The organism is Pandoraea captiosa, from assembly GCF_902459775.1.
GTDB lineage: Bacteria > Pseudomonadota > Gammaproteobacteria > Burkholderiales > Burkholderiaceae > Pandoraea > Pandoraea captiosa.
Genome location: NZ_CABPSQ010000020.1, coordinates 1 through 49,343, shown reverse-complemented (window position 1 = coordinate 49,343; position 49,343 = coordinate 1). Strand labels below are relative to the sequence as shown.

Genomic DNA, 49,343 nt, shown 5'->3' with positions numbered 1-49,343 from the left:
ATCGAGCAGAACGCCCGGGCCGCCTTGCAGGTCGCCGATTACGCTTACGTGATCGAGACAGGCGAGCTGGCACTGGAGGGCCCGGCGCAGGAATTGGCGACCAATCCGAAGGTCATCGAGACTTATCTGGGGTTGGCCAAGAAGGCTGCCTGATTGACGGGTCGTTGTTCGATCAGTCTGGAGTGCTACCGAGAAAGCCCGCCGATTGGCGGGCTTTTTCATTTCACCATGACTCCAGCACCGAACTTCGCTGGACTACGCCGAAGCCCGATACAGCAGGTTTATCAATAACTTAGGCGAGTCCAACATATGCCGGTGCTTTCCGAAACCTGACCCTGCTTCCCCTCTGCTGGCCCCTAGAAGGCTCCTGGGAATCGGGTCTTCCCGAGGAGTCATCATGGCAAGAATCAAGCTCACCAAGTCCGCCGTGGAGGCGGCGCAACCCCAGGCGCAGGCCGTCGAACTCCGGGACACGCTGGTGCCCGGCTTCCTGTGCAAGATTACACCAGCGGGCCGCAAGGTCTTCATGCTCCAGTACCGCACGAACGCGGGCGAGCGGCGCAAGCCCGCCCTTGGTTTGTTCGGAGAGTTGACCGTCGAGCAGGCCCGCTCGCTGGCACAGGAGTGGCTGGCGCAGGTGCGCCGGGGCGGCGATCCCAGCGCCGACAAGGCAACAGCCCGATCCGCCCCCACGGTCGCGGAACTGTGCAAGAAGTTCATGGAGGACCACTCCAAGCAACGCAACAAGCCCAGCACCCAGCGCGGGTATCAGGCGGTCATCAACCGTTGCATCGTCCCGATGCTCGGCCGCATGAAGGTGCAGGACGTGAAGCGGCCCGACGTGGCCTCGGCGATGAAGAAGATGGTCCACAAGCCGGCCGAAGCGAACCGCACCTTCAGCGTGATGCGCAAGATGTTCAATCTGGCCGAAGTGTGGGGCTACCGGCCGGACGGCACGAATCCGTGCCGCCATGTCCCGATGTACCCCAACGGCAAGGCCACCCACCTCATCAGCGATGAGGAAATGGGCAAGCTGTTCCGGTATCTCGACTTTCTGGAAACCGATGGCCTGGGACTGGACCACGCCATCCTGCCGCTGGCGATCCGGCTGCAATTCGAGTTCGCGGGCCGCCGCTCCGAAATCGTCACGCTGCAATGGGATTGGGTCGATCTAGAGAACCGGCGCGTAGTCTGGCCCGACAGCAAGACCGGCGGCATGTCCAAGCCCTTGAGCGAGGAAGCCCACCGCCTGCTGTCCACCGCGCCCCGCCAGGACGGTTGCCCGCATGTGTTCCCGTCCCCGAACCATCCGGGGCAGCATATGACCACCGGCGAGTATTACAGCGGCTGGACGCGCATCCTCAAGCGGGCCGGCGTGACCCATGTGGGCACGCACGGCATCCGGCACCGCTCGGCCACCGACATTGCCAATTCGGGCATCCCCGTCAAGGTCGGCATGGCGCTGACGGCGCACAAGACCGTGGCGATGTTCATGCGCTACGTCCACACCGAGGACAAGCCGGTACGCGAGGCCGCTGAGCTGGTGGCGAACCGGCGCAAGACGATCACCGGGGCGCAGCGGCAAGTGGAGCCGGTGGAGGCGACGGCATGAGCAAGAAGTCGCTTTCGGCGGCGGGGGCAACCCCCACCGCCTTGCCGGCCGGCTACGCCTGCATCCACGGTGGCATCGTGGAACTGCTCGACGCTGCGCACCAGGCGGCGGCGCGCAGCGTCAATGCGCTGATGACGGCCAGCTATTGGGAGATCGGCCGCCGCATCGTGGAGGCCGAGCAACAGGGCAAGCGGCGCGCAGGCTACGGCGAGCAGTTGATGACCCGGCTGTCCGCTGATCTGACCATGCAGTTCGGACGGGGATTTGGCGTCAACAACCTGGAAAACATGCGGCGGTTCTTCCTCGCTCATCCCCATACGGAGATTTCTCAGACACTGTCTGGGAAATTGGGCGGCAGTCTGCCTCCTGAGAAATCCCAGACGGTGTCTGGGAATTTGAGCCTGACTGCGTTGGCCCAGGCGTTCCCGCTGCCGTGGTCGGCCTACGTGCGGCTGCTGTCGGTCAAGGATGCCCATACCCGCCAGTTCTACGAGGCCGAGGCGCTGCGCGGGGGCTGGAGCGTGCGCCAGCTCGACCGGCAGATCGGCAGCCAGTTCTACGAGCGCACCGCGCTATCGAAGGACAAGGCGGCGATGCTGGTCAAGGGCGCGGTGCCCAGGCCCGAGGATGCCGTCACGCCCGGCGATGCGATCAAAGACCCGTATGTGTTGGAGTTCCTCGACCTCAAGGACGAGTATTCAGAGTCCGACCTGGAAGCGGCCTTGATTCGGCGGCTGGAGGATTTCCTGCTGGAGCTGGGCGAAGGGTTCACTTTCATCGGGCGGCAGCGGCGCTTGCGTATCGATCAGACGTGGTATCGGGTGGATCTGCTGCTGTTTCATCGTCGGCTGCGCTGCCTGGTCATCATCGACTTGAAGCTGGGCAGCCTGACCCACGCGGACGTGGGCCAGATGCACATGTATTGCAACTATGCCAAGGAGCATTGGGCTTATTCCGATGAGAACCCGCCCGTGGGGCTGATCCTCTGTGCGGACAAGGGCCACGCGCTGGCGCGGTATGCCTTGGAAGGCTTGCCGACAAAGGTGATGGCAGCGAACTACCGTACCGTGCTGCCGGACGCCGAACTGTTGCAGAAGGAACTGGAGGCTACACGGCGCTTGCTGGAATCGCGCACATCGAACCAGCCCAAGAAACTCCCGTGATAAACGGACGTCCCAGCTTTCCACCGTGGCGCTGTTGTGCTGCGCATAGAGACTCGCTACGCGAGTCTCTCCCCGTGCGGATGTCCGTCGTTCACTCGCTTCGCATCGGCCCTAATTTCTACGGAACTTGATCGTACCCAAAATCACATGCGGCGAGCTTGCGCGTGACTTGATACTCTTCGCCAGAATACTGGCGAATACGTCCCCGTTCCGAGATCAGGTGCAAGTTCTTCCTCGCTCGCGAGCCAATGACATACAGAAGTTTCATCGCACTTTCTTGGCCGTTCGGATCATTGAAGTGCGGCACCATGTCCTCCAGCAAGGCATAGGCGATCACCACATCGAACTCTGCTCCCTTCACGCCGTGGATCGTTGAGATAGTGATGCCCGTCCGGCTCTGAAAAACCTTCCTGAAAGTTCCTATATCTCCGATGAATTCGCTTCCCTCACTTTTCAATCGGGCAACCCGCGCTTGCGAACTGTCGAAGAACGCAGTGTGATGCTCCCGAAGGGTGGTGAAGAGTCGAAAATCGATGGCCAAACTTGAAAACAGCCTATCGAAGAATGTGCTGAGGTAGGTGAGTCCATCCGTCTCATCGATCTTGATCGCATTGCATTCTCTCAACAACGACTTTCGAGTGAGCTTGGATACGCTGGCGCCAGCCGCCTCCAAGTCAGTAAGGATTTCACCGGCCCAACGAAGTCTGCGCACATACATCCCCGGCGATGCCTGGGTAAGTGCGATTTTGGAAAGCCTGTACCAAAAATTCTCAGTGTCGCGCGCAAACGGAACCATGCCCGGGCCATCGAACGAATACTCGGGCATGCTCGCGCACAGACGGCGTGTCATGCTGGCAAGATGCGTCCACTGAGGCGCAAGCACGCACACCTCGTGAGGCGCGATACCGACAGTTTCGATGTTGAAACGGATGAGCCGGATCAACTCGGCTTCCAGACCTGTCTTGTTCACCGTGGCATCGAACGAAACAAGACTCGGATAAGCCTTTTCATCGGATGCAGCTTCAATGCGCGTATCGTGGACGTTGTAGTTCCCGAAATAGTCGATGATGCGCTCAGAGGATCGGTAGTTCTTCGACAGTTCGAGCTTTTTCAGGTCAATGTCAGCCATCGTCTTGAAATCCTCGAAGGCAATCGGGTATCCCCCGAGCGACTGGTAAATCGCCTGATTCGGATCGCCGACGATGAAAGCCTTGGTGGCACCTTGGCTAGCTTTCAAGATGGCCGTGACGATCGAGTATTGAATTCGCTTCGTGTCCTGATATTCGTCGATCAGCACGAAAGAGAACAGCTGCCCTAGAAGGACGCTGATCGCAGGACGGCTGGCGATCAATTGATACGCATAGTAGAGAATGAGTTCAAAGTCTATCTGCCGGCTTTCCTGCAGCTTCTCGAAATACTGTTCCAATATCGCGTGCAAGCCGGTGTGCTTCCACGCTTGCGGACAGGAAAGCACATAGCCAGTTTCGGTGAAATAAAATTCGCAATCCCAGAAAGTTATCTTTGGCTTCTGGTAGGGCTTGCACAGAGCGTCCAAAATCTTCTCGCGCTCATGCTGATCGATTACGCGATAGCCCCGTTTCAATGCTTCGTGATAGATGCCATAGGGCTTCAGTATCCATTCAAGACAGAATGAGTGGATCGTTCCTATCCATAGTCGGGATGTGTCTACCCCAAGGCCCTCGATGCGCTCGTGGATCTCGTCGGCCGCGCGGTGCGTATACGTGATCGCGACAACGAATTGCTTGTTCGATTTCAGTCTGGACAACTCATAGGCGATCTTGTAGGTCAGTGTGCGGGTCTTTCCGCTGCCAGGACAGGCGATGAGAAACACGCTCCCAGGCTCCAGGATTGCAGCTTCCTGCTCCGGATTAAGATCATCCTCATCCCAGGTGAACATGGTTAGAACACCTTGAGGACGTCGTTGATGCGATCATCGGGGAAGGTGGCCATCATTTCGTTTCTGATATCAACGAAATCGATGTCTCCCTGTCTGAAGGCCAGTAATTTGGCCCTGAATCCATCGAAGACTGCCGACGCGGTGACAATATCTTCCGAGTCTATGTAGTTGACGCGATAGCTCAGCACATTGAACCAGACTTCCTTTGAAACTACTGGGTGCGCGAAGGCGATGGCATCAAGGATGTACGACGGGATGGCAGTTTGTGGATCGATCTTCTTTCCCAGCAGGATGGCGAACCATCCTTTCCCATAGTTGCCCGCCATGGTCAGCACGCGCTGACCGTAGAAAGCAATGTCTAATGACTCAAGCTCTGTCTTGGCGGTTGCTATGGTTGCCGCGTCTTTATAGACATCAGGGAGGATGCCAACCACTTTTTTCGCATTGCCCGCAGCAACGAAATCAACCTCGAAGGTGTATGGGGCAAAAAATGGCGAAACCCAGGAGTTGTCTTTGAAAGACTCATCGAGAAGCGCTTTCCTGGCGATGCCCTTTTCCTGGGAGGCCTGGTACTTTTTCTTGCGCCGAAGCACCTCCTCGGGATCGCCCCCGGCGGGCGTTGTGTCAATGATGGACTTGTCGAGATCCGTGACGATGCTGCATCGCTTTCGGATTCGATTGTCGTGGAAGAGAACGGCTACGTTCTGGAACCCAGTGCTTCGGATGTTGATCAGGCTGATTCCGAGTTCATCCAGACTGATACCCAGCACCTTCTTAACCAGAATCGGGATCAGGATTTCCTCGGCATCGCCCTCTACCAGAATGACACTCTTGGCAAACAACAGGTTACTGCGGACTGCATCCAGGTAGCGTTGAATGTTGCCAATCTCTTCTGGACCCAGGCCGGTGGACGGTTGGTAGGCATCGCATCGATCACGCTCCCGGCCAAGAATATTCACGTTCTGAACGTTGCTGACCTCCGAGATATGCGTCGAATGGGTAGAGTAGATGATCTGGGTGTCATCGTACTGAAGCCGGTCGAACAGCGTCTTCTGAATGTGCGTGTGGATGTGGGCCTCTGGCTCTTCGATCAACAAGAAGTTGGCGATCGACTGCTTGGCCTTCTGATACTTGAATTCCAGCAGTTTCAAGGTGAGGAAGATCAGGTTTGCGCCACCCAAGCTCAACTCGTGTATCGGCCCTTCGTGGCCTTCTCCCGATTCACCAACAAACAGCTTGAGCGATTGGAACAGTTTGTCAGCTTCATCAGGCAGATCGGACTTGATGGACAAAGAAGAGGGAGAGTAGGCCTCGCCAGCCGCATCCTTGATGGTGTCTCTGATATCGGTCCGGACAGACTGTACGTCCGGCAACGCCTCGATCGAATCATTCAAAGCCTTCACCCCATCGGTGATGAGCTGGAAGGCCACTGGATCTATATCGCCGCTCTTGCCCTTGAGCAGTGACAAAAGTGGATTGGTCCTGTTGTTGTGAAACTCCGATACAACGTCTCGAAGCGCCTGAACGAAAGTGAAGGAAATCTCCTTGGAAACGGACAGCACGCTCGGAATCTTGGCGCCGATGGCGGGAAACTCGATTTCTTCGTTGAACTTGGCGTTCTCGAAGTCACCGACCACCTCCTTGTAGAAAGCCTCATCGTTGAAGTCAGCGTCGCTTCGGCCCGTGAAGATGGTTTCGTAGTCGTCCAGAGTGACAGGATTCAGGACCGCAGCGAGACCAGCGTGATCGCCATCGTCCAATTGAGAAAGGCGAAGCCTGATCTCTTTCTTTGGGCGGAAGATGAGGTTGTAGGTGGCTTTGCCGATTGCCTCATCGTCGATGCCGCCCGTCCCATGTCGGAACAAGGCTTGGACTGCTTCATCAGCCGAGATCTCCTCGAACTCAAGGCTGATGATGATCCAATGCCCTTGCCACCTTCCTAGACCTCTATGAAAGTCAGTTGACTCTAATCGGTAAGCGGATCGGATCATGTTGTCATCAAGCAGCAGCCTGATCGCTCGAAACAGATTCGTTTTACCTGATCCATTTTCGCCAATGATGGTGTTGATGCCCTTTTGAAACAGGAGCTTGGTGTTAGCGAAATTTCTGTAGTTGACCAGGCTGAGCTTGGAGATGTGCATGGAGGTCCTCGTCTTATTTCTAGGAGCGCCGCACGAATGCCGGCCCACCGCAAAGTACATGCATGTTACAAGGTGTTTTTCGCTGAGCAGACGTTTGGCAGCATGTCGGAACTGGGTAGCGTCCCGGCGTTCCGCCGTCGGGCTCGCGGGCGGTGCCCCGCGCTTCGTGCCGAATCACGGCCATTCGGCTTTGATCCCTGACGCCTCCGACCCGGCCAGTGCCGGGCCTGCGCGCTGCGCTTGCCCAAAACCGGGTATGTGCAGTGGGTGAGGTGTGGGCGGTCTTGCTGTCCCCTTCACCGTATCACGGCGTTCGCGCCGTCAATGACTGCGCGTGCGAGCACGCTTGCGGCCGCAGGGCCGTCTTCGATCTTTGACTGCTTGCGCTGCGCCGTGCTGGCCACGGTTCCGGGCAATTCCGCCCGAGCAACCGGAGCACGACCATGTCGCAACTGTCCTTTTCCTCGTTCGAGTCCTCGCTGATGGTGCGGGACGCACAAGGCCATTACCTGCTAGCGACGACGGACCAGATTCTCGAAGCTGCGCGCGAGGTCATCGACCGCAAAATGCAGCGCGGTGCGTCGCTCACGCCGCCGGAGGCGGTCAAGGAGTACCTGTGTGCCAAGCTCGGTGGCGCAGAGTCGGAAGTGTTCGCGGTGCTATTCCTCGATACGCAGCATCGCCTGATCGAGTATGCCGAGATGTTCCACGGCACCATCGACAGCACATCGGTGTATCCGCGCGAGGTGGTCAAGGCGGCGATTCGGCTCAACGCGGCGGCCATCGTCGTTTCGCACAACCACCCGAGCGGGAACCCCGAGCCGAGCAGTGCCGACAAGGTGCTGACCCAGCGGCTCAAGGATGCGTTGGCGCTGGTGGACGTGCGCGTGCTCGATCACGTCATCGTCGCGGGAAGCCGCACCATGTCATTTGCCCAATGCGGCCTGATCTGACCCAGGGGGCTTCGGCCCCCTTTTTGCTGCGCCTTTGGGGTGTCAGATCGTTGCCTGATTCACACGCCGGCTCAAAGCCTCGGCACTCTCCTTGCGCTCGCTGTAGCGGTCCACCAAGTACGGCGCCGCATCGCGCGTGAGCAGCGTGAACTTCATCAGCTCCTCCATCACATCCACGATGCGGTCGTAGTAGGCCGAGGGCTTCATGCGCCCGGCCTCGTCGAATTCCTGCCAGGCCTTGGCGACCGAGGACTGGTTGGGGATGGTCAGCATGCGCATCCAGCGGCCGAGCACGCGCATCTGGTTGACGGCGTTGAAGGACTGCGAGCCGCCCGAGACCTGCATCACCGCCAGCGTCTTGCCCTGGGTCGGGCGCACTGCGCCGACCGACAGCGGAATCCAGTCGATCTGGGTTTTCATGAGGCCGGTCATCGCGCCGTGGCGCTCGGGCGAGCACCACACCATGCCTTCGGCCCATTGCGTGAGCGCATGCAGTTCTTGGACCTTGGGATGATCACCTGGCGCATCGTCCACCAGCGGCAGGCCCGAGGGGTTGAACATGCGCGTCTCGCCGCCGAGCGCGCGCAGGATGCGCGCCGCTTCCTCTGCGGCCAGCCGGCTGTACGAGCGTTCCCGCAGCGAGCCATAGAGCAGGAGGAAGCGCGGCGCGTGCGTGGCGTGTTCGGGCGTCAGCAGCCGCTTCGTATCTGGTTGCTCAAACAGCGTCGTGTCGATATTGGGGAGGTCAAGGCGCGCTTCAGACACGGCGGCCTTCCGCGTCGATCACGGGCTCGCCGTCTTCCTTGTTGAACGCGCCGCGCTGCGGCTGCGGCAGGATGTCCAACACCGCTTCCGATGGCCGGCACAGGCGCGTGCCCAGCGGCGTGACCACGATGGGCCGGTTCATGAGGATGGGATGCTGCTCGATGAAGTCGAGCAACTGCTCATCCGTCCATTTCGGATCGCCCAGGCCGAGTTCGGCATAGGGCGTGCCCTTTTCGCGCAGCACGGCGCGCACGCCCAGGCCCGCATCTTGCAGCAGCTTGACCAGCGTCGCGCGATCCGGTGGCGTCTTCAGATATTCGATGACCGTGGGCTCTTCGCCGCTGTTGCGGATCAGGCCGAGCGTGTTGCGCGACGTGCCGCAGGCGGGGTTGTGATAGATCGTGATGGTGCTCATGGGCATGTCGTGGTTATCGGGTCGATGGGTTCGGGCCGGCCTCGTACCAGCCGCGCGAGCGGTTGACCACGCGCACGACCAGCAGCATGACGGGCACTTCGATCAGCACGCCGACCACGGTGGCCAGCGCCGCGCCGGACTGGAAGCCGAACAGGCTGATGGCCGCGGCCACGGCCAGCTCAAAGAAATTGCTCGCGCCGATCAGCGCCGAAGGACAGGCGATGTTGTGCTTCTCACCCACCTTGCGGTTGAGCCAGTAGGCCAGGCCGGAGTTGAAGAACACCTGGATGAGGATCGGCACCGCCAGCATGGCGATGACCAGCGGCTGCTGCAGGATGGCCTGGCCCTGGAAGGCGAACAGCAGCACCAGCGTGAGCAGCAGCGCCGCGATGGACAGCGGGCCGATGCGCTCCAGGGCGCGGTCGAACACGGCCTGGCCGCGCCGAAGCAATGCACGGCGCCAGACCTGCGCGAGGATGACGGGGATGACGATGTAGAGCGCCACCGACACCAGCAGCGTATCCCACGGCACCGTGATGGCCGACAGGCCCAGCAGCAGGCCGACGATGGGTGCGAAGGCGAACACCATGATGGTGTCGTTCAACGCCACCTGCGACAGCGTGAACACGGGGTCGCCGCCCGTCAGCCGGCTCCAGACGAACACCATCGCCGTGCAGGGCGCGGCGGCCAGCAGGATCAGGCCGGCGACATAGCTGTCGAGCTGGTCGGCGGGCAGCGCGTTGGCGAAGACGTGGCGGATGAAGATCCATGCCAGCAACGCCATCGAGAACGGCTTGACGGCCCAGTTGATGAACAACGTAACGCCGATGCCGCGCCAGTGCTGCTTGACCTGACCCAGCGCGCCGAAGTCCACTTTGAGCAGCATGGGAATGATCATGATCCAGATCAGCAGGCCCACCGGCAGGTTGACCTGGGCAACTTCCATGTGACCAATGGCCTGGAACACGCCGGGCGCGAACTGGCCCAGCGCGATGCCAATAACGATGCACAGGAAAACCCACACCGTCAGGTAGCGCTCGAACACGCTCATGGTCGGGGCGGCCGGCATGGCGCGGGCCGTTTCAGTCGCTGCGGTCATCGGGGCCTCACTGCTTGCCGATGTCGCGCAGCTCGCGCTGCAAGGACATGGCGTCCAGCCGCGCCAGCGGCAGCGACAGGAACAGCTCGATGCGGCGGCGCAGGGTCAAGGCGGCGTCTTTGAAGGCCTTGATCTGTTGCTCTTCGGAGCCTTCGACCGATGCGGGATCGGGCACACCCCAATGTGCGGACACCGGCTTGCCCGGCCAGAGCGGGCAGGCCTCGCCGGCGGCGTTGTCGCAGACGGTGAAGATGAAATCGAATACCGGGGCGCCTGGGGCTACGAACTCATCCCAGCTCTTGCTGCGATAGCCTGCCGTCGGCATGTGCAGCCGCTCCAGCGTGGCAAGCGCCAGCGGATGCACCTCACCCTTGGGGTGGCTGCCCGCCGAGTAGGCGTGAAAGCGGCCCTGGCCCAGGTTGTTGAGGATGCCTTCGGCGAGGATCGAACGGGCCGAATTGCCCGTGCAGATGAATAGCGCGTTGTAGGGGGTATCGGTGGTCATGGCATCAGCAATCGCAGTGGGAGGATTCGGTGACCTCGCACACGCCGCCCTGGCAGCAGTGTTCGGTCAGGTAGCCGAGCAGTCCGTTCATCTGGGAAAAGTCGGCGCGATAGATGAGGTTGCGGCCCTGCTGCTCGATGGTGACGAGGCCGGCGTGCGCCAGTTCTTTCAGATGGAAAGACAGTGCATTGCGAGCCACGTCGAGTTGCTCGGCCAGCACACTGGGCGTTCGCCCTTCGGGGCCGGCGATGACCAGGGCGCGGAACACGCGCAGGCGCTGGGCATGGGCCAACGCGCTCAGGGCGGAAACAGCTTGGGTCTCATTCATTATTCAATGATACATCAATCATTGAATTAATTGAAAGAAAAACTATCCTGGCGGCTTTGATCGGCAATCTGTGTGCGAGGCGTGGAGGTGGCGGCTTGCTGTTCCCTTCATCGTGCCACGGCGTGCTCGCCGTCCATGACTGCGCCTGCTTCGCACGCTTGCGGCCTGGCGGCCGTCTTCGATCATTGACTGCTTGCGCTGCTCCGTGCCCTGAACGGGTCGGGCAATTCCGCCCGGCAACTTTCAGGAGTTCACCATGAACCACGCATTCATCACCGACGAGCAGCGCATCGTGCTGCTGGCCAACGGCCGTGCTTCCCTGGACAACCCGGACTTCGATCCGGCTCCCGTGGTCAAGCTGTTCACGCCGGATGCCGGCGCGACCTGGCTGTTGACCGAGATTGATCCCGATGATCATGACCGTGCTTTCGGGCTTTGCGACCTGGGGTTGGGGATGCCGGAAATCGGCTGGGTCAGCTTGAACGAGCTGGCGAGCGTGCGCGGCGGGCTGGGCCTGCCGATCGAGCGTGATCTGCACTTTCAGACCGACAAGCGCCTGAGTGCCTATGCGCGCGATGCGCGGCTGGCCGGGCGGGTCGTTGTCTGACCGGCCTTGGGGCGCTTCGGAGCGCCCCTGCCCAAGGCAGCTCAATGCGGCCGCTTCTCGCCGGGGCGCAAGGTCAAGACCCGCACGCCGCTTGCGGTGACGGCTACGGTATGCTCGAACTGCGCGGACAGTTGTCCGTCGCAGGTGACAACCGTCCAGCCATCCTCTTCGGTTTCAACGGCACGCCGTCCCTGGTTCACCATCGGCTCGATGGTGAACACCATGCCTTCGCGCAGCACCAGGCCCGTGCGCGGCTTGCCCCAGTGCAGCACCTGGGGTTCCTCGTGCATTTCGCGGCCGATGCCGTGGCCGCAGTATTCCCGCACGACGCTGTAGCCGTTCCTGCGCGCATGCCGCTCGATGGCATGGCCCACGTCGCCGAGCGTGGCGCCGGGGCGCACGGCCTGGATACCTTTCCACATCGCCTCGTAGGTCACCTGCACAAGCCGCTGGGCCGGCTGTGATACCTCGCCCACCAGATAGGTCTTGCTGGAATCGGCGATGTAGCCGCTTTTCTCCAGGGTGATGTCGAAGTTGACGATGTCGCCGCTTTGCAGAACGTCTGTGGTGGAGGGAACGCCGTGGCAGACCACATGATTGGGCGAAGCGTTGAGCGCATAGGCGTACCCGTACTGGCCTTTGCTGGCCGGGCGCGCGTTGAGTTCATTGACGATGAAGCCATCGACCAGATCGTTGACCTGCATGGTGGACATGCCAATCAGGTTCATGTGATCCAGATGGTCGAACACGCTCGCCAATAACTGGCCCGACTCCGCCAGCAGCGCGATTTCTTCCGGGCGCTTGGTCATGGTGAGGCCACCTGAAGCGGCTGCGCTGCGACGCCGGCGGCCCGCAGCTCGCGGGCGACGATCTCGTTGAAGCTCTGCGTGGGGTTCATTTCGCACAGCATGCCGATCCTGATCCAGAAGGCGGCCTGCGCGTTGATGGACCGGCATGACACGGCGCTGGCTTTGCGCAGTTGGTCATGCAGGTCGTCGTCGATGTTCACGATGCCCATGTTGAATGTCTTATATGAAACGTATACGAATCATATATTCATGTCGCCACGGGCGCAACTCCGGGGAAAGCCCTGCGGGCTATCCCCGCCGCGCGTTGCTTGGCGCCCTCGATGCCGCCGAACCGGCTGCGCAGATTCGGCCAGAAATCCGCCGCCACTGAGGAATCGGCGCCCCAATGCCTGGGACGTGGCGTAGCTCCTGCGCCTGGCGCTCATCGAACCTTGAAGGCAGGGCGTCCCCGGCCACCTAGGAGATGGCCGGTCGCGCTGTCGTGCGTGTAGCGCATCGAACCCCCTGCGGGGTTTCGCCCCTGTCGGGCTTCCATCGTCCCCTCGCTCCGCTCGGCTGACGCCTCCGGCCCGGCTTCCAGCTTCGGGCCTGCGCGCTTCGCTTGCCGTGCGGTCGGCGTTGGAAGTGGCCGTTGCCATGTCCAGCCGTCTCCCCTGACTTCATCACCTTGTCCGCGACTGTAGCCCGCTCCCGTGTGCCATCAAGGCGCGCAGGGCCGTGTCCTCGGCTGCGCCTGCGGGCCGCACCAACCCTGCGCTTGTCTCCTTGACGGCCCCCGTCCGCGCGCTCCTGACCGTCGCGGGCGATGAACTCAGGAAAGACGGTGGCAACAGGGCCAACCGGGTTCCTCGTGCCGACCGCACCGAACAGCCGAAAGGCTGGGCTCCGAATCTAGGAATCCGGTGTGCGGTTTTCTTCAACAGCCACTTTTGTTCAGGAGAACGACATGCTTGCAACCCGTTTCGCTTCCCATTCCCCCGCGCTGCGTTCCGACTATCCCTTGTCGGATGACCAAATCCACCGCGTGGCCCCGTCCATCTTTGCGGGCGCCCCGCATGAGAGCCGTTCCCATCGGTACGCCTATATCCCCACGGCGGCGGTTCTGACCGAGCTTCGCAAGGAAGGGTTTCAGCCTTTCATGGTGACGCAAACCCGCGTGCGCGATGAAGGCAAGCGCGAGCACACGAAACACATGCTGCGCCTGCGCCATGCCAGCCAGATCAACGGCGCGGAAGCCAATGAAATTATCCTGCTGAACTCGCACGATGGCACCAGCAGCTACCAGATGCTGGCGGGCCAGTTCCGCTTTGTGTGCAGCAATGGCCTTGTGTGCGGCGACACCGTGGCCGATGTGCGCGTTCCCCATAAGGGCGATGTGGCGGGCCAAGTCATCGAAGGCGCGTTCGAGGTGCTGCGCGGTTTCGACCGTGTGCGCGATTCCCGCGATGCCATGCGCGCCATCACGCTGGACGAAGGCGAGGCCGAAGTGTTCGCCCGCGCCGCATTGACCCTCAAGTACGACGACCCGAACAAGCCCGCGCCCATCACCGAAAGCCAGATTCTGATGCCGCGCCGGTTTGAAGATCGCCGCCCCGACTTGTGGAGCGTGTTCAACCGCATCCAAGAAAACCTCACCAAAGGCGGATTGCATGGCCGCAGCGCCAACGGACGCCGCCAGCAGACCCGCCCGATACAGGGCATTGATTCCGATGTGCGCCTCAATCGCGCCCTGTGGATGCTGGCCGATGGCCTGCGCCAGTTGAAGGCTTGATCCCTTTTCGGGTTTTTCCCGCAGGAGGGGCGGTTTCCCCTCCATTCCTTGTTTGACTCGATTGGAGATACCACCATGAACGCCGTTACCACTACCGAAGCCCGCGTCGTCAATGTCGCCGCCGCTATCCCGCTGGAAGCCGCCGACCCGACCAAGAACCTGATTCTTGTGCCGCTGTCGCGGCTGGTGCCGCGCCCCACGGGCCGCAACGTGCGCAAGACACCGCGCATGTCCATCCCTGAACTGGCCGCGAGCATTCAGCGCGTGGGCCTGCTGCAAAACCTGATCGTGATTGCATCCGCCGATGGCGAGCATTACGAAGTCGTGGCCGGTGGCCGCAGGCTGGCCGCGTTGAAGCTGCTGGCGAAAAAGCACCGCATCGCCAAGGATTGGGAGGTGCCTTGCCTGCTGGTGGCCGATGGCACGGCCCGCACTGCCAGCCTCACCGAGAACGTGCAGCGCGAAGCCATGCACCCGGCTGACCAGTTTGAAGCCTTCGCGGCGCTGGTGGCTGAGGGGCGACCCATCGAGGACATTGCGGCGGATTTCAGCGTCACGCCGCTGGTGGTGCAGCGCCGCTTGAAGCTGGCGAATGTGTCGCCGCGCCTCATGGCGGACTATCGCGCCGATGCCGTGACGCTCGATCAGTTGATGGCGCTTTCCATCACTGATGACCACACGGCGCAGGAAGCCGCCTTCTACGATGCGCCAACGTGGCAGCGCCAGCCGTCCGCGCTGCGCGACCGCCTCACCGAGCGCGAAATCGACGCCTACCGGCATCCGCTGGTGCGCTTCGTCGGGCTGGACACCTACGAAGCCGCAGGCGGTGGCGTGCGCCGTGACCTGTTCGCGGAAGGTGACGCGGGCGTGTATCTGACCGATGCCGCATTGCTGGACAGGCTGGCGCAAGACCGGCTGACAGGCATCGCCGCCGAGGTGCAGGCCGAAGGCTGGGCATGGGTGGATGCCACGCCGGGCGTGACCCATGCCGATCTGCACGCCTTCCAGCGTGCGCCGAGGGAGCGGCGCGAACCGACCAAGCGCGAAACGCAGCGCATCGAAAAGCTGCAAGCCAAGGTGCAGGCCATTGGCGAAGCCCTCAATGATGCGCTGGAAGCCGAGGACGAGGACAAGGCCGACACGCTGCAAGAGGAAGGCGAAGCCTTGGGCGAGCAGTTGCAGGCGTTGGAAGATGGTTTGCAGGACTACAGCCCGACCGTGAAGGCCGCAGCCGGTGCCATCGTCACCATCGACCGCAACGGGCAGGCCGTGATTCATCGCGGCCTGATGCGCGAAGCCGAGGCCAAGGCACTGCGCACGCTGGAACGCCTGCGCCAAGGTTTCGGCAGTGAGGATGCCGAGAACGACGACGAAGGCGAGGATGACGAGCAGCCCAAGACCGCCGCCATGTCCGACCGGCTGGCGCAGCGGTTGAGTGCCCACCGTACCGCCGCGCTGCAAATCGAAGTGGCGCAGCATCCGCAAGTGGCGCTGGCCGCGCTGGTGCATGGCATGGTGCAGACCGTTTTGCACGGCAGCCACTACGGCCCCCGCCATGATGCGTTGCCGCTGGGCGTGAGCCTGAAAGTGCAAGACCGGCTGGAAGGCATGGCCCCGGACTGGCCGGAATCGCCTGCTGCCGTGGCGCTGCGCGAGTTGCAACAGGTGGCGGGCGAAGCCTTGCCGCAGGACAGCGCCGAACTGTTCGCCGCGCTACTGGCGAAGTCGCAAGACGAACTGGTACGACTGCTGGCGGTATGCGTGGCGGTCACGGTGGACGTGGTGACACCCCGCACCACGCGGCAGCAGCCGGGCGAGGAACTGGCGAAGGCCGTGGGGCTGGACATGGCCGCATGGTGGAAACCCACCAATGAGGGTTATTTCCGGCATGTGCCGAAGGTCGCGATTCTGGAAGCCGTGGAGCAGTTCGCCCCGTCGCACGTCACCCGGCTGGCGAAGATGCAGAAGGCCGACATTGCCAGCGAAGCCGAGCGGCTGGTCGATGGCACCGGCTGGATGCCCGCCATCTTCAAGGCCGAAGGCACGCAGGCAGCACCGCAGGAGCGGAACGATGCCCCGGAGGATGCCGAGGCAACAGCGGATGACCCCGCCGCGGCGCTGGCCGCTTGACTCGTGCGAAAGCAAGTGCCCCGGCCTCGACCGGGGCGCTTCGCTTGAAGGAGACCCCCCCCATGACCCGCACCACGCCCAACCGCCCACGCATGGCGGCGATCTATGCCCCCGGCACGGTACGCGCCCGCCGCTGGCACGGCGAAGGCGACGTGCGCGGCTACCGCCCGCCCTCGGGCTGGTCAGCCCACGCCGACCTGACCGACATTCACCCCATCACGGGCCGCGCCTTGCCGCGCGCCGTGTGGTGGCTTATCGAGACGAAGGAATAACCCGATCAGCACCGCGCCCAGGACGGAACGGCCTGGGCGCGGTGAAATGCAAATCCGGGTACGGCGGTGGCCGCGCCCGGTGTTCAAGGCCAACAGCCGAATCAGAACGCCGCCGCCTTCGCGGTGGCTCAGGCGGCGGCATTGAAGTGGCCGGGCGGCACGCCCGGCAGTTGAAGGCCCGCGCGGGCCTTCAAATGCCCATTGCCATGACCCAGCCCGCCAGCCCGGCCAGCAGCACCACGAGCGCTGGCGGCACCCGCCCCACCGTCAGCAGCCCGAACGAGAACAACGCCAGCCCAAAATCCGCCTTGCCGTGGATGGCACTCGTCCACACCGGGTCGTACAGGGCATATACCAGAATGCCGACCACGCCAGCATTGATGCCCGCCATGGCCGTCTGGATGCCCGCGCGGTGGCGCAGTCCTTCCCAGAACGGCAGCGCACCGACCAGCATAAAGAAGGCCGGCAGGAAGATGGTGCCCAGCAGTGCCAGACCACCGATCCAGCCATGCAGAGGCCCCTGAGCGATGGCGCCGAGATAGGCCGAGAAGGTGAACAGCGGCCCCGGCACGGCCTGCGCCGCACCGTAGCCGGCCAGGAAGTCGGCATTGCTCACGATGCCGCTGGGCACCACGGCGGCTTGCAGCAGCGGCAGCACGACGTGCCCGCCGCCGAAGACCAGTGCGCCGGAGCGGTACACGCCTTCCAACAGCGCGATCGTGAACGAGCCCGTGGCTGCAGCCCACAGGGGTAGCGCAACGAGCGGTGCAGCAAACAGCAGCAGCGCCACAACACCCAACTTGCGCGAGACAGGATATTTGTGGGCCTGGCCGCCACCGGGTTGCGCGATCTTCAATCTCCACCAGCCCAGGAATCCCGCCGCCGCGATGGCGGCAAGCTGGCCTGCAGCCGAGGGCAGGATCATGGTCAGCAGTGCTGCCAGAATGGCCAAAGCGGCGCGCGGGCGGTCAGGGCTCAGCGACTTGGCCATGCCCCACACGGCTTGCGCCACGATGGCCACGGCCACCACCTTGAGCCCATGCGCCCAGCCGGACTGGGCCAGCCCCTGGTATTCGGCGATGCCAAAGGCGAACAGGATCAGCGCCATGGCCGACGGCAAGGTGAACCCCGCCCAGGCCGCCAGCAGCCCCAGCCAGCCTGCACGGCTCAGTCCCAGCGCCATGCCTACCTGGCTGCTGGCCGGCCCCGGCAGGAACTGGCACAGGGCGACCAGATCGGAATAGCTGCGGTCATCCAGCCAGCGGCGGCGTTCGACAAACTCCGAGCGGAAATAACCCAGATGCGCGATCGGCCCGCCGAAGGAGGTCAGCCCCAGCTTGAGGAAGGCGCCGAAGACTTCGACGGGTGAGCCGCGCGCGGCTGTGGCCTCATGCTGCAAGGTGTTGGTGGAATCGGTCATTTGTGCATCGCCTCCCCGGTGAACTCCCGGATGCGTTCCTTGGCCAGCGCGAGGCCTTCCTTGCCCTTGGGCGTGATCGTGTAGAGCTTGCGCACGGTGCGCCCTTCACGCTCCTGGCGGGAGACGAGGTAGCCGTCGCGCTCCATCTTGTGCAGCATCGGGTACAGCGTTCCTGGGGAGAGGCGATAGCCGTGATGGGCCAGCTCGTCGATCATCCATTGCCCGTAGATCTCCTGCTCGGCCGCGTGGTGCAGCACATGCAGGCGGATCAGCCCCGACAGCAGGTCGTGGTGCTCCATGGCGCGGGGTGTTGGCTTCTCTTTCATATCGAATAACGATAACGAAATTCGATATTATCATGATGCGCTGTCTTAACTTTTAAGGCAGTTGCTCAAGCCTACGCGCCTGCGGCGCTGCGCTTGCATCCACGGGTGGCCCGGCCAGTGCCCAGCCACGGTGGGGAGTGCGCGTCGGATGCGCCAAGGCTTGCTGCGGCAGGTTGTGCAAATACGTACCGTCCTCAACGCTGGCGATTCGTACCCATCACGTCCACGAAGGACGGTTCACGGACAACCCGCCCGGCATCGCTATGGAGCTTCCACGCCACGCCTCAAGACTGGCGCCGCAAGCTGCGGCGGGGGCATCCTTGTCTGTCGTTGGGTGGATGACCTGGCCCGCGTCAGGGAGCGAGCCGGAGCAGCCTTCATGCGGGGATGCCGAGTCAGCCACATCTCCTCGCGGTGCGGTTCGGCCCAAGGCGTCCTTGTGTTGTTGTGAATCCTGGCGGGGGCGCGACTGCGCCTCGGGCTTCATGGCTGCAACCGTCCGGCGAAAACAATTTCCCCTGCTTTGTCACTGCGTTCGGCGCATTCCTCGCGGGACAAATTCTTTTCGCCTCCCGGCTCTCCACTGCGTTTCGACCGCAAGCGGTGCCGCCCGCCCGTCCCCCGCCGGCCGGATCACAACAAGGACGCGATGGGCGCGAACCTTGTTCCACCGTAAGGAGAAATCATCATGGCCAACATCGGCACCTTCACCGCAGACAAAGACGGCTTCACCGGCACGCTTCGTACCCTGACGCTCAACGTCAAGGTCAAGCTGGTGCCCAACGACAAGGGCGACAACGAGAAGGCCCCCGACTTCCGCCTGCAGGCGGCCAGCCACGACATCGGCGCGGCGTGGAAAAAGACCAGCGAGGCCGGGCGGGAGTACATCTCCGTGACCCTCGACGATCCTTCGTTCCCGGCCACGGTCTACGCCCGCCTGATCGAAGGCGAGGACGGCACGCACGACCTGATCTGGTCGCGCAGCAAGCCCCAGGCGGCGTGACCGCCGCCAGCCCCGCCCACGCGGCGGGGCGCTGGCCGTAGCGCGAAGCTCAGCCGATCCAACGCTGCACGGCCGTCGCCGTATCGGCCGGGTTCGTGTTGAATGCAATGTGGCTGCGGGGCGCCAGCCGGTGCACCATATTGAGCAGCCGCTCGAACAGCATGAGCAGCGCGGGCGGCTCGCGCAGCCCGGCGCCAAACACGATGCAGCCATATTCGCGCGATCGCAGCAGGTGCTCGACGGCCTGTTCAGCCGTTTCGCCAAGATCGACCAGGCAGGAGTCCACCTCGTAGCCCTGCGCGCGTATCTGCGCCATCTGCTGGTCAATGTAGGCGCGTACCAGATCCGCCGACAGTTCTGGATGGTCGCTCAGGTCTGCAAATGCCGGGTCGATGCCAATGGCAAGAATGCTTTTCTCATTCATGCGTTGAACTCCAAAGCGCTTCAGGGAAGGGAAAAGGGGCAGTCCGCGTGAAGCAATGCGCGCGAGCCCTGCTCTCACCCATCGTTCAGGACGTGCCGGCGCGGTGCGCCGTCAGGCTCTTCGGGCTGCGCCCTGTGCCGACTGCGCCGTCACAGCCGTTCGGCTCCGATCCTTCACGCCTATGCGCCGATGGCGCTGCGCGCTCCGCTTGCCTCCAGGGGACAGCCCTGTGGGCTATCCCCGCCGCGCAGGGCTTGGCGCCCCTCGATACTAACGAACCGGCTGCGCCGGATCGGCGCGGCCAGCGCCTACGGCTGGGCCGCTGCCGCGAGCTGGCTTTCAGCCTCGCTCATCAGCACGGCCGTGCTGCATTCGAGTGCGCCGGCGATCTTGAAGATGATCGCCAGCGTGGGCATGTGCTCGCCGCGCTCGATCTTGCCCATGTGCGAGCGCTCGATGCCAGCCAGGTGCGCCAGCGATTCCTGCGCAATGCCGCGTTCCGTCCGCAATGCGCGCACCGCGGCGCCGAAGGCGTGAGCCAATTCGGCATCGTAGGTGGTGGCGCCGGCCGGTCGGCCGCGCTGAATGGGGCGCTTCTGCATAGACAGAAGCGTCAAGTCGCAGCACAATTAAAACCACGTTATCTTTAACTCTTTCATCGACATCTCACTGTTTTGCGTTTTTACGGAAATCCGCATTTGCGGCTTGCTACAGAAGCGCAAAGCCACGGAATCACAATCGTGCTTTTTCCCAAATCCGCCGATGTGGCTTTGCGTTTTCACGCTTGGGCGGATTTGTGAATTGGGAATAGACCGCCATGAAGCCACTCATCACCGAGGACGAGCGCCAGCGCCTGCTGGCCCACGGCCAAGCCCGTGCCGACGGTCGGGCCGGCGACCCGCTACCCGTGGTGCGCCTGTTCACTCCGGACGCATACCTCACCTGGCTGCTCGCTTCGCTCGACCCGGCCGACGGCGATACGGCCTACGGCCTGATCGACCTGGGCCTGGGGATGCCCGAGCTGGGCACCGTGAAGCTGTCCGACCTGGCCTCCATCGTCGGGCCGCGCCAGCAGCCCGTGATGCGGGATCGGTATTTCCAGGCAGCACGGCCCCTGTCGGAATATGTCCGGCTGGCCCAGGAGAGCGGCGGCATGGTCGATTGAACCAATCGCGTTGCGGCGCAACTGGACGTATTGAGACTATTTCCGTCGGAATTCGGATTTGCCCGGTCTCAATTCGCACTCTTGCACCGAAACAGGGCATTTGAGACGAAAACGGCCACGATCTTTGGCGCGGGTTACGGCACCTTGATTTGCGCCGCGTGACGTTTTTGGACTGCGCGGCCGTCGTATTCGGACGCATTGCGCAATACCCCGGAGCCAATCGGTCTTGACACTTGATGTTACAGCTTAAACAGGTTCGGATGATGTTGTGATGTGGACGCGGTAGCTCCGTTCTTGAACGCCCGTGACGACGTTCCTGCTATTCGACGGGAGCTTGCGTCATGGTCAATCCTCACCATATCGCGCACTGGTATCCGACTGCCGCGTACCTCTACATCTTGTGCCTGGACACGCTCGCACTGGCCTGGGAGTACCTGCGCCGCCATCCCGACTACCGACTCGACTGGCTGCGCCACCAACGCCGGCCGCAAGCGGCGCAACAGGCGGCGCTTCGCTGGGGCTTGCGTCTGCTGGAAGACCCGGCCCTGGATGCGCGCGACGCGCATCCGGCCTGGCTACCCGGCCACGATGCCGTGGTGCAACTCCATCCCGATGCCGATCCGCCGCCCGATGCGACGGCTTTCGAGTTCTGGCACATCCCCGGTCACAAACAACTGCTGCATGACGGCAAAGGGCTGGCGCTGATCGCGCACATCCCCGGCCACTGCGCGCGCTTCGCGCTGGCGCCTGGCCTGGAGGACGACATGGCGGTCGCCTATGCCAATCGCGGAAGTGGCGGCGGCGCTGCCGCGCCTATGCGCAGCGCGACGTTGGCCACCGCCAGGCCCCGGCCCACACAGGCCGCGATGCTGGAGCTGCACACCCTGCAAGCGCTCGACGCGACCCTGGCGGGCGCGTCCTTGCGCGACGTGGCCGAAGGGCTGTTCGGAGCCGACGCGGTATCCACCGACTGGCACGCCGACGGCGACCTGCGTGCCCGCGTGCGTCGCCTGGTGCGCCGGGGCAATGCGTTGATGCGCGGCGGCTATCGCCGCCTAGCACAACTGCCGCCGCTTGAGAAGGGACGTTTTGATGGGGATGCAAAACGTCCCTGAGCAGCGGAGCTTCGTTTTCTGAGACTGCCTCCATCCGGTTGCGCTGTGTGGCCGGAGCTTCAAAACCGATGGAGGTTCACACCATGCGTCCCGCTCCCTTGCGGCCCTCTGCAACAGTTTCGGCCACTGTCCCCACCGCTGCCGCACAACCGCAGCGTTACCTCACCAACGACGAAGCCGCCGAGTACCTGCGCCTGTCGCCGCGCACGCTGGAGAAACAGCGCGTGATCGGTGGCGGCCCGCGCTTTCGCAAGTTCGGCCGCCGCGTCATGTACGCCGTGGCCGACCTTGATGCCTGGGCCGCCGACCGCAGCTTCGAGACGACTTCCGATCCCGAGTACGCCGAGCACCATGCGGCGGACAGCCGTGCGCGCTGATCGCTGGCACGCGCCAGGCCACCGCCATGTCCAGTCCTGCGCTGCCGTCCCGGCAGCGGCCTTCGCAAGAACGCGAACAGCTCGACCTGTTCCGCGCCTTGCCGGGCGACATGGCGCCGCGCGACAGCCAGGATTTGATGGCCTTTCCGTTCTTCTCGCTGGCGAAGTCGCGGCGCACGGCGCCGATCGACTTTCGCGCGGGCAACGTCACGATCCGCGTGGAGGGCACGGTCGAGCATGGCATCGCCACGATCTGGGATGCCGACATCCTGATTTGGGCCGCTTCGCAGATCGTGGAAGCACGCGACGCGGGCTTGCGCCCGTCGCGGCTGATGCAGGCCACGCCCTACGAGATCCTGCGCTTCATCGGGCGCGGTACGGGTCTGCGCGACTACCAGCGCCTCAAGGCGGCGCTGGATCGCCTGCAATCGACCACGGTGGCCACGTCCATCCGCGAGACCACGGGCAGGCGGCTGCACCGCTTCTCGTGGATCAACGAGTGGAAGGAACTGGCCGATGCCAAGGGTACGCCCTTGGGGCTGGAGCTGATCTTGCCGGACTGGTTCTATGCGGGAGTGATGGATGCCGCCCTGGTGCTGACCATCGACCCGGCGTATTTCCGGCTGACCGGCGGCATCGAGCGGTGGTTGTACCGCCTGGTGCGCAAGCACGGCGGGCGGCAGGCCCACGGCTGGCAGTTCGATTTCCGGCACCTGTACCGGAAATCGGGCAGCGCCACGCGCTTCTCGGACTTCGCCTACGACCTGCGCGCGCTTGTCGCGCGGCAGTCGCTGCCCGGCTACGTCCTGGGCATCGAGCGGATGCCGGGCGGTGGGGCCGAGCTGCTGACGTTCAGGCCCGTGCCGTACACGGCACGGGGATAACTGCGGGAAAAGCGGTGGACGGGCTCGTGCTATCAGGAGTACGGGGACTCGTGCTATCGGGAGTACGACTATCGTGCTATCAGGAGTACGGATCGCCCGCAAACCCAATAACGGCGCGGGTTTCGGCCTCTCTTAACTTCCCTAACTTAAATTCTCTAACGGTTAGTAGAAGCGCCGCGCCACGGTGGACAACCGCCAAACCCATTGGCGAAAGGCCACAAACGCAACAGCAACAGCCGGGCTTTCCAACACGGAGGGCCAGGCCATGATCGTCGCGCTGCTCAACCAGAAGGGCGGCGTGGGCAAGACCACGCTCGCCACCCACATCGCCGGCGAACTGGCGATGCGCGGCCAGCACGTCGTGCTGCTGGACGCCGACCCGCAGGGTTCATCGCTGGACTGGACGCAACGCAGAAGCCAGCAAGGCTTGCCACGGCTGTTCAGCGCCGTGGGCCTCGCCCGCGAAACGCTGCATCAGGAAGCGCCAGAACTCGCCAGACGCGCCGATCACGTCGTCATCGACGGGCCGCCGCGCATCGCCGCCTTGGCGCGCTCCGCGCTGCTGGCGGCCGAGCGCGTGCTGATCCCGGTGCAGCCCAGCCCGTATGACCTGTGGGCCAGCGCCGAGATGGTGGCGCTGATCCGCGAGGCGCAGGTGTTCCGGCCTGCGCTGCGCGCGGCCTTCGTCATCAACCGGCGCGTCAGTACCACCGTGATCGGGCGCGAAGCGCGCCAGGCGCTCGCTGACCAGCCGCTTCCTGCGCTGCGCGCGGAAGTGCATCAGCGCATCGTGTTCGCCGACAGCGTGGCCGCTGGCCGGCTTGCACGCGAGACGGCGCCGGACAGCGCCGCCGCACGGGAAATCACCGCCCTTGTGGATGAACTGCTGCGGTGGACGACATGACAGCGAAGCCACTACCGAACAGCAAACGTGCGGCAAAGCGCGTCGGCATCGGCGCGCGTCCGCCCGCGAATCCGCACGCCGAGGCGTGGATTCGCCAGGGCGACGCCGACGCGCTGGGCAAGGGCGACCTCTACACGGCCCGCCTCACCCTAGACATCACGCCCGCCATGCGGGCGCGCATCAAGGTCTCTGCCTTCACGCAAGGCGTGACCGTGGCCGACCTGCTGCGCGGCCTGCTGGAGCGGGAGTTTCCCGAGAACCGCAGGGAGAACACACCATGACCGCATCCGCTTCGCCTGCCGCTGTCGCGGCCACGGCTGCACTGGCTGCGCCTGTCGGCCAGCCCGCCAGCACGCCGCTGACGCGCGTGGCACTGGCCTACATCGACCAGCGTTTCGACCTCTATCTGCGCTTCGGCGAGCCGGCGCGCATCGTGCGGCTCGACCGCTGGCGGCGCTGCGCGGTGTTCCTGCCGAACGCGGTCTTGTGCCGCATCCGCTGGCAGGCCAACGACTACGGCACGATCCGCTGGCAGCTCATGGTGATGCAGGCTTGCACGCCACTGGACGGCGCGCAGCGCATCCCCGGCGTGCAGCCGGGCGCGCGCCTGCTGCTACACGCCGAGGGCGACGGGCAAGTACGCGCCGTGCTGGAACGCATCGACGCCATCGAGGCGCGCGGCATCGCACCGGCCGATGCCTCGCCCGCGTACTGGCGCACGCTCGCCAACCGGCTCGCTGCGCGCCTGCCGCTGCCCGACTACACCGTCGAGCGGCACGCCGCCTGGCTGACCGGGAGGGCGCTGCCATGACCGCCGTTTCCACTACGGGCATCGCGCCGCGTCCTCGCTCGCGCCTTCGCGCTCGCATCGTGCTCGCGGGCCTCGCCGCCTGCGGCCTCGCTGCGCTGGCCTGGGCGTCCTTCGTGCATCCGCTGCCGCGCCTGATCTACAACCCGTCCGACAGCGTTCCCGTGGGCTGGTATCGCGTCGATCCGTTGCGCCATCGGCCCGGCTCGCCGCCACGTCCGCTGCCACCGTCATTGCGCGTGGGCAGCATCGTCCTGGCCTCGCTGCCGCCAGATGCCGCCGCGCTGGCTGCGCAGCGCGGCTACCTGCCGGCGGGCGTGCCGCTACTCAAGCGCGTGGGTGCCGTCGCGCCGCAGGAGGTGTGCATCGCTGGCGGCCTCGTCCGCATCGACGGCGTGCCTTCGGCCGCCGTGCTGCGCGCCGACCGCTGGGGCCGGCCGCTGCCATCCTGGCAGCAATGCCGCCGCCTCGAACCGGGCGAGCTGTTCCTGTTGAGCGTGACCAACCCGGCATCGTTCGATGGTCGGTACTTCGGGCCGGTACGCGCGTCCGCCGTGATCGGTGTCGCGCACCCGGTCTGGCTGGAGAAGCGCCCATGATCGCCGCCGATTCGCTGCGCATCATCGTGCTATCAGGCGTGTCGATCTGGTGGCGTTCCGCATGTCGTCGCGCGTGCAGTGCGAGCGCATCCGCGCCGCGCTTCGCGCTGCTTTCCCACGTGCAGGTGTCTTGCCTCGAACGCGCCCGGCCTATGGCCGTCGCCGCGTTCGCCGGCGCGCTGGCTGCTCGCGCAGCAACGCCGCCGGGCCGCCGCTGCCCGGAGCGCCAGCGAGGGGCAAAGGCGGAAGGCAAGACAAAAGGACGTGGCACCGGGCCGCGTCGAAAGCCAGTCTGCACGTGGGGTGGCGCGGCACGGCGCGGCTTCGCCGCCGTGCTGCTTGGGGCGCGTGGCCCGCGCCAATACGGGCATGTCCGCGTGCTTCGCACGACAGGACACGCCAGAGTTTGCAGGGAGAACGGCCATGACCGACCGCCGCGATGACGATTTCCGCGTGCGCCCCAGCGCCCCGAAGAACCGGGGCAAGGGCCTGGGGCAGAGCTTCGTTTCCAAGGTGCTCAAGCAGGCGGGCAAGGCCAGCAGCGGCAAGTCCACGGTGCGCCGCCCGGCATCGGCGCGCGGCACCGGCCAGCGGCCCGGCTCGCGCCTTGGGCGCGGCCACACGGCGACGCGCTTCGCGGGCGCGAAGCTGACGCCCCTGTCGCGGCGCGTGACCATCAAGACGCTGCTGGTGAACCACCAGCGGGCCAGCCCGCAATCGCTCGCCAAGCACCTGCGCTACATCGAGCGCGATGGCGTGGGCCGCGACGGCGAGCCGGGCCAAGCCTACGGGCCGCAGACCGACGTGGCCGACCTCGACGCCTTCAAGGAACGCTGCGCCGACGACCGGCACCATTTCCGCTTCATCCTCTCGCCCGAGGATGGCGCGGAGCTGGAAGACCTGCGCACCTACACGCGGCACCTCATGGGGCGCATGGAAGCCGACCTTGGGACGGGCCTCGATTGGGTGGCCGTGAACCACTGGAACACCGACAACCCGCACACGCACATCGTCGTGCGCGGGCGCGACGACACCGGCAAAGACCTCATCATCGCGGGCGACTACATCGCCGACGGCTTCCGCCATCGGGCCGCCGAGCTGGCGACCGAATGGCTGGGGCCGCGCACCGAGCTGGAGATCCAGCAGACCTTACAGCGCGAGGTGGAGCAAGAGCGGTGGACGAGCCTGGATCGCACCTTGAAGCGCGAGGCCGGCGACGATGGCCTGGTGCATGTCGGACGGCTCAACGAACCTCGCTTGCAGCGCCAACGCCTGCTGTTGATCGGCCGCCTGCAACGCTTGCAGCGCCTGGGCCTGGCCGACGAGACGCAGCCGGGCACCTGGGCCGTCCATGCCGATGCGGAAAATACCCTGCGCGCCCTGGGCGAGCGCGGCGACATCATCCGCACCATGCAGCGCGCCATGCGCGGCGAGCCGCGCGAGCTGGCGGTGTTCGAGCCGGGCCAGGATACGGATGGAAGTGGCCGCACCATCCTCGGCCGCGTGGCCGCGAAGGGGCTGGCCGACGAGCTGCGCGACCGGGGCTATCTGGTCATCGACGGCGTGGACGGCAAGGCGCACTACGTCGCACTCAACGCCCGCGACGAACTGGCGAACTATCCCACCGGGGCCGTGGTGGAGGTGAAGGGATCGGCCAACGTGCGCGCGGCCGACAGGAACATCGTCGCGCTGACGAGCGATGGCCTGTACCGCACCGATCACCACCTCGCCATCGCGCAGGGCCAGGCCGTGCCCGGCCGCGACCCGCAGGAAGTCATCGCCGCCCACGTCCGCCGGCTGGAGGCCCTGCGCCGGGCCGGCATCGTGGAGCGCGTGGCCGAAGGGCTATGGAAGGTGCCGGGCGACCTGCCCGAGCAGGGCCGCCGCTACGACGCGCAGCGCCTGGGCGGCGTGGCCGTGGAACTGAAATCGCACCTGCCCATTGAACGGCAGACCCGCGTGATCGGGGCCACCTGGCTCGACCAGCAGTTGATCGGCGGCGGCTCGGGCCTGGGCGACCTGGGCTTTGGCGCAGAGGCCAAGCAGGCGATGCAGCATCGTGCCGACTTCTTGGCCGAACAGGGGCTGGCCGAGCGGCGCGGGCAGCGCGTGCTCCTTGCGCGCAACCTGTTGGGCACGCTGCGCAACCGGGAAGTGGCACAGGCCGCGAAGGACATTGCCGCCGATACCGGCCTGGAGCATCGCCCGGTGGCCGACGGGCAGCGCGTGGCCGGCATCTACCGGCGCTCCGTCATGCTCGCCAGCGGGCGCTACGCGATGCTCGATGGCGGCATGGGATTCTCGCTCGTGCCGTGGAAGCCGGTGATCGAGGCACGGCTGGGGCAGCAGATCGCCGCCACCATGATGCGCGGCGGCGGGGCATCTTGGGAAATCGGGCGGCATCGGGGGCCAACCATTTCTTGAGTCAAGGTAATGCCACAAGCCGGTGGGGAAAATTTGATCCTATCCATTGATGGTTGATCAATCCAAAGCGTTACCAAAGGTTGGGATGTCAGAATTAAGATTTTCTGTAATTGCGGATACATGGCCACATTCAAAGGCACGCTATCGCTTATCTGGATTGATGGTTTCCGACTAGTACCGCATGCGCCTTCCGCAGAATTTGGGACAAATCCACGATGAAGAGAATAATTTGGACGTTCTGGTTTTTTGCGCTGGCATTGAGCGCTCTATGGCTTTTTACCGATACGCTCTGGCCTGCACAGTCCAACTATTTCGCCCTGCGAACGGTATGGATTCAATACAGCGGCGTACTGGCCATCGGCACGATGTCCGTGGCGATGGTGCTGGCCACGCGCCCTGCGTGGCTGGAGCCCAGCTTGAACGGACTGGACAAGATGTACCGCTTGCACAAGTGGCTCGGCATAGCCGCTCTGGCCGCCGCAACAGTGCACTGGCTGTGGGCGCAGGGCACCAAGTGGGCCGTGGGCTGGGGCTGGCTGACGCGCCCGGCGCGCAAGCCCCGCGCGGCGGCCGATTCAATGGGCTCCATTGAATCGGCGCTGCGCGGCTGGCGCGGGCTGGCCGAAGACTTGGGCGAATGGGCCTTCTATGCCGTCGCGGTGCTACTGGTACTGGCTTTGGTCAAGCGCTTTCCATACCGGCTGTTCGCCAAGACGCACCACTGGATGGCCGCGATCTACCTGGTGCTGGCCTTCCACACCGTGGTGCTGGTGCAGTTCGACTACTGGACGCAGCCCGTGGGTTGGGCTTTGGCTATGCTGCTGGCGAGCGGCACGGTGTCGGCAGTGTGGGTGCTGCTGGGCCGGGTCGGTGCGCAGCGCACCGTGCGCGGTGTCATCGAATCGCTGCAGACCTACCCCGCGCTGAACGTGCTGGAAACCACCCTGCAGATGGACCCTGGTTGGCCCGGCCACCGGCCCGGGCAATTTGCCTTCGCCATGTCCAACCCGAAAGAAGGCCCGCACCCTTACACACTGGCCTCAGCCTGGGTGCCTGAAGACCGACGCATCACCTTCATCACCAAGGCGCTTGGCGACCACACCCGTCGGCTGCCAGAGCGCCTACGGGTCGGCGACCGGGTAACGGTCGAGGGACCTTACGGCTGCTTCACTTTCGACGACGAGAGCGCCCGCCAGATCTGGATCGGCGCCGGCATCGGCATCACGCCATTCATTGCGCGCATGAAGTATCTGGCGCAGCACAAAGGCCAAGACGCACGCCCCGTCGATTTGTTTCATCCGACGAGCGACGCTGATCCGCAGGCCATCGAGAAGCTGCGCGCCGACAGCCAGGCGTCCGGCGTTGAATTGCACCTGTTCATCGACAAAAAGGACGGTCGCCTGACGGGCGAGCGTCTGCGTGCGATGGTGCCGGGGTGGAAAGATGCGAGTGTCTGGTTCTGCGGCCCCACCGCCTTCGGCCGCGCGCTGCGCGCCGACCTGCTGGCCCAAGGGCTGGCACCAGAGGCATTCCACCAGGAGCTTTTCGAGATGCGCTGAATGGAAGAAAGCATATGCGCGTATTGATCGTGGAAGACTCGCAAACGCTGGCCGAAGCCCTGAGCCAGAGCCTTCAGTCGGAAGGCTATGCCTGCGATACAGCAGCCGATGGCGTGTCCGCGCTGAAGTTTCTTGCCAGCTACCGGTACGACGCCATCATTCTGGACTTGATGCTGCCCCGGCTGGACGGCTTTGGCGTGTTGCGCGCATTGAGCCGGGAGGCCCATGCCGCACCGGTGTTGGTGCTCTCCGCGCGCGAACTGCTCGACGACCGGGTGCGGGCCTTGGATGCGGGTGCCGATGACTACCTGACAAAACCCTTCGAGCTGGCCGAACTGCTGGCTCGCCTGCGGGCGCTGGTGCGGCGTCCGCCGCAACGGGACGTTCCAGTTCTGCGCCACGGCGATCTGGAGGTCGATCCGCGCTCGCGCACCGCGAGGTTCAAGGGCATTGATCTTGGGCTCACGCCGAAGGAATATGGACTGCTCGACTTGCTGCTGCGTCGGCGCGGCGCCACGCTGTCGCGCCCGCAGATTTTTGAACATTTGTACGACAGCCGCAGCGATGCATCGGACAAGGTGGTGGAGGTGATCGTCAGCACCTTGCGAACCAAGCTCGCCCAGTGCGGCCTGGATGAACTGATCGTGACACGACGTGGCTTCGGCTACATACTGCCCTAAACGATGGTACGTCCCGATTTCGAAGCCCTCTCTGATGCGAGCCAAGGCAGATCCTGGTCCTTGCAGCGGCGGCTGGCTGCCAGCCTGGTGATCTGCATTGGAGGAACCTTCGCGATCCTGTTTCCCGTCCTCGACTACTGGATCGACCACGAAATCTACCGACGGATGGATACCACCCTGATGCAACGATCAGCGGCGGTGGGGCGCGTGCTGCAGGAGTTGGATGCGAGAAAGCTCGAAAGCCTCATGCCGGAATACGAGCCTGGCGGGCATACCGAGTTCTTCACGGTCTTCGATTCGCAGACCCACCGAGCCTTGCTGCGTTCGCCCAGCAGTGCTGGGGCCGAGCTGGCGCTTGGACCGGTGGAGCAAGGCACCCCACGCTACTACGACGTGATACTCCCGGACGGCCACGCGGGCCGCGCGCTGGCGACGCGCGTGCCGGTAAGAGGTGAGGAATCTCGATTGCTGGTTGTGGCAACAGAACGTCGGGATTGGGATCAAACCGAGCGGCGCATCCACTTCACGCTCCTGGGCGGTATCGTGCTGGCGACGCTCCTGGCCACAGGCCTGGCGTTGCTCATGGTTCGACGCATCGTGGTCATGCTGGAGCGCGTCGGCGTGCAACTGGCTGACCTGCGTTCGGATCGGCCGATTGCGCGGATCGGAGCGGACTTTCCACGCGAACTGCGGCCGTTCGCCGAAGCCTTCAATCAGGGCTTGCATCACCTGTATGCGGCCATTGCCCGCGAGCGCCGCTTCTCCCGCGACGTGGCCCACGAGTTGCGCACGCCCTTGGCAGAAATCCGCATCAGCGCAGAAAGCGCTTTGATCGATGCCGACCCGACCCGAATCCAGCGCGCCCTGAATGCAACGATCCAGGCCAGTTCACGCATGCAGCGCAGTGTGGACACTCTGCTGTTGTTGGCACGGCTTGAATCCGGCCAACACACACTTGCGCTTGATCCTCTGGATCTAACAGCTTTGCTGCAAGAGTTGCTGGCGGGATTCAACGTCCAGCAAATGGCGCCCAAGTCACCCATCAGTGTGACTTTGCCTGAATCGGCATGGGTGCAAAGCGATCAGGGCGTGATCGAACGCATCGTCTCCAACCTCTTGCGCAATGCCATCGAATACGCGCCCGAAGGCGACGACATTCAATGTCGGCTAGAGCGCGTGGCTTCCGGCTGGATGCTAACCATCGTCAACACAGCTCCCAATTTGCAGGCATCCGATCTGGATCAATTCGGCCTTCGCTTCTGGCGAAAGGATTCCGAAGGTGGCACCGCGTACCACGCTGGGCTGGGTCTTGCACTGGCTCTTGCGCTCGCGCATGCCATAGACCTGCCGCTGGCGTTCTCACTGGACAACGGTCGGCTGTCCGCGCGGCTTGGCCCTTGGCCACCGCTGCTCTGAGATTGACGCAGATCTACACCGCAGTGCCGAACATGGCTCCCACGCCCGCTGTCACCGCCATGGCAAATGTGCCCCAGAACGCGACGCGCAGCGCGCTTTTGAAGAGCGGCGTACCACCCACGGCAGCGGCCGCAGCGCCGAGCAGGGCCAGGAAGACAATCGCCGTCGCGACGATCCAATAGAGCAGGCTCTGCTCCGGCGCCAACAGAACCACGGCCAGCGGCATGGCCGCACCCACGGCGAAGCTTCCAGCGGACGCCATGGCGGCTTGCAGCGGGCGAGCGCTCAAGGTTTCGGAGATGCCCAATTCATCGCGCGCGTGCGCGCCCAACGCATCGTGGGCCATCAATTGCGTGGCGACCTGATCCGCGAGTCGATGATCCAGGCCACGCCGGACGTAGATGGCTGTCAGTTCCCGGTGCTCTGCTTCCGGACTGTTCTTCAGTTCATCACGTTCCCGCGCCAGGTCAGCTTTCTCAGTATCGGCTTGTGAATAGACCGATACGAATTCGCCTGCTGCCATGGACATGGCACCGGCTACCAGCCCCGCGATGGCCGTGGTCATGATGCTGGCATGGCTTGCATGGGCCGCAGCCACGCCAGCGACCAGGCTGGCCGTGGAAATGATGCCGTCATTGGCACCCAGAACAGCGGCGCGCAGCCATCCGATATGTTCAGTGCGATGGCTTTCAGGGTGAGCGCGATGGTGGAATTTTGTCATTAGAAAATCAAATCCATGTGAAGCAGTCTGAGGCCAGCAGTTCAGGGGCGATGACCGGGAAGCATGCGAACTAAGGTGTTGTCACGCATGACGTAGTGGTGCAACAGCGCCGCCATCGCATGCAATCCGATCAAGACATAGCCCAATGTCGCCAGCGCCTCATGGACATCCTTGAATTGGCGCGACAGAGCAACGTCGGTGCCGATCAGAGAGGGAATGGGCAAGCCAAACAGAACAATCGGCTTGCCCGCCGCGCTCAAGGTGAGCCATCCGAGCAGCGGCATGGCGAGCATGAAGCTATAGAGTGCATAGTGCATGGCATCGGCGAGCGTGGCCTGCCAGCGTGGCATGGGTGGTTGGATCGCGGGCTTCGCTCCCGCCTGGAAGCGCACCCCGATACGGATCACGACGATCACCAGAACGCTGAGGCCCAGCAGGTAGTGCAAGGACTTCATGGCGTCTCTCAAGGCGCTTCCCTTGGGTGCCACTCCGCGCAGCTCCATGCTCGCATAGACCGCGATGATGAGAAGCACGGTCAGCCAATGCAGTCCTATGACCAAAGGACTGAAACGATATTCGGAATTCCTGATGTTCATGGTGTATGGCTTCCGATACTTGAGATAGCAAAGGCGCACCGTTGGCATATCAGAGCAAGTTACTGAAAAATCAGTTTATCGATTGCTTGCTGCTCAAAACAGGCGTTTCGCCGAAATACATCGTACTGAGCAAATTTCGTTTTCTCCAAAGCTTTCTCAAAGCTTCGCCGAGGAAGATGAGTCGATGTTCCACAAGAGATCGACTGTATGTTTCGCCTCGCTGACCTCGCGCACCTTTTCATATGCGACGGATTTTCAATCCCCGCCGTGTGCTCGGTAGTCTGCCTTGCATCGTTCGGGGCGGCACAAGCATGAGCCCCCCGACCTTGAAAGCGGCGGGCACCTCCAGCCGAACCAAGACCCTGGCCCTGTCCGCCATCGGTGTGACGGTTCTGGCTGCCGCAGGGTACGGCTGGTGGGCTTGGACAACGCAGCAGACAACCGTAGCCGATAAAGACGCGAGCGAGGCTGCCGCCCAACCGAACGCTGCCGGTGTTCACCTCAACGCCGCTCAGCTTCGCGCGCAGGGTGTGGAAACCGCACTCGTCAAGGATGCCGCAGTGATACCGCTGGATGGCTTACCCGCGCAGACGGTGGCACCACTCTCGGCCAGCGCGCAAGTCGTGGCGCCCTATGGCGGCGTGGTGACGCGCGTTCTGGTCGATGAAGGCGCCGCAGTGCGCCAAGGACAAGCGCTGGCGCGCATCCAGAGCAAGGACGTTCTGGCGGCGCAGGCTGATCTGGCGCGTGCCCGCACCGAAGCGGCAGTGGCCGCGGCGCAGGCCCGGCGCGATGCCACGCTCTTGGCCGAGGGCATCATCCCGGCCGCTCGCAACGAGCAGACCCAGGCGCGCGCAGCGGCTGCGCAAAGTACGTTGCAAGAGGCCAATGGCGCCCTCGCACGGCTTCGACCTGTGAGTGGCGGGCAGGCCGGCGAGTATGAATTGATGGCGCCTTTGTCCGGGCGGGTGATGCGTCGTCACCTGAGCCTCGGGCAGGCGGTCGCGCCGCTCGACGCCGCCTTCGTGGTGGCTGAGCCTGGCCCGCTGGATGTCAGCGTCGCGGTTCCGCTGCGCTGGCGCTTGGATCTCCACCCCGGCTTGGAAGTGCGTCTTCCCGATGGCACGACCGCTCGCGTGACGGCTGTTGGTGGCGACACTGACCTCAGTAGTCAAAGCCTGCGGGTACGTGCCCGCGTCGATGCAGAGCAGACAGGGGCTGACCACTATGCGGCGGGGCAGCAGATCAGTGTCGCGCTGTTGCTGCCAGCACCGCAGGGCACCTTGAGCGTGCCATCGTCCGCACTGCTGCCAGCGGGCAGCGGCCACGTGCTCTACGTTGCGGAGCCGGCATCGCAAGACAAGCAAGGCGACCTGCGCGTCCGCGCCGTTCCCGTGCAACTGCTGGGGCAAGACGAATCAGAGGCGTCAAACGCCGTACGTCCCACCTCCCCTGACACCGCGCCGCTCGTGGCCGGCATGCAAGTCGTCGTGCGCGGTACGGCACTGCTCAAATCCATGATTCCATTGCATTGAGGGGCGACCACGCATGTTGTCCCGTCTGATTGAATTTTCCCTGCGCCAGCGCGCGCTGGTGCTGCTGGGCGTGCTGGCCTTGGCGGGTGCGGGCCTGGCGGCCTTCCTGCGACTGCCGATCGACGCCTATCCGGATATTTCCCCCACGCAGGTCAAGCTGATCATCAAGGCCCCTGGCATGACGCCCGAGGAGGTGGAGTCGCGCGTGATCACACCGCTGGAGATGGAATTGCTCGGCGTGCCACAGGGCGTGATGCTGCGCTCCACCGCCAAGTACGCCATCGCGGACATCACGCTGGACTTTGCCGAAGGCAGCGACATCTACTGGGCGCGCCAGCAGGTGGCCGAACGCTATGCCGGTGTTTCGAGCAGCCTGCCCGAAGGCGTCAGCGGCGGGCTGGCGCCGATTTCGACACCGCTGTCGGACGTGTTCATGTTCACCATCGAAGGCGGTGGCCTCACGTTGAGCGAGCGTCGCGCCCTGCTGGACTGGACGCTGCGCCCGGCCCTGCGCACACTGCCCGGTGTTGCCGATGTCAACGTGCTGGGCGGCGAAGCCAAGAGCTTTGCCGTGGTGCCAGATCGCGCTCGGCTTTCCGCTGCGGGCCTCAGCTTCTCGGACGTCATCACGGCGATCGGCCGCAACAACCGCAATGACGGTGCGGGCCGCCTGGATGCAGGCGAAAACACGTTGATCGTGCGGTCCGAAGGTGCGATCCACACGTTGGACGATTTATCCCGTCTGATCCTGCGTGCCGGGGCCAATGGCACGGCCCCAGTTCGCCTGGGCGACGTGGCCCAGGTACGGACCGAAGGCGTGACTCGCTATGGCGCCGTCACCCGGGACGGTGCAGGGGAAGCGGTGGAAGGCATCGTGGTGGCGCTGCGCGGGGCCGATGCTTCGGCGCTGGTCAAAGCCATCCGAGCCCGGCTGGACGAGGTGGCGCCCAGCCTGCCACCCGGCGTCAAGGTGGTGCCGTTCTATGACCGCAGCACGCTGATCGAGCGCGCTGTGGGCACGGTAGAAAGCGCTCTGCTGGAAGCGACCGTACTGGTCGTCGTCCTGCTGCTTCTGTTCCTCGGCGAGCTTCGTGCCGCGCTGGTGGTGGCGGTGATGGTGCCTTTGGCGGCCCTGGGCACCTTTCTGCTGATGCGCCTTGTCGGCATGAGCGCCAACTTGATGAGCTTGGGGGGCCTCGCAATCGCCATCGGCATGCTGGTGGACGCTGCCGTGGTGGTGGTGGAAAACGCCGTCAGCCGGCTCGACCCGAATGCGCCCGGCGCGCACCAGCCGCGCCTGCACCGCATATTCGCGGCGGCGCGCGAGGTTGCCGTGCCCGTGGCCTCGGGCATCCTCATCATCTGCTTGACCTTCATGCCGCTGCTCACCCTGCAAGGGTTGGAGGGCAAACTGTTCGTGCCGGTGGCGCTGACCATCGTGTTCGCCCTGGGCGTCTCGCTGCTGTTGTCACTCACGCTGGTGCCGGTGCTTGCCTCCCTGCTGCTCAAGGAACACGCGCACACCGAGCCGTGGGTGATGCGCTGGGCCACGCGCCTGTACCAACCGCTGCTGGAGGCTGCGCTGCATCACCCGCTGCGCGCATCGGCGGTCGCCATTGCGGCCCTGGCGCTGGGTGTGGTGGCCTACCTCGGCACGGGCAAGGCGTTCATGCCGACGATGGACGAAGGCGACATCCTGCTGCAACTGCAAAAGCCGCCGTCCATCGGGCTGCAACGCTCGCTGGAGATCGACCTTGCCGTGCAGAAGGCCATCGGTGCGGCGGTACCCGAGGTGCGGCACAGCATCGCACGGGTGGGCTCCGATGAGTTGGGGCTCGACCCGATGGGCCTGAACGAAACCGACCTGTTTATGCAGCTTGCACCGCGCAAGGATTGGCATGCAGCCGACAAGGACGCTTTGAGCGCCGAGATCCGCAAGGTGATGGACGCCTTCCCCGGCCTGGAATTCGGCTTCACGCAGCCCATCGAGATGCGCATCTCCGAAATGCTCACCGGAAGCCGGGGCGACGTGGCCGTCAAGCTGTTCGGCCCTGATCTGCAAACGCTGGGCGATCTTGCCCAGCGCATGGCCGCTCGCATTGAGAAAGTGCCCGGCGCGCGCGACGTGCTTACCCAGGCCAGCGACAGCGTGGAATACCTGCAGGTGAAGGTGGATGCGCAGGCTGCGGGGCGCGCCGGGCTGGCCGTGACGCAGGTTCAGGACGAGTTGCGCGCGCAGCTCGAAGGCGTGCCGGCCGGACTGGTGATCGAGCCGGACAGGCGCACGCCCATCGTGGTGCGCGGCGACGCCCGCCTGCGCGGATCGGCCGAGCGGTTCAAGGACTTGCAGCTCGCCCGTGGCGATCAGGGCGAAATCCCCCTGGCCTCGCTGGCGCGCATCGCCACCACCGATGGCCCCGTGCTGGTGCGGCGCGAGAACGGCTCGCGCTTCGCGCTGATCCAGTCCAGCGTGAGCGGGCGCGATCTGGTCGGCTTCGTGGATGAAGCGCGCGCAGCCGTGGCGCGCGACGTGCCGCTGCCGCCCGGATACCGCGTCGAATGGGGCGGCCAGTTCGAGAACCAGCAGCGCGCGGCAGCCCGCCTTGGCATGGTGGTGCCCGTGGCCCTTGGGCTGATCTTCTTCGTGCTGTTCATGACCTTCGGCTCGGTGCGGCAGGCCGCGCTCATTCTGGGCAACGTGCCGTTTGCCATGGTCGGCGGCGTGGCGGCACTGTGGCTGTCGGGGCAATACCTGTCGGTGCCTGCTTCGGTCGGCTTCATCGCGCTGTTGGGCATCGCCGTGCTCAACGGATTAGTGCTGGTGACGCACTTCAACCACTTGCACGCGCTAGGCTTGCCCATGGAACAGGTGGTGCGCGAAGGCTCGCTGCGCCGGCTGCGTCCGGTGCTGATGACGGCCTCCATCACCGCCTTTGGCCTGGTGCCCCTGCTGCTGGCCAGTGGCCCTGGCTCTGAGATCCAGCGCCCACTCGCCATCGTGGTGATTGGCGGACTGGTCAGTTCCACGGCGCTGACCCTGGTCCTGCTGCCGGTGCTGTACCGGCGATTCGGCCAGGCCATCTCCTCACAACAAGGAGTCCGCGCATGAACGGATTGAAAGAAGCGCAACTGGTGCGCCTGAATCTGGTATTTCCCCCCGCGCTCGAAGACGCCGTCACCGACGCCCTGATGGCCGACCCGGTGCTGCCAGGGTTCACCCTGTTGCACGCCGAGGGGCATACCGGCGACTTCGCACGCGCGTCCATTCGCGAGAAGGTTCGCGGCCGTGTGGATCGGCGTGTCATCTGGGTGTTGATCGAACCCGAACGGCTGGAACAGGTTCTGGCGCATCTGCGCCAGCGCATCGCATCGAGCGACGTGCGCTGGTGGGTGGAGCCGGTGTTGGCAAGTGGAAGACTGGTATGACGAATAAAAACAAAGGATGCAGCCTGGTACTACCGACTGGTGCCGTCATGGTGGCCATCGCGGCTTTGACATTCCATCCCGCGCAAGCGCGTGCCGATGATCTATCCTGGCTGCCTGCGCAGGCGCAAGTCGAAACGGCGATTAAAACCCAGCCGGTCGTGAATGCCGCAGCCGCTCGCTTGGACGCGGCTGCTGCCACGCAAAGCGCCCTTGAAGCTGGTAGCCACGAATTTGACCTCAGTAGCAGTCTGCAGCGCCGCAATGTGACCGATGAAGCGCGCCGCTTCAACGAATGGGAAATCCAGCTCAGCCGTGCTGTTCGCTTGCCAAACAAGGCACGTATAGATCGGGACATCGGCAGCCGTACCCGCAGGGTGGCCGATATGCGCCTTGAAGATGCCGAGCACCAAATGGCAAGGCGACTGTTGGAAATCTGGGCCGGATGGCTGCGCAGTTTCGTCGTAGCCGACGAGATGCAAGCGCAGGAAAAGTTGCTTATTCGTGAGCAGGAAGCAATGGCCCGGCGCGTGGCCCTGGGCGATGCCGCGCGGCGGGACAGCGACGTTCTGCAAGCCGAGCGCGCAATGCTTGCAGCCCAGGTCAGCGCTGCGCGCGACGCAGAACGGGCAGCGCGTCAAACGGTGGTGATCGAGTTCCCCGGCATTGAGATTCCCGCCCAGCCATCCACGCTGCCAGATCCCGCCCCTTTGCCAGGCGGCTCACACGACTGGCTGGCGCGTATCGTGCGGCAGAGCGTCGAAATCGGCATTGCAGATGGAGAGGCGGCCCGTCTTGCCAAGGTGGCTGAGCGCGCCCGCGCCAACCGCACGCCCGACCCGACCGTCGGGGTACGCATGATGTCTGAACGCGGCGGCTCGGAACGTGTCATTGGCGTCGTCTTAACAGTGCCATTTGGCACAGACTATCGCAGTGCAATGGCCGCAACGGAAAGCGCCAACGCGGCGGCCGCAGAGGCGGAGGCGCTCGGCGTGCGGCGCGCGGTCGAGCAAGGTGCATGGGTCGCCGTGCAGGCTGCTGACAGTAAGCGCACGCAGTGGCAGTCATTCGCGCAGGCGCTGGCCGCGCAGACCACGGCCAGCAACCGCACGCGGCGGGCTTGGGAATTGGGAGAGGCCCCCTTGGCCGAATACCTCTTGACGTTGCGCAACCTGCGCCAGACACGACTCGCCGAGGCACAGGTTCGCGTCGATGCGTTGCAAGCATCGGCACTGGTGCGTATCGACGCGCATGCGCTGTGGCATTCCGAGGAGGTGCATGCCGATGTCGCTCCGTGAATTCAGATTTCTGCGTGCACCTCTGTTTCCTTGCAACCAAGATTAGAAGCGCCACCGCGTTGTTTGTCATCATGACTTAAAGCTTTGGCACTTTCGCGATGCTTTCTTCTTTAGCCAACTAGACAGCGAATTCAACGAACGAAAAAGGAGTGAGCGCTATGGAATTTCGACATCTTCGCTGCTTTCTCATCGTTGCCGAGGAGCTTCATTTCGCTCGCGCTGCTGAACGGCTACACATCGATCAATCTCCACTTTCACGAACTATCAAGGAACTGGAAGAAGAACTCGGTGCCCGTCTGTTCGTTCGTACCACCCGCAGCACCCAACTGACCCGCGCAGGTCAGTCGTTCCTCGCGCATGTACCGCGCGTCTTCACCGCACTGGAGCAAGCCCGCGATAGCGTCAAGTCCGCCACCAACGGCTTTCATGGGCAGTTGCGCATTGCCCTGTCGGACGGCATCACGCCATCGCGCTTGCCCGCCTTGCTAGCGCGAAGCCGCGAGGAAGATCCTGAGGTGGAAATCCGGCTGTTCGAGATGCCCTTGGATCAACAGATCCAGGGCTTGCACGATGATTTGTATGACGCAGGTTTCTCGATGGCGGAAAACGCGGGCGATGGCATCCTGGTCACGCCCGCATGGGAAGACGAATTGATGGTGGCTGTGCCCGCCCGCCATCCCGTGCTCGCCTTCAAGCAGATTCCGCTGGAGGAAGTGCTGCGCTACCCGCTGGTGCTGGGCGACCCCGCAGTATGCGAAGGCCATGCTCGCCAGGTGGATCGCTTTCTTCGCACACTCAATCAAGAGCCTTTGATCGCGCAGCGCGTGGCGACCTTCGACGTGATGATGACTTTGGTTTCCGCCGGCCTGGCCTTGGGGCTCGCGGGCGCAGCGCACATCGCTTCCAACCGCGAACCCGGCGTCGTGGGCCGGCCCTTGGCGGGCCAGCCGCCCATGCTGATGACCTATCTGCTGCGCCGCGATGCTGAACCCTCCGAGATGTTGGCCCGGTTCATCGAACGAGTGGCCTTTATTGATTCGGCGGATGACCTGGGCGCCGCCGAAGACTCCTGACCCGCCTGACGAAAGGACTGGAACCATGAACAAGCTAACGCTGTTGATGCTGGCCGCCACGCTGACCGCTTGCGGCCCATCCCTACCTTCCGAAACCGTGGACTACCTTGTGGCTCATCCCGAGCGCATCAAGGAACTCCAGCGCCAATGCAAGGAGGATCGCGCAAAGGTCGGCGACGAACTCTGCGTGCGCGCGGCCGAAGCCGCCAACCGGCGCTTCTTCGGTGATCGGCCGGAGCAAAAGACGAAGTAACGTCCGCTGCTGTCGTATCGCTGCGACGAAGCTCTCGCTATTACCTCCATACGCCGCAACGCGCCCGCGTTCGCGGCGTTTTTATTGTCTTCGCCCCTGCAAGAAATCTGGCCTTTTCAGCCTGAATTACCGCCATAACGGCCTTTGACCGGCCTGCGCACACGCCTTGATCCTCAGTGTTGCGGCACCTCCGTGTGCCGTGATTGGAGGCAAGGTCATGCAAGGGACGAACGTGCTGTTCGGTCAGATTGCCGTCGTGTTCGGCATCGTGATCGCCGGCGTGTGGGCAGCCACACAATGGACAGCAGCGGCCCTTGGCTATCAAGTACGCCTTGGCTCGCCCTGGTTTGACTTCCTGGGCACGCCGGTCTACCACCCGTGGCGGCTGTTCGAGTGGTGGTTCTTCTTCGACGCCTACGCGCCCCGTGTTTTCGACATCGGCGGTGCGATTGCCGGCGGCAGCGGCCTCGTCGCCGTGCTGGTCGCCATCGGCATGTCGATCTGGCGCTCGCGCCAATCTCGCCTCGTCACCACCTACGGCTCGGCCCGCTGGGCGAACGCGGAGGACATTCGCAAGGCTGGGTTATCGAGCCCGGCGGGCGTCTTCCTTGGCCAGCACCAAGGCCAGTACCTGCGTCACGAAGGCCCGGAACACGTCCTGACCTTCGCGCCCACGCGCAGCGGTAAAGGCGTCGGCTTGGTGGTGCCGACGCTGCTTTCCTGGCCCGCGTCTGCCGTCATCCACGACATCAAGGGCGAGAACTGGCAGATCACGGCTGGCTGGCGTTCGCGTTTCTCGCACTGCCTCTTGTTCAACCCGACAGATAGCCATTCAGCAGCCTACAACCCGCTGTTGGAAGTGCGGCGCGGCGCGCATGAAGTGCGCGACGTGCAGAACATCGCTGACATTCTGGTCGATCCCGAAGGCGCGCTCGAACGCCGCAACCATTGGGAGAAGACTTCGCACGCGCTGCTGGTCGGCGCCATCTTGCATGTGCTGTACGCGGGCGAAGACAAGACGCTGCGCGGCGTGGCGAATTTCCTCTCCGATCCGGCCAGCCCGTTCGAGCTGACCTTGCACCGGATGATGACCACGCCCCACCTGGGCAATGGCCCGCATCCGGTGGTGGCCTCTGCGGCGCGCGAAGTGCTCAACAAGTCGGACAACGAGCGTTCCGGCGTGTTGAGCACCGCCATGTCGTTCTTGGGCCTCTATCGTGATCCTACGGTGGCCGAAGTCACGTCGCGCTGCGACTGGCGCATCGCCGATCTCATTTCCGCAGAACACCCGGTATCGCTGTACCTGGTGGTGCCGCCTTCGGACATTTCTCGCACCAAACCACTCATTCGCCTGATCCTCAACCAGATCGGACGGCGGCTCACCGAATCGCTGGATGGCAGCGATGGCATCGAGCGCCGCCACAAGCTGCTGCTGATGCTCGATGAGTTCCCAGCACTCGGGCGCCTGGACTTCTTCGAGACGGCCTTGGCCTTCATGGCGGGCTACGGCATCCGCAGCTTCCTCATCGCGCAGTCGCTCAACCAGATCGACAAAGCCTACGGCCAGAACCATTCGATCCTCGACAACTGCCATGTGCGCGTGACGTTCGCCACCAACGACGAACGCACAGCCAAGCGCATTTCGGAGACGCTGGGCACTGCGACCGAGCTGCGCGCGCAGCGCAACTACGCGGGCCACCGGCTCGCGCCGTGGCTGGGGCACCTCATGGTGTCGCGGCAGGAAACCGCGCGCCCGCTGCTTACGCCGGGCGAAGTCATGCAGCTTCCGCCCGACGAGGCGGTGGTGATGGTGTCCAGCGTCGCGCCGATCAAGGCCAAGAAGCTGCGCTACTACGCCGACGCCAACTTCAAGCGGCGCGTGCTGTCGCCGCCTGCGCTCGCCACAGCGTCCAGTCCAGGGCGCTATGCCGATGTTCCTCCCGCACGCGCTGACGACTGGAGTGGCCTGGCGATTCCGCCGACGCCTGCCGCGCCGGCTACGTCATCCGCCGATGGCCTGGAACACCTGGGTACGGCCGACGACGGCGGCCCGCGCCGCCAGCCCGAGCTTTCCGAAACCGTTGCCTACGACCCCGAGCAAGCCGCGCCCGCGGCCGACCTCGGGCTGCTTGATGACGACGACGACTTACCGCTGCCCCTCCCGCGCCAGCTCGATACGGCCTTGCAACGCACGGTCCGGCTGGCATCCCTCGACCCCAACGACGGAATCGAGCTATGAGCCACTACCGCCTGAACCTCTTTATCCAGCCCGAGCACGCCCAGCGACTCGATGAACTGGCCGCCAAGAAAGGCGTGTCCAAGTCCAGCATCGTCGCGGCGGCGCTCGCATCTTGGCTGTCGCCCGATGCGGCCGACCAGCGCGAGGCGGCCATCGCCAAGCGGCTGGATCGCCTTTCGCGCCAGACCGAGCGCATGGAGCGCGACCAGAACATCGCAATCGAAACGCTGGCGCTGTTCATCCGCTACTACCTCACGGTCAGCACGCCAGTTCCCGAGGCGCACCAAGACGCGGCCCGCGCCCAGGGCAAGGCGCGCTTCGAGCAGTTCGTGGAACAGCTTGGCCGCCACCTGCTGCGCGGGCGAAGCCTCGTGCGTGACGTGGTGGAAGAGCTGCATCCCGATCCGGTACGGATGGAGGACGCGGCGGCAGCCACAGAAGCGCAGGAGCGCGCGTCATGAGCGCCATTCCCCAATCCATGAGCGCCACGTCGCTCGACCGGCGCATCCAGATGCTGCGCACGGCAATGGGGCCGCTGATCGCCACCGCGCTCGAAGACCCCGACGTGGTGGAAATCATGCTCAACCCCGACCGCACCCTTTGGGTGGATCGCCTGTCGTCGGGCCGCGCGCCTATGGGCGTGGAAATGCCCGAGGCCGATGGCGAGCGAATCATCCGCTTGGTCGCGGCCCACGTCGGCGCAGAGGTGCATCGCGGCCAGCCGCTGCTATCGGCCGAACTGCCCGAGACGGGCGAACGCTTCGAGGGCATCTTGCCGCCCGCCGCGCCGGGGCCGGCCTTTGCGCTGCGCAAGCGCGCCCTCGGCGTGATTCCGCTGGAGCGGTACGTCTTGGACGGAATGATGACCGCTGCCCAGGCGGCCTTTCTGGTGCGCGCCGTGCGCGAGCGCCAGAACATCCTGATCGCCGGCGCCACCAGCAGCGGCAAGACCACGCTCGCCAATGCCTTGCTCGCGGAAATCGCCTCCACCGGCGACCGCGTGCTGGTGCTTGAAGACACGGTGGAGCTGCAATGCGCGGCCCGCGACCACGTACCGCTGCGCACACGCGCAGGCGTGGTGTCCATGACCGAGCTGGTGCGTTCGTCCATGCGCCTGCGCCCTGATCGCGTCGTCGTCGGCGAGGTGCGCGGGGCCGAGGCGCTGGATCTCATCAAGGTGTGGGGCACGGGCCATCCGGGCGGCATCGCCACGATCCACGCCGGCTCCGCGCTCGGAGCACTGCTGCGCCTGGAGCAACTGATTCTCGAAGTGGCGGTGAATCCGCCGCGTGCGCTGATCGCCGAGGCGGTCAACGTGGTGATCCACATCGCCGGACGCGGACGCAAGCGCCGCATCGAGAGCATTGCCCGCGTCGTCGGCTTCGACGGTGTGGGCTACCGATTGGCGAATTGGGAGGCGGACGCGCTGGAAACGCCGTTTCCCGAGCTGTCGCCGATCCCCGATGCCGCACCCGCTGCGGCGATTTCCCCGTCCCCTGACCAACCTGGAGAACTGCCATGACGCTGATGATCGTTCCTGCTTTCCGTTTTTCTGCAAATCCGGCTTTACGCCTTGCGCGGCTGCACAACCTGGCCCGCCCTGCGGCGCAAGGGCTGCTGCTGTCCGCGCTGCTGCTGTTCCTGGCCGGCACCGCGCAGGCCGCTGGCTCCTCGATGCCCTGGGAAGGCCCGCTGCAATCCATCCTCGAATCCATCCAGGGGCCGGTAGCGCGCATCGTGGCCGTCATCATCATCATCGCCACGGGCCTCGCGCTGGCCTTTGGCGACACGTCGGGCGGCTTTCGCAAGCTGATCCAGATCGTGTTCGGCTTGAGCATCGCCTTCGCCGCGTCCTCGTTCTTCCTGTCGTTCTTCAGCTTCTCCGGCGGGGCTGTTGTATGAGCGGCCCGGACACCTTCGCGGCCGGGTTCGAGGTGCCGCTGCATCGCTCGCTGACCGAGCCGATCTTGCTGCGCGGCGCACCGCGCACCGTGGCGATTGCCAACGGCACGCTGGCCGCCGCCGTCGGGCTGGGCCTGCAACTGTGGATTCCTGGCGTCGTGCTCTGGATCGCCGGCCATGCGTTGGCGGTCTGGGGCGCGCGCCTTGATCCGCAGTTCATGGCCGTGTTCGCCCGGCACATCAAACACCGCCCGCTGCTGGACGTGTGAGGGGACGCCGCCATGCTGAACCTTGCCGAATACCGCCAGCGCCCGGCCTTGCTCGCCGACTGGCTGCCCTGGGCCGGACTGGTCGCGCCGGGTGTCGTCTTGAACAAGGACGGCAGTTTCCAGCGTACCGCCCGGTTTCGCGGGCCTGACCTCGATAGCGCCACGCAAGGCGAGCTGATCGCCACGTCGGCACGCCTGAACAACGCGCTGCGCCGGCTGGGTTCGGGCTGGGCGCTGTTCATTGAGGCCGAGCGCCGCACCGCTGCCGACTACCCGCACTCGGAGTTTCCCGAGCCGCTGTCGTGGCTGGTGGACGAAGAACGCCGGGCTACCTTCGAGGAATCGGGCAACCACTTCGAGAGCGGCTATCACCTGACGCTGGTGTACCTGCCGCCCGAGGAATCGCGCGCCCGCGCCGCCAAGATGCTCTACGAGAACACGCCGACGAATGGCGTGGACTGGCGCGAGCGGCTGCAAGCCTTCGTCGCGGAAACGGATCGGGTCTTTGACCTGCTCGATGGCGTCATGCCAGAAATCGCCTGGCTGGACGACAGCCAGACGCTGACCTATCTGCACTCGACCATCTCGACGCGGCGCTACCGCGTGGGCGTGCCCGAGGTGCCGTTCCACATCGACGCGCTGCTGACCGACTCGCCGCTGGTCGGCGGCCTGGCACCCATGCTGGGCGACCGGCACCTGCGCGTGGCGACGGTGCGGGGCTTCCCGACCTCGACCTGGCCGGGAATTTTGGACGACCTCAACCGCCTGGGATTTGGGTATCGCTGGAGTACGCGCTTTCTGTGCCTCGACAAATCCGAGGCGGAACGGGAATTGGGGCGCCTGCGCCGCCAGTGGTTCGCCAAGCGCAAGAACGTCATCGCGCTGCTGCGCGAAACGATCTTTCAGCAGGAGTCGCCGCTGGTGGACACGGACGCCAGCAACAAGGCGGCGGATGCCGATGCTGCCTTGCAGGAGTTGGGCAGCGATCAAGTGGCCTTCGGCTACCTCACCGCCACGTTGACGGTGCTCGATGCCGACCCGGCTGTGGCCGACGAGAAGCTGCGCATGGTGGAGCGCGTCATTCAGGGGCGGGGTTTCGTCACCATCCCCGAAACGCTCAACGCCGTGGATGCGTGGCTGTCCTCGATTCCGGGGCATGCCTACGCGAACGTGCGCCAGCCCATCGTCTCGACGCTGAACCTGGCGCATCTGATGCCGGTGTCCGCCGTGTGGGCCGGCCCGGAGAAGAACGACCACTTGGGCGGCCCGCCGCTGATCGTCACGCGCACCGATGGCGCCACGCCGTTTCGGCTGGTGACGCACATCGGCGACGTGGGCCACACGCTGGTCGCGGGGCCGACTGGCATGGGCAAGTCGGTCTTGCTCGCCACCCTGGCGATGCAGTTCCGCCGCTATCGCGGTTCGCGCATCTTCGCGTTCGACATGGGGCGCTCGATGCGCGCCACGATCCTCGGGCTGAGCGGCGAGCACTACGACCTGGGCACGGACGGAGAAATCGCCTTCCAGCCACTTGCCCGCATCGACCGCGAGAGCTACCGCACCTGGGCGGCCGAATGGATCGAAGGCCGCTTGCGGCACGAAGGCGTGGCGGTCGGGCCGGACGAGAAGGCCGCGATCTGGTCAGCACTCGGCAGCCTCGCCGGTGCACCGGTGGAGCAGCGCACGATGACGGGCCTGTCGGTGCTGCTGCAATCGAACGCGCTGCGCCAGGCGCTCGCGCCCTATGTGCTCGGCGGCGCGCACGGCAAGCTGCTGGACGCCGACCACGACCGGCTGGGTATGGCCGACGTGCAGTGCTTCGAGATGGAGGAGCTGATGCACAGCAAGGCCGCCGTCATGGCCGTGCTGCATTACCTCTTTGCGCTTTTCGACGAACGCTTCGACGGTGCGCCCACGCTGCTGATTCTCGATGAAGCGTGGCTGTTCCTCGATGACCCGGTGTTTGCGGCGCGCATCCGCCAGTGGCTCAAGACGCTGCGCAAGAAAAACGTCTCGGTGATCTTCGCCACGCAGTCGCTGGCCGACATCAAGGATTCGAGCATCGCGCCCGCGATCATCGAAAGCTGCGCAAGCCGCATCTTCCTGCCCAACCCGCAGGCGACCGAACCGCAGATTCGAGCTATCTACGAAGGCTTCGGCCTTAACAGCCGCCAGATCGAGATCGTCGCCACGGCAGTTCCGAAGCGCGACTACTACTACCAATCCCGTCTCGGCAACCGCTTGTTCGACCTCGACCTGGGGCCAGCGACGCTGGCCTTCGCGGGCGCTTCCACGCCGCAAGACCAGCGCGACATGGATGCGGTGCTCGCCGCGGCCGATGCCAGCTCCGCAGCGTCTTCCCCGTTCGCAGCCGCGTGGCTGCGCCATCGCGGCCTCGATTGGGCGGCCGACCTGCTGCCCTCATTCCCCGGCCTCGCGCTGGGCTCCCTCCGTACCGCCAACTACTCACAGGAGAACCAGCCATGAAACGGCATACCCCCAAGCTCGCCGCATTGACCGCCGCCTGCGTGCTCGCCTTCGGCATCGCGCAGCCCGCGCACGCGCTGTTCGGCGTCGGCGACATCGTGCTCGACCCGACCAATCTGGTGCAGAACACGCTCACCGCCGTTCGCACGCTGGAGCAGATCAACAACCAGATCCGCCAGCTCCAGAACGAAGCGCAGATGCTCATCAACCAGGCGCGCAACTTGGCCAGCCTGCCGTCCAGCGTGGTGGGCCAGTTGCGCGCGAACCTGGCGAACACCCAGCGCCTCATCGCGCAGGCCAAGGGCCTGGCCTACGACGTGACGAGCATCGACCGCGAGTTTGCGCGCCTGTATCCCGAGAAGTACGCCGCCACGGTGAGCGGCAATCAGATGTACCTCGATGCGCAGGAGCGTTGGAAGAACACGCTGGGCGGCTTGCAGACCACCATGCAAATGCAGGCCCAGGCGTCGCAGAACCTGAGCGACGACGAAAGCGTGCTGGCTGACCTCGTGGGCAAGAGCCAGTCGGCGGAGGGTGCCCTGCAAGCGATGCAGGCCATGAACCAGTTGCTCGCCTTGCAGGCCAAGCAGTCGATCCAGACGCAGCGGCTCCAGATCACGCAAGACCGGGCCGCTTCGCTGGAGCTGGCGCGGCAGGCCGCGGCCACGGAGCGCGGGCGCGAGGTGACGCGCCGCTTCCTGGGTGAAGGCACGCCGTACACGCCGCAGCCCATCAATTTCTACAACCGCTGACGGGGACGGCCATGAAGAACGCGCCTGTCCTGTTCGCTCTCACGTCCCTGTTGGCCGGCTGCGACCGGCCGCCTGCGGTGGATGCGCTGGCCGCTGACCCGTCCCGGCTGCACACGCTGCGCGCGCAGTGCCGTGCGGGCGAGCACGGCGGCGCGTTCTGCGCGCAGGTGGCGCAGGCCGACCTGCGCCGCTTTCTCTCCGGCAAGGCCGGCCCCGACGAGTACCAGACGCTCGCCGACCTGCCGCCGATTCCGCCCAGCTTCGATGAGCCGACCGAAGGCAGTGATGCGACGGCCTTGGCTGGGCAGGAGGACTCGCCATGAATGACGTGACCATCATCGACCGCTTCCTCGATACGTTCTCGCGCTACATCGACTCGGGCTTTGGCCTGCTGCATGGCGAGGTGGCGTTTCTCACGGCCACGCTGATCGTCATCGACATGACGATCGCCGGCCTGTTCTGGGCGATGGGCCACGCCACCGGCCAGGGCGAGGACGTGATCGCCAAGCTGATCCGCAAGGTGCTGTACGTCGGCGCCTTCGCCTACATCATCGGCAACTTCAACTGGCTGGCCGGCATCGTGTTCCGTTCGTTCGCGGGCCTGGGCCTGACGGCCAGCGGCTCGACCCTGAGCATGGAGAACTTCCTGCAACCGGGCAGGCTGGCCAAGGTTGGCATCGACGCCGGGGCGCCGATCCTCAAGCAGATCGGCGACATGGCGGGCTTTCCTGAGGTGTTCGTGAACATCACGCCCATCGTCGTGATGTTCCTCGCCTGGCTGATCGTCCTGCTGTGCTTCTTCGTGCTGGCGATCCAGCTTTTCATCACGCTGATCGAGTTCAAGCTAACGACGCTCGCGGGCTTCGTGCTGGTGCCGTTCGCACTGTGGAACAAGACCGCGTTCCTCGCTGAAAAGGTCTTGGGCAACGTGGTGTCGTCGGGAATCAAGGTGCTGGTGCTGGCCGTGATCGTGGGCATTGGCTCGGGCCTGTTCGCCGAGTTCCAGGTGCAGCCGGCCGAGCCGTCCATCGACCATTCGGTCGTCGTCATGCTGGCCTCGCTGACCCTGCTGGCGCTGGGCATCTTCGGGCCGGGCATTGCGACCGGGCTGGTGTCGGGCGGCCCGCAGCTCGGCGCGGGCGCGATGGCCGGTGCCGCGCTGGGCGCGGCCGGCGCTGCGGTTGCCGTGGGCGCAGCGGCCAC

50 protein-coding genes and 1 pseudogene are annotated in these 49,343 nt (G+C 64.5%); 36 read left to right on the top strand and 15 right to left on the bottom strand.

The annotated features are described in order from the left end of the window. The 3 genes and pseudogenes from PCA31118_RS26000 to PCA31118_RS25990 all read left to right on the top strand — a co-directional run. A pseudogene (locus tag PCA31118_RS26000) lies at positions 1-153 on the top strand (ABC transporter ATP-binding protein); the annotation flags it as partial. Positions 154-397: 244 nt separating this feature from the next. Continuing rightward, the gene (locus PCA31118_RS25995; RefSeq protein WP_150627825.1) at positions 398-1,612 is read left to right on the top strand and encodes a tyrosine-type recombinase/integrase; all 1,215 of its coding nucleotides are present in this window, start codon (positions 398-400) and stop codon (positions 1,610-1,612) included. Beyond that, on the top strand, positions 1,609-2,775 hold the full coding sequence (locus PCA31118_RS25990; RefSeq protein ID WP_150627824.1) for a PDDEXK nuclease domain-containing protein: 1,167 nt from the start codon (positions 1,609-1,611) through the stop codon (positions 2,773-2,775). The genes PCA31118_RS25995 and PCA31118_RS25990 overlap by 4 nt, the downstream gene beginning before the upstream one ends. 118 nt (positions 2,776-2,893) lie before the next feature. Here PCA31118_RS25990 and PCA31118_RS25985 read toward each other — a convergent pair whose 3' ends face one another. Then, positions 2,894-4,693, bottom strand: a complete 1,800-nt coding sequence (locus PCA31118_RS25985) for a UvrD-helicase domain-containing protein (protein ID WP_150627823.1) — start codon at positions 4,691-4,693, stop codon at positions 2,894-2,896. A 2-nt stretch (positions 4,694-4,695) separates the two neighbouring features. Further along, the gene (locus PCA31118_RS25980) at positions 4,696-6,834 is read right to left on the bottom strand and encodes an ATP-dependent nuclease (protein ID WP_150627822.1); all 2,139 of its coding nucleotides are present in this window, start codon (positions 6,832-6,834) and stop codon (positions 4,696-4,698) included. Positions 6,835-7,277: 443 nt separating this feature from the next. On the opposite strand from PCA31118_RS25980, the gene radC reads away from it, so the two are divergent. Further along, positions 7,278-7,787: a RadC family protein gene (radC, locus tag PCA31118_RS25970; protein ID WP_150627820.1), complete on the top strand. Its 510-nt coding sequence runs from the start codon at positions 7,278-7,280 to the stop codon at positions 7,785-7,787. 42 nt (positions 7,788-7,829) lie between these two features. Here the strand turns inward: radC and arsH are convergent, their stop codons facing one another. Genes arsH through PCA31118_RS25945 form a run of 5 tightly spaced genes read right to left on the bottom strand, consistent with a single transcriptional unit; the run spans position 7,830 to position 10,899 of the window. After that, positions 7,830-8,552, bottom strand: coding sequence for an arsenical resistance protein ArsH (gene arsH, locus PCA31118_RS25965; RefSeq protein ID WP_150627819.1), 723 nt, complete (start codon positions 8,550-8,552; stop codon positions 7,830-7,832). After that, on the bottom strand, positions 8,545-8,967 hold the full coding sequence (arsC, locus tag PCA31118_RS25960) for an arsenate reductase (glutaredoxin) (protein ID WP_150627818.1): 423 nt from the start codon (positions 8,965-8,967) through the stop codon (positions 8,545-8,547). The genes arsH and arsC overlap by 8 nt, the downstream gene beginning before the upstream one ends. 13 nt (positions 8,968-8,980) lie before the next feature. Beyond that, positions 8,981-10,066 carry an ACR3 family arsenite efflux transporter gene (arsB, locus tag PCA31118_RS25955; protein WP_150627817.1) on the bottom strand — a complete coding sequence of 362 codons (1,086 nt, stop codon included), beginning with the start codon at positions 10,064-10,066 and terminating at the stop codon, positions 8,981-8,983. A gap of 7 nt (positions 10,067-10,073) precedes the next feature. Continuing rightward, the gene (locus PCA31118_RS25950) at positions 10,074-10,571 is read right to left on the bottom strand and encodes an arsenate reductase ArsC (protein WP_150627816.1); all 498 of its coding nucleotides are present in this window, start codon (positions 10,569-10,571) and stop codon (positions 10,074-10,076) included. Between the two features lie 4 nt (positions 10,572-10,575). Next, positions 10,576-10,899, bottom strand: a complete 324-nt coding sequence (locus tag PCA31118_RS25945; RefSeq protein WP_150627815.1) for an ArsR/SmtB family transcription factor — start codon at positions 10,897-10,899, stop codon at positions 10,576-10,578. Between the two features lie 256 nt (positions 10,900-11,155). On the opposite strand from PCA31118_RS25945, the gene PCA31118_RS25935 reads away from it, so the two are divergent. Beyond that, a complete protein-coding gene (locus tag PCA31118_RS25935) occupies positions 11,156-11,506 on the top strand; it encodes a DUF2958 domain-containing protein (RefSeq protein ID WP_150627813.1) in 351 nt (116 codons plus the stop codon). Positions 11,507-11,547: 41 nt separating this feature from the next. Here the strand turns inward: PCA31118_RS25935 and map are convergent, their stop codons facing one another. Together map and PCA31118_RS25925 are read right to left on the bottom strand one after the other, a co-directional pair. After that, positions 11,548-12,315: a type I methionyl aminopeptidase gene (gene map, locus PCA31118_RS25930; RefSeq protein WP_150627812.1), complete on the bottom strand. Its 768-nt coding sequence runs from the start codon at positions 12,313-12,315 to the stop codon at positions 11,548-11,550. Beyond that, the gene (locus tag PCA31118_RS25925) at positions 12,312-12,524 is read right to left on the bottom strand and encodes a ParD-like family protein (protein ID WP_150627811.1); all 213 of its coding nucleotides are present in this window, start codon (positions 12,522-12,524) and stop codon (positions 12,312-12,314) included. Before PCA31118_RS25925 ends, map begins: the two co-directional genes overlap by 4 nt. 737 nt (positions 12,525-13,261) lie before the next feature. Here PCA31118_RS25925 and PCA31118_RS25920 point away from each other — a divergent pair. The 3 genes from PCA31118_RS25920 to PCA31118_RS25910 all read left to right on the top strand — a co-directional run bounded on the left by PCA31118_RS25920 (position 13,262) and on the right by PCA31118_RS25910 (position 16,488). Continuing rightward, positions 13,262-14,086 (top strand): DUF932 domain-containing protein, encoded by an 825-nt coding sequence (locus tag PCA31118_RS25920; RefSeq protein WP_150627810.1) that lies wholly within the window; start codon positions 13,262-13,264, stop codon positions 14,084-14,086. A 75-nt stretch (positions 14,087-14,161) separates the two neighbouring features. Next, positions 14,162-16,216, top strand: a complete 2,055-nt coding sequence (locus tag PCA31118_RS25915; RefSeq protein ID WP_150627809.1) for a ParB/RepB/Spo0J family partition protein — start codon at positions 14,162-14,164, stop codon at positions 16,214-16,216. Positions 16,217-16,278: 62 nt separating this feature from the next. Next, a complete protein-coding gene (locus PCA31118_RS25910) occupies positions 16,279-16,488 on the top strand; it encodes a hypothetical protein (protein WP_150627808.1) in 210 nt (69 codons plus the stop codon). 190 nt (positions 16,489-16,678) lie between these two features. Here PCA31118_RS25910 and chrA read toward each other — a convergent pair whose 3' ends face one another. Both chrA and PCA31118_RS25900 read right to left on the bottom strand, forming a co-directional pair. Next, positions 16,679-17,908: a chromate efflux transporter gene (gene chrA / locus PCA31118_RS25905; RefSeq protein ID WP_150627807.1), complete on the bottom strand. Its 1,230-nt coding sequence runs from the start codon at positions 17,906-17,908 to the stop codon at positions 16,679-16,681. After that, on the bottom strand, positions 17,905-18,234 hold the full coding sequence (locus tag PCA31118_RS25900; protein ID WP_246190441.1) for a PadR family transcriptional regulator: 330 nt from the start codon (positions 18,232-18,234) through the stop codon (positions 17,905-17,907). Before PCA31118_RS25900 ends, chrA begins: the two co-directional genes overlap by 4 nt. A 688-nt stretch (positions 18,235-18,922) precedes the next feature. Here PCA31118_RS25900 and PCA31118_RS25890 point away from each other — a divergent pair. Next, positions 18,923-19,237: a DUF736 domain-containing protein gene (locus tag PCA31118_RS25890; RefSeq protein WP_019726278.1), complete on the top strand. Its 315-nt coding sequence runs from the start codon at positions 18,923-18,925 to the stop codon at positions 19,235-19,237. A 49-nt stretch (positions 19,238-19,286) separates the two neighbouring features. Here PCA31118_RS25890 and PCA31118_RS25885 read toward each other — a convergent pair whose 3' ends face one another. Both PCA31118_RS25885 and PCA31118_RS25880 read right to left on the bottom strand, forming a co-directional pair. Then, on the bottom strand, positions 19,287-19,661 hold the full coding sequence (locus PCA31118_RS25885) for a hypothetical protein (protein WP_150627806.1): 375 nt from the start codon (positions 19,659-19,661) through the stop codon (positions 19,287-19,289). Positions 19,662-19,969: 308 nt separating this feature from the next. After that, entirely contained in the window at positions 19,970-20,263 is a 294-nt protein-coding gene (locus PCA31118_RS25880) for a helix-turn-helix domain-containing protein (RefSeq protein ID WP_150627805.1), read from the bottom strand. Between the two features lie 215 nt (positions 20,264-20,478). Between PCA31118_RS25880 and PCA31118_RS25875 the strand changes: the two genes are divergently transcribed. The 12 genes from PCA31118_RS25875 to PCA31118_RS25810 all read left to right on the top strand — a co-directional run bounded on the left by PCA31118_RS25875 (position 20,479) and on the right by PCA31118_RS25810 (position 31,592). Further along, positions 20,479-20,826, top strand: coding sequence for a DUF2958 domain-containing protein (locus tag PCA31118_RS25875; protein ID WP_150627804.1), 348 nt, complete (start codon positions 20,479-20,481; stop codon positions 20,824-20,826). 341 nt (positions 20,827-21,167) lie between these two features. Beyond that, the gene (locus PCA31118_RS25870; protein WP_150627803.1) at positions 21,168-21,941 is read left to right on the top strand and encodes a DUF2285 domain-containing protein; all 774 of its coding nucleotides are present in this window, start codon (positions 21,168-21,170) and stop codon (positions 21,939-21,941) included. An 83-nt stretch (positions 21,942-22,024) separates the two neighbouring features. Next, complete coding sequence (locus PCA31118_RS25865) at positions 22,025-22,318, top strand: helix-turn-helix transcriptional regulator (RefSeq protein ID WP_026437839.1); 294 nt, start codon at positions 22,025-22,027, stop codon at positions 22,316-22,318. A gap of 26 nt (positions 22,319-22,344) precedes the next feature. Continuing rightward, positions 22,345-23,202, top strand: coding sequence for a replication initiator protein A (locus PCA31118_RS25860; RefSeq protein ID WP_150627802.1), 858 nt, complete (start codon positions 22,345-22,347; stop codon positions 23,200-23,202). Positions 23,203-23,467: 265 nt separating this feature from the next. Next, positions 23,468-24,106 (top strand): ParA family partition ATPase, encoded by a 639-nt coding sequence (gene parA, locus PCA31118_RS25850; protein ID WP_016452353.1) that lies wholly within the window; start codon positions 23,468-23,470, stop codon positions 24,104-24,106. Further along, positions 24,103-24,387, top strand: a complete 285-nt coding sequence (locus tag PCA31118_RS25845) for a chromosome partitioning protein ParB (protein WP_150627800.1) — start codon at positions 24,103-24,105, stop codon at positions 24,385-24,387. The genes parA and PCA31118_RS25845 overlap by 4 nt, the downstream gene beginning before the upstream one ends. Further along, positions 24,384-24,917, top strand: a complete 534-nt coding sequence (locus PCA31118_RS25840; protein WP_150627799.1) for a DUF2840 domain-containing protein — start codon at positions 24,384-24,386, stop codon at positions 24,915-24,917. The genes PCA31118_RS25845 and PCA31118_RS25840 overlap by 4 nt, the downstream gene beginning before the upstream one ends. Then, entirely contained in the window at positions 24,914-25,513 is a 600-nt protein-coding gene (locus PCA31118_RS25835) for a S26 family signal peptidase (RefSeq protein ID WP_150627798.1), read from the top strand. The genes PCA31118_RS25840 and PCA31118_RS25835 overlap by 4 nt, the downstream gene beginning before the upstream one ends. 423 nt (positions 25,514-25,936) lie before the next feature. Further along, complete coding sequence (locus PCA31118_RS25825) at positions 25,937-27,937, top strand: relaxase/mobilization nuclease domain-containing protein (RefSeq protein ID WP_150627797.1); 2,001 nt, start codon at positions 25,937-25,939, stop codon at positions 27,935-27,937. A gap of 215 nt (positions 27,938-28,152) precedes the next feature. Continuing rightward, positions 28,153-29,496, top strand: a complete 1,344-nt coding sequence (locus tag PCA31118_RS25820; protein ID WP_150627796.1) for a ferredoxin reductase family protein — start codon at positions 28,153-28,155, stop codon at positions 29,494-29,496. A 14-nt stretch (positions 29,497-29,510) separates the two neighbouring features. Next, positions 29,511-30,176, top strand: a complete 666-nt coding sequence (locus tag PCA31118_RS25815) for a response regulator transcription factor (RefSeq protein WP_012204578.1) — start codon at positions 29,511-29,513, stop codon at positions 30,174-30,176. 3 nt (positions 30,177-30,179) lie between these two features. Beyond that, the gene (locus tag PCA31118_RS25810; RefSeq protein WP_150627795.1) at positions 30,180-31,592 is read left to right on the top strand and encodes a sensor histidine kinase; all 1,413 of its coding nucleotides are present in this window, start codon (positions 30,180-30,182) and stop codon (positions 31,590-31,592) included. Positions 31,593-31,605: 13 nt separating this feature from the next. Here the strand turns inward: PCA31118_RS25810 and PCA31118_RS25805 are convergent, their stop codons facing one another. Next, positions 31,606-32,313, bottom strand: coding sequence for a VIT1/CCC1 transporter family protein (locus PCA31118_RS25805; RefSeq protein WP_021028154.1), 708 nt, complete (start codon positions 32,311-32,313; stop codon positions 31,606-31,608). Between the two features lie 41 nt (positions 32,314-32,354). After that, positions 32,355-32,909, bottom strand: a complete 555-nt coding sequence (locus tag PCA31118_RS25800) for a cytochrome b (RefSeq protein WP_150627794.1) — start codon at positions 32,907-32,909, stop codon at positions 32,355-32,357. 311 nt (positions 32,910-33,220) lie between these two features. On the opposite strand from PCA31118_RS25800, the gene PCA31118_RS25795 reads away from it, so the two are divergent. The 15 genes from PCA31118_RS25795 to trbL all read left to right on the top strand — a co-directional run. After that, a complete protein-coding gene (locus tag PCA31118_RS25795; RefSeq protein ID WP_150627793.1) occupies positions 33,221-34,444 on the top strand; it encodes an efflux RND transporter periplasmic adaptor subunit in 1,224 nt (407 codons plus the stop codon). Between the two features lie 13 nt (positions 34,445-34,457). Continuing rightward, positions 34,458-37,553 (top strand): efflux RND transporter permease subunit, encoded by a 3,096-nt coding sequence (locus PCA31118_RS25790; protein WP_150627792.1) that lies wholly within the window; start codon positions 34,458-34,460, stop codon positions 37,551-37,553. Beyond that, on the top strand, positions 37,550-37,870 hold the full coding sequence (locus tag PCA31118_RS25785) for a DUF3240 family protein (protein WP_150627791.1): 321 nt from the start codon (positions 37,550-37,552) through the stop codon (positions 37,868-37,870). The genes PCA31118_RS25790 and PCA31118_RS25785 overlap by 4 nt, the downstream gene beginning before the upstream one ends. Continuing rightward, entirely contained in the window at positions 37,867-39,165 is a 1,299-nt protein-coding gene (locus PCA31118_RS25780) for a TolC family protein (protein ID WP_246190440.1), read from the top strand. Before PCA31118_RS25785 ends, PCA31118_RS25780 begins: the two co-directional genes overlap by 4 nt. Before the next feature lie 158 nt (positions 39,166-39,323). Beyond that, complete coding sequence (locus PCA31118_RS25775; protein ID WP_150627790.1) at positions 39,324-40,238, top strand: LysR family transcriptional regulator; 915 nt, start codon at positions 39,324-39,326, stop codon at positions 40,236-40,238. 25 nt (positions 40,239-40,263) lie between these two features. After that, a complete protein-coding gene (locus tag PCA31118_RS25770) occupies positions 40,264-40,491 on the top strand; it encodes an EexN family lipoprotein (protein ID WP_150627789.1) in 228 nt (75 codons plus the stop codon). A gap of 217 nt (positions 40,492-40,708) precedes the next feature. Next, positions 40,709-42,730, top strand: a complete 2,022-nt coding sequence (locus PCA31118_RS25765) for a conjugal transfer protein TraG (RefSeq protein ID WP_150627788.1) — start codon at positions 40,709-40,711, stop codon at positions 42,728-42,730. After that, entirely contained in the window at positions 42,727-43,191 is a 465-nt protein-coding gene (locus PCA31118_RS25760; RefSeq protein ID WP_150627787.1) for a CopG family transcriptional regulator, read from the top strand. Before PCA31118_RS25765 ends, PCA31118_RS25760 begins: the two co-directional genes overlap by 4 nt. Further along, positions 43,188-44,252, top strand: coding sequence for a P-type conjugative transfer ATPase TrbB (gene trbB, locus PCA31118_RS25755; protein ID WP_150627786.1), 1,065 nt, complete (start codon positions 43,188-43,190; stop codon positions 44,250-44,252). Before PCA31118_RS25760 ends, trbB begins: the two co-directional genes overlap by 4 nt. Further along, the gene (locus tag PCA31118_RS25750) at positions 44,249-44,632 is read left to right on the top strand and encodes a TrbC/VirB2 family type IV secretion system protein (RefSeq protein ID WP_150627785.1); all 384 of its coding nucleotides are present in this window, start codon (positions 44,249-44,251) and stop codon (positions 44,630-44,632) included. Before trbB ends, PCA31118_RS25750 begins: the two co-directional genes overlap by 4 nt. Next, entirely contained in the window at positions 44,629-44,901 is a 273-nt protein-coding gene (locus PCA31118_RS25745; RefSeq protein ID WP_150627784.1) for a VirB3 family type IV secretion system protein, read from the top strand. The genes PCA31118_RS25750 and PCA31118_RS25745 overlap by 4 nt, the downstream gene beginning before the upstream one ends. Positions 44,902-44,913: 12 nt before the next feature. Then, on the top strand, positions 44,914-47,388 hold the full coding sequence (gene trbE, locus PCA31118_RS25740) for a conjugal transfer protein TrbE (RefSeq protein WP_150627783.1): 2,475 nt from the start codon (positions 44,914-44,916) through the stop codon (positions 47,386-47,388). Continuing rightward, positions 47,385-48,140, top strand: a complete 756-nt coding sequence (gene trbJ, locus PCA31118_RS25735) for a P-type conjugative transfer protein TrbJ (RefSeq protein WP_150627782.1) — start codon at positions 47,385-47,387, stop codon at positions 48,138-48,140. Before trbE ends, trbJ begins: the two co-directional genes overlap by 4 nt. Before the next feature lie 11 nt (positions 48,141-48,151). Beyond that, positions 48,152-48,463 (top strand): hypothetical protein, encoded by a 312-nt coding sequence (locus PCA31118_RS25730; RefSeq protein WP_150627781.1) that lies wholly within the window; start codon positions 48,152-48,154, stop codon positions 48,461-48,463. Beyond that, a partial coding sequence (gene trbL / locus PCA31118_RS25725) for a P-type conjugative transfer protein TrbL (protein ID WP_150627780.1) occupies positions 48,460-49,343 on the top strand: 884 nt, incomplete at its 3' end. The genes PCA31118_RS25730 and trbL, both read left to right, overlap by 4 nt.

Excerpts from the sequence above, each read along its gene's own strand:
- PCA31118_RS25995 (WP_150627825.1), top strand. The coding sequence starts at position 398 with ATGGCAAGAATCAAGCTCACCAAGTCCGCCGTGGAGGCGGCGCAACCC.
- PCA31118_RS25990 (WP_150627824.1), top strand. The coding sequence starts at position 1,609 with ATGAGCAAGAAGTCGCTTTCGGCGGCGGGGGCAACCCCCACCGCCTTG.
- PCA31118_RS25985 (WP_150627823.1), bottom strand. The coding sequence starts at position 4,693 with ATGTTCACCTGGGATGAGGATGATCTTAATCCGGAGCAGGAAGCTGCA.
- PCA31118_RS25980 (WP_150627822.1), bottom strand. The coding sequence starts at position 6,834 with ATGCACATCTCCAAGCTCAGCCTGGTCAACTACAGAAATTTCGCTAAC.
- radC (WP_150627820.1), top strand. The coding sequence starts at position 7,278 with ATGTCGCAACTGTCCTTTTCCTCGTTCGAGTCCTCGCTGATGGTGCGG.
- arsC (WP_150627818.1), bottom strand. The coding sequence starts at position 8,967 with ATGAGCACCATCACGATCTATCACAACCCCGCCTGCGGCACGTCGCGC.
- arsB (WP_150627817.1), bottom strand. The coding sequence starts at position 10,066 with ATGACCGCAGCGACTGAAACGGCCCGCGCCATGCCGGCCGCCCCGACC.
- PCA31118_RS25950 (WP_150627816.1), bottom strand. The coding sequence starts at position 10,571 with ATGACCACCGATACCCCCTACAACGCGCTATTCATCTGCACGGGCAAT.
- PCA31118_RS25945 (WP_150627815.1), bottom strand. The coding sequence starts at position 10,899 with ATGAATGAGACCCAAGCTGTTTCCGCCCTGAGCGCGTTGGCCCATGCC.
- PCA31118_RS25935 (WP_150627813.1), top strand. The coding sequence starts at position 11,156 with ATGAACCACGCATTCATCACCGACGAGCAGCGCATCGTGCTGCTGGCC.
- map (WP_150627812.1), bottom strand. The coding sequence starts at position 12,315 with ATGACCAAGCGCCCGGAAGAAATCGCGCTGCTGGCGGAGTCGGGCCAG.
- PCA31118_RS25925 (WP_150627811.1), bottom strand. The coding sequence starts at position 12,524 with ATGGGCATCGTGAACATCGACGACGACCTGCATGACCAACTGCGCAAA.
- PCA31118_RS25920 (WP_150627810.1), top strand. The coding sequence starts at position 13,262 with ATGCTTGCAACCCGTTTCGCTTCCCATTCCCCCGCGCTGCGTTCCGAC.
- PCA31118_RS25915 (WP_150627809.1), top strand. The coding sequence starts at position 14,162 with ATGAACGCCGTTACCACTACCGAAGCCCGCGTCGTCAATGTCGCCGCC.
- PCA31118_RS25910 (WP_150627808.1), top strand. The coding sequence starts at position 16,279 with ATGACCCGCACCACGCCCAACCGCCCACGCATGGCGGCGATCTATGCC.
- chrA (WP_150627807.1), bottom strand. The coding sequence starts at position 17,908 with ATGACCGATTCCACCAACACCTTGCAGCATGAGGCCACAGCCGCGCGC.
- PCA31118_RS25900 (WP_246190441.1), bottom strand. The coding sequence starts at position 18,234 with ATGAAAGAGAAGCCAACACCCCGCGCCATGGAGCACCACGACCTGCTG.
- PCA31118_RS25890 (WP_019726278.1), top strand. The coding sequence starts at position 18,923 with ATGGCCAACATCGGCACCTTCACCGCAGACAAAGACGGCTTCACCGGC.
- PCA31118_RS25885 (WP_150627806.1), bottom strand. The coding sequence starts at position 19,661 with ATGAATGAGAAAAGCATTCTTGCCATTGGCATCGACCCGGCATTTGCA.
- PCA31118_RS25880 (WP_150627805.1), bottom strand. The coding sequence starts at position 20,263 with ATGCAGAAGCGCCCCATTCAGCGCGGCCGACCGGCCGGCGCCACCACC.
- PCA31118_RS25875 (WP_150627804.1), top strand. The coding sequence starts at position 20,479 with ATGAAGCCACTCATCACCGAGGACGAGCGCCAGCGCCTGCTGGCCCAC.
- PCA31118_RS25870 (WP_150627803.1), top strand. The coding sequence starts at position 21,168 with ATGGTCAATCCTCACCATATCGCGCACTGGTATCCGACTGCCGCGTAC.
- PCA31118_RS25865 (WP_026437839.1), top strand. The coding sequence starts at position 22,025 with ATGCGTCCCGCTCCCTTGCGGCCCTCTGCAACAGTTTCGGCCACTGTC.
- PCA31118_RS25860 (WP_150627802.1), top strand. The coding sequence starts at position 22,345 with ATGTCCAGTCCTGCGCTGCCGTCCCGGCAGCGGCCTTCGCAAGAACGC.
- parA (WP_016452353.1), top strand. The coding sequence starts at position 23,468 with ATGATCGTCGCGCTGCTCAACCAGAAGGGCGGCGTGGGCAAGACCACG.
- PCA31118_RS25845 (WP_150627800.1), top strand. The coding sequence starts at position 24,103 with ATGACAGCGAAGCCACTACCGAACAGCAAACGTGCGGCAAAGCGCGTC.
- PCA31118_RS25840 (WP_150627799.1), top strand. The coding sequence starts at position 24,384 with ATGACCGCATCCGCTTCGCCTGCCGCTGTCGCGGCCACGGCTGCACTG.
- PCA31118_RS25835 (WP_150627798.1), top strand. The coding sequence starts at position 24,914 with ATGACCGCCGTTTCCACTACGGGCATCGCGCCGCGTCCTCGCTCGCGC.
- PCA31118_RS25825 (WP_150627797.1), top strand. The coding sequence starts at position 25,937 with ATGACCGACCGCCGCGATGACGATTTCCGCGTGCGCCCCAGCGCCCCG.
- PCA31118_RS25820 (WP_150627796.1), top strand. The coding sequence starts at position 28,153 with ATGAAGAGAATAATTTGGACGTTCTGGTTTTTTGCGCTGGCATTGAGC.
- PCA31118_RS25815 (WP_012204578.1), top strand. The coding sequence starts at position 29,511 with ATGCGCGTATTGATCGTGGAAGACTCGCAAACGCTGGCCGAAGCCCTG.
- PCA31118_RS25810 (WP_150627795.1), top strand. The coding sequence starts at position 30,180 with ATGGTACGTCCCGATTTCGAAGCCCTCTCTGATGCGAGCCAAGGCAGA.
- PCA31118_RS25805 (WP_021028154.1), bottom strand. The coding sequence starts at position 32,313 with ATGACAAAATTCCACCATCGCGCTCACCCTGAAAGCCATCGCACTGAA.
- PCA31118_RS25800 (WP_150627794.1), bottom strand. The coding sequence starts at position 32,909 with ATGAACATCAGGAATTCCGAATATCGTTTCAGTCCTTTGGTCATAGGA.
- PCA31118_RS25795 (WP_150627793.1), top strand. The coding sequence starts at position 33,221 with ATGAGCCCCCCGACCTTGAAAGCGGCGGGCACCTCCAGCCGAACCAAG.
- PCA31118_RS25790 (WP_150627792.1), top strand. The coding sequence starts at position 34,458 with ATGTTGTCCCGTCTGATTGAATTTTCCCTGCGCCAGCGCGCGCTGGTG.
- PCA31118_RS25785 (WP_150627791.1), top strand. The coding sequence starts at position 37,550 with ATGAACGGATTGAAAGAAGCGCAACTGGTGCGCCTGAATCTGGTATTT.
- PCA31118_RS25780 (WP_246190440.1), top strand. The coding sequence starts at position 37,867 with ATGACGAATAAAAACAAAGGATGCAGCCTGGTACTACCGACTGGTGCC.
- PCA31118_RS25775 (WP_150627790.1), top strand. The coding sequence starts at position 39,324 with ATGGAATTTCGACATCTTCGCTGCTTTCTCATCGTTGCCGAGGAGCTT.
- PCA31118_RS25770 (WP_150627789.1), top strand. The coding sequence starts at position 40,264 with ATGAACAAGCTAACGCTGTTGATGCTGGCCGCCACGCTGACCGCTTGC.
- PCA31118_RS25765 (WP_150627788.1), top strand. The coding sequence starts at position 40,709 with ATGCAAGGGACGAACGTGCTGTTCGGTCAGATTGCCGTCGTGTTCGGC.
- PCA31118_RS25760 (WP_150627787.1), top strand. The coding sequence starts at position 42,727 with ATGAGCCACTACCGCCTGAACCTCTTTATCCAGCCCGAGCACGCCCAG.
- trbB (WP_150627786.1), top strand. The coding sequence starts at position 43,188 with ATGAGCGCCATTCCCCAATCCATGAGCGCCACGTCGCTCGACCGGCGC.
- PCA31118_RS25750 (WP_150627785.1), top strand. The coding sequence starts at position 44,249 with ATGACGCTGATGATCGTTCCTGCTTTCCGTTTTTCTGCAAATCCGGCT.
- PCA31118_RS25745 (WP_150627784.1), top strand. The coding sequence starts at position 44,629 with ATGAGCGGCCCGGACACCTTCGCGGCCGGGTTCGAGGTGCCGCTGCAT.
- trbE (WP_150627783.1), top strand. The coding sequence starts at position 44,914 with ATGCTGAACCTTGCCGAATACCGCCAGCGCCCGGCCTTGCTCGCCGAC.
- trbJ (WP_150627782.1), top strand. The coding sequence starts at position 47,385 with ATGAAACGGCATACCCCCAAGCTCGCCGCATTGACCGCCGCCTGCGTG.
- PCA31118_RS25730 (WP_150627781.1), top strand. The coding sequence starts at position 48,152 with ATGAAGAACGCGCCTGTCCTGTTCGCTCTCACGTCCCTGTTGGCCGGC.